The following is a 55,388-nucleotide window of genomic DNA, read 5'->3' as shown; positions in this document are numbered from 1 at the left end:
TGGACGACCCGGACCGGCTGCGCCGGTTCGTGTCCTTCGTCAACGCGCCGGGCGCCCCCGACCCGACCGTGAAGTTCGTACCGGAGCGGGACCAGGTCAAGCCCGACCTGACCGTACTGACCCTGGGAGCGACCCGATGACCGTCGAACTGCGTGTGGACGAGGGCTGGCTGACCGTCTGCGAGCTCTCCGAGCTGATCCCCGGGCGGGGGGTGGCGGTGCTGCTGCCCGACGGCAGCCAGGCCGCGGTCTTCGTGGACCGGGCCGGCCGGCCGTACGCGATCGCCAACCGGGACCCCTTCACCGGCGCGCAGGTGCTCTCGCGCGGGCTGCTGGGGACGGCGGCGGGACGCCCGTTCGTGGCATCGCCGCTGCTCAAGCAGCGTTTCGACCTGGAGTCGGGGTGCTGCCTGGACGACGAGGAGGTGGCGGTCCCCACCTATCCGGTACGGACCGCCGTCACCTCCGGCGTCTCCTGACCCGCGAGGTTCGCGGCGCTCAGCCCTCGATGGCGGCCGGGTCCATCCACACGAACTCCCACACGTGGTGGTCCAGGTCCTCGAAGGCGCGGCCGTACATGAAGCCCAGGTCCATCGCGGGGCGGGGCTCGGTGCCGCCGGCCGCCAGGGCGGCGTCCAGGACCTCGTCGACCTTCGCCCGGGTGTCGGCGCTGAGGGCCACCATCACCTCGGTGGTCCGGGAGGCGTCGGCGACCGGCTTGGTGGCGAACTCCTTGAACTTGGCCTCGGTCAGCAGCATCGCGAAGATCGTGTCGCTGATGACCAGACAGGCGGCCGTCTCGTCGGAGAACTGCGGGTTGAAGGAGTAGCCGAGCTTCTCCCAGAAGGCCTTGGCGGAGTCCAGGTCCTTGACCGGCAGGTTGACGAAGATCATCTGGGGCTGGGACATCTCGGTCTCTCTTCTCTCGGGTGACGTGCTGCGGTGTGCTGTCGAGAGGTAGACCGGGGTCCCCGCCGAAACTCATCGCTCCCCGCGAAGTTTTTCTCAGATCCCTCGAAACCGCAGGTCAGTGCACGGATGCGGAGCGAAGTTCGAGCGCGGCCAGCGGCACGAACCCCGGTCCGCGGCCGGTGAGCGGCGCATCCGCCCCGGCCAGCCGCCGGTACAGGGTCAGCGCGACCCGCTCCCCCTGCGCCTTGGCGCGCTCCGCGAGGGGACCCTCGTACAGCCCGTCGATCGCGGCGCGCCACAGCTGCACCCAGCGCCCGAAATCCTCGGCGGTCAGCTGCCGCGCGGAGTGCAGGGCGCGATGCGGGGCCAGAGCGCTGCCCTTGTAGTCGGCGGTCCGGAACAGCGCGCGCTCCCAGAAATCGGTGATCCGGGGCAGGTGGGCGTCCAGGTCGGTACCGGCGATCTGTGTGAAGAACGGTCCGATCCGGGGGTCGGCGAAGGCAGCCGTATAGAAGCGGCGCAGCAGGACGGCGAGGTCCTCGCGCCCGGTGATGTCGGCCCGCGGACGGGCGGCTGCACGGTGTTCGTTCATCCTTCCACCATTCTCCCGCACTCCGGCCACTCCCCGGGCGGAACGTACCCACACCGGTACCGCCCGCTACCCCGTCGACGCATACGGGTGAGCGGCCGGTACGCCCGACCGGTGACGGTCGGCTACGAGCAGCAGCACGGCCTGCGCGAGGCGGGTCAGCCCTGCGACGGAGACGGACAGGCCGGCGGCAGCAGCCGCAAAATCGCGGACGCCGATGCCGCGGCCGTGGCCATGGCCGTCTGCAAAACGTTCCGGAATGACCGCCTCGGCTCCCTGAAAAACCTCCCGGAGAAGCGAACGGAGCATTGAACCCCGGCCGGTCGCTCGGGCGTAATGAGGAATTGACGTCCAGTCAACTCTGGACTCCTAGGTTCCTCGACGCGTGCGACCCCGCGTGGCCGACCGGCTCCGGGGCCTTCCTCCCACAGGAGTGACCGTGGAACGTCGTACCTTCCTGCGCGGTGCCGTGATCGGCACGTCGGCCGCTGCCTTCGGCGGCACGCTGATGCACGGCGCCGCCTACGCGGCCCCCGCCCAGCCCGGCCCGGGCCCCTACGGGGCGCTCGGCGCGGCCGACGCCAACGGCATCATGCTCCCCGCCGGCTTCACCAGCCGGATCGTCGCCCGGTCCGGGCAGACCGTCAGCGGCACCTCGTACACCTGGCACAACGCCCCCGACGGCGGCGCCTGTTACACCGACGGCACCGGCTGGATCTACGTCTCGAACTCGGAGATCAACCCGGGCGGCGGCGCGAGCGCCGTCAAGTTCAACTCCTCCGGCACCATCACCGGCGCCTACCGCATCCTGAGCAACACCCGCACCAACTGCGCCGGCGGCAAGACCCCGTGGAACACCTGGCTGTCCTGCGAGGAGGTCGACCGCGGCTTCGTGTACGAAACCGACCCCTACGGCGTCAACGCGGCCGTGCAGCGCCCGGCCATGGGCCGCTTCAAGCACGAGGCCGCCGCCGCCGACCCGGTCCGGCGGGTCATCTACCTCACCGAGGACGAGTCCAGCGGCTGCTTCTACCGCTTCATCCCCACCACCTGGGGCAACCTGTCTTCCGGCACCCTCCAGGTCCTCAAGGCGGGCAGCGCCACCTCGGGCTCCTTCACCTGGGCCAACGTCCCGGACCCGGACGGCTCCCCGACCGCCACCCGCAGCCAGGTGTCGGGGTCGAAGAAGTTCAACGGCGGCGAGGGCTGCCACTACGCCAACGACACGGTGTGGTTCACCACCAAGGGCGACAACCGCGTCTGGCAGCTGAACCTGCTCACCAACACCTACGAACTGGCCTACGACGACTCCCTGGTCTCCGGCGGCGGCGCGCCGCTGACCGGCGTCGACAACGTCACCGGCTCCACCTACGGCGACCTGTACATCGCCGAGGACGGCGGCAACATGGAGATCTGCATGATCACCCCGGACGACGTGGTCGCCCCCTTCCTCCGCATCACCGGCCAGTCCTCCTCGGAGATCACCGGCCCGGCCTTCTCCCCGGCCGGCAACCGCCTCTACTTCTCCAGCCAGCGCGGCACCACCGGCAGCTCCTCGTCCGGCATCACCTACGAAGTCACCGGGCCCTTCCGTATCTAAGGGGCTCGGTTCGCCTCCGGGGGCGCTTCTGCCGAGCTCACAGGGTCGTGCGTCCTCGAAAAACGCTCGTTCCTCGCGTTTTCCTCCGGGCGCTCGACCCTGTTCCCTCGGCGCGCCCCCTTCGGCTCACTCACCCGCGCAGGCTGCGAGGACTCGGAACGGGGGTGGCTTCGGGCGGGGCGGAGCCCCGAACGGGGGCATCCGGCGGGGGCTGGGGCAAATCCAGCCCCGCCGGCGTTTGAGGCGCGGGGGTCCGGGGGCAGGCCCCCGGCAACGGCGCCGCATGGCACCACCGGCCGCACCCCGGCGGGGTTCAGCCCCGCCGGGGTGCGGCCGTGTCAGGAGGCGACCGCGCTGCCCTTGAGCAGGGCCGCGCCCAATGGCGTCACCGTGTGCAGCACCGCGTTCCCGCGCCGCAGCGTGGTGACCAGGCCCGCCTCGCGCATCACGCAGGCGTGCTGGCTCGCGGAGGCCAGCGACACCCCGGCCCGCCGGGCCAGTTCACTGGTGGTCGCGCCGTCCCCGATGGCCCGCAGCACCACCGACCGGGTGTGCCCGACCAGCTTCCCCAGGGTGCGTACCCGCCGCTCGTCCGCGACGGCCGGCCTGCCCACCGAGTCCACACCCGCCGGCGCGGACGCCAGATCGGCCGCTGCCGGGTAGACCAGCACCGGCGGTAGCTCCGGGTCGTGCAGGGTGACGGCGGTCCGCCGGCAGAAGAACGACGGCTGGAGCAGCAGCCCGCGCCCCCGCAGCCGTACATCCCGGTCCACCGGGTAGTCGCACTCCAGCACCGGCGCCCGCCACCTCAGCATCGGCGGCAGCGAGGCCAGCAGCTCGTCCGCCCCGCCGTCCAGCAACGCCCGCCCGCGCGCCGCCCGTTCCGCCTCGATCTGGGCCTGGATGTGCGTCCAGTACGGCTCCACGGCCGCCCGGTGGTAGCCCCGCAGCTCGCCCAGCAGCCTGGGCAGCTGGCTGCTGCCGCCGTCGGCGAACTCCCGCAGCCGCGGCGAGATCGGCTGCCCTGCACCGCCGCCACCGCCGACCAGTGTCAGCTCGCGGCGCAGCCGCTCCGCCCGGATACCGCGCAGCGCGTCGAGGCCGACGTCCCATCCGTACTGCCCCTCGACCGGAGTCAGGAAATCCGGGAAATAGCCGCGACTCGGTATGAGCGCACCGAGGAGCCGTGTTTCACTATTCAACCGGCTCCGTGTTTCTGTACGCCATTCACCGAACAACCGGGCATCACGCCGGTCTCTTAAACGGTGAAAACTGAGAATCGTTTCCCACAACGCATCGGGACGCCCTGCCATCCGTACGCGTGCCAGGTCCACTCCAGTGAAATGGATACGCAGCACCGAACCCCCACCTGTGCAACCGCAATCCCCCCGCCCCATGAGTATGCATGCCGTCACACGACGTCACCACGCCCTTTCGGCCACAGTTGAAACCCCTTTCGGCAGGGGCGTGACAACCGAAATCCTGTACTCCGCCGGGCACACTCCGGCGCGACCGAAACGCTCCGCGAAGGCCGTGGGGGGCTTTGCGGGGCCTGGCGGTCGGTCGCACCGGGAAGCGCCGACGTGCCCGGCAGATTGACAGCAGGCGGTGGACGGGTGGGGATCCGTCCGCCGCCTGCTGCATAAATGTTGTTGAACAACAAAAAATGGGTCGCGCCCGCCCCCAGGGGTCAGGGTCCCCAAGGGCGGGCGCCGTCTGGTGGCCGCTGCCGGAGCAGCGGCCGGGCCGCATCAGCGGCTGTCCGAGCCCTTCGACTCGGCGGCGGCACGACCGGCCTCGAGGCGGGCCACCGGGATGCGGAACGGGGAGCAGGAGACGTAGTCCAGGCCCACCTCGTGGAAGAAGTGGACGGACTCCGGGTCGCCGCCGTGCTCGCCGCAGACGCCGAGCTTGAGGTCGGGGCGGGTGGCCCGGCCGGCCTGGACCGCGCTGCGCACCAGGGAGCCGACGCCGTCCTTGTCGATGGTCTCGAACGGGGAGACCCCGAAGATGCCCTTCTCCAGGTACGCGGTGAAGAAGCTGGCCTCGACGTCGTCGCGGGAGAAGCCCCACACCGTCTGGGTCAGGTCGTTGGTGCCGAAGGAGAAGAACTGGGCGGCCTCGGCGATCTGAGCGGCGGTCAGCGCGGCACGCGGCAGCTCGATCATGGTGCCGATGGTCAGCTTGAGGTTGGTGCCGGTGGCGGCCTCCACCTCGGCGATGACCTGGTCGGCCTCCTCGCGGACGATCTCCAGCTCCTGGACGGTGCCGACCAGCGGGATCATGATCTCCGCACGCGGGTCGCCCTTGGCGTTCTTGCGCTCGGCCGCGGCCTCGGCGATCGCCCGGACCTGCATGGCGAACAGGCCGGGGATGACCAGGCCGAGGCGGACGCCGCGCAGACCCAGCATCGGGTTCTGCTCGTGCAGCTTGTGCACGGCCTGGAGCAGGCGCAGGTCGTTCTCGTTGGCGTCCTTGCGGGACTCGGCGAGGGCGACCCGGACCGACAGCTCGGTGATGTCGGGCAGGAACTCGTGCAGCGGCGGGTCGAGCAGGCGGACGGTGACGGGCAGGCCGTCCATCGCCTCGAACAGCTCGATGAAGTCCTTCTTCTGCAGCGGCAGGAGGGCACTGAGTGCCTCCTCGCGCTCGCCGTCGGTGTCCGCGAGGATCAGGCGCTCGACCATCTCGCGGCGCTCACCGAGGAACATGTGCTCGGTGCGGCACAGGCCGATGCCCTGGGCGCCGAAGCGGCGGGCCCGCAGCGCGTCCTCGGCGTTGTCGGCGTTGGCGCGCACCCGGAGCCGGCGGACCCGGTCCGCGTAGGCCATGATCCGGTGCACGGCGGCGACCAGCTCGTCGGCGTCGTCGGCGCCCGCGTGCATCCGGCCCTCGAAGTACTCGACGACCGGGGACGGTACGACGGGTACCTCGCCGAGGTAGACCTTGCCGGTGGAGCCGTCGATGGAGACGACGTCGCCCTCCTCGATCACCGTGCCGTCGGAGGTGGTCATCCGGCGGCGCTTGGTGTCGACGTCGAGCTCCTCGGCGCCGCAGACACAGGTCTTGCCCATGCCGCGGGCGACCACGGCGGCGTGCGAGGTCTTGCCGCCGCGCGAGGTCAGGATGCCCTCGGAGGCAATCATGCCGTCCAGGTCGTCCGGGTTGGTCTCGCGGCGGATCAGGATGACCTTCTCGCCGGACCGGGACCACTTGACGGCCGTGTACGAGTCGAAGACGGCCTTGCCGACGGCCGCGCCCGGGGAGGCGGCGATACCGCGGCCGAGCAGCTGAGTCTTGGCGTCCTCGTCGAAGCGGGGGAACATCAGCTGGGCCAGCTGGGCGCCGGTGACCCGCTGGAGGGCCTCGGCCTCGTCGATCAGGCCCTGGTCGACCAGCTGGGTGGCGATCCGGAAGGCGGCACCGGCGGTGCGCTTGCCGACCCGGGTCTGCAGCATCCACAGCTGGCCGCGCTCGATGGTGAACTCGATGTCGCACAGGTCCTTGTAGTGCGTCTCGAGGGTCTCCATGATCTGCATCAGCTGGTCGTAGGACTTCTTGTCCAGCTGCTCCAGGTCGGCGAGCGGCACGGTGTTGCGGATGCCGGCGACGACGTCCTCGCCCTGCGCGTTCTGCAGGTAGTCGCCGTAGACGCCCTGGTGGCCGCTGGCGGGGTCGCGGGTGAAGGCGACGCCGGTGCCGGAGTCCGGGCCCAGGTTGCCGAAGACCATGGAGCAGATGTTGACGGCGGTGCCCAGGTCGCCGGGGATGCGCTCCTGGCGGCGGTAGAGCTTGGCGCGGTCGGTGTTCCAGGAGTTGAAGACCGCGTAGACGGCGAGGTCGAGCTGCTCGCGGGCGTCCTGCGGGAACTCCCGGCCGGCCTCCTTGGCCACGATCTTCTTGAAGCGCGTGACCAGCTTCTTGAGGTCGGCGGCGTCGAGGTCGGTGTCGACGGTGATCTTCTTGGCGGCCTTGGCCTCTTCGAGGGCCTCCTCGAAGAGCTCGCCCTCGACGCCGAGAACGGTCTTGCCGAACATCTGGATGAGGCGGCGGTAGGAGTCCCAGGCGAAGCGCTCGTTGCCGGCCTGCTTCGCCAGGCCCTTCACGGACGTGTCCGAGAGGCCGATGTTGAGGACCGTGTCCATCATGCCGGGCATCGAGAACTTGGCGCCGGAGCGGACGGAGACCAGCAGCGGGTCGTCGGACTGGCCGAGCTTCTTGCCCATCTTCTGCTCGAGGGCGTCCAGGTGGGCGCTGACCTCGTCGCGCAGCGCGGCCGGGGCCTCGCCGCTCTCCAGGTAGACCTTGCAGGCCTCGGTGGTGATGGTGAAGCCGGGCGGGACGGGGAGACCAAGGTTGGTCATCTCGGCGAGGTTGGCTCCCTTGCCGCCGAGAAGGTCCTTGAGGTCCCGGTTGCCCTCGGTGAAGTCGTAGACGAACTTCTGATCTTTGTTTTCCGACACGGGTCTCGACTCCTCGAGGACTCGGGTGGCTGCCCTGACGGCGAGGAACATACCCAGATCGAAGGCTTCTGGGTACGTCCACTTGGTCGTCATGCGGCCGTAACCACCCATGCGCCAGCAGATCGAAAGTAACTAACGGGTAGCCAAATCCTACGAGGAGCCTTCACATCCCGAAGGGGAAAGTGTCAGCTGAGGCCTGTCCATGCTCGAATGAGCGATCATCGATACATTTGCGTTCAACTCTTGAACGAACAAAGGGTGGCACCCAGTGCCACCCTTTGAAAGTCTTATCCGTGATCTACATGCTCATCTGAGCGCAAGGCCACCCATGCGTGGCGTATCTCACGCCGTCCACGGACCGGATTCTCAGCCGCCGGACGTATCCAGCTCGGCGTCTTCGCTCACACCTGCGCAGTCGTACGGATCCTTCAGCCAGCCGTCCGGCAGGACAACCCGGTTGTTTCCGGACGTCCGGCCGCGCGGGCCGTCGGCTCCGTCCGGCCACGGCTGGTCCAGATCAAGCTCGCTCAGATGAGCATCCAGTTCGGCCAGGGAGGAGGTGACCGCGAGCTTCTTGCGCATCTCCGAACCGACCGAGAAGCCCTTGAGGTACCAGGCCACGTGCTTACGGAAGTCGATCACCCCGCGGGCCTCGTCGCCGATCCACTCCCCCAGCAGCGTCGCGTGCCGCAGCATGACGCCGGCGACCTCGCGCAGCCCCGGCGCCAGGTAGTCCTCCGTACGCCCCTCGAAGGCGGCCACCAGGTCGTTGAACAGCCAGGGCCGGCCCAGGCAGCCGCGTCCGACCACCACGCCGTCGCAGCCGGTCTCCCGGACCATCCGCAGCGCGTCCTCGGCGCACCAGATGTCGCCGTTGCCGAGCACCGGGATCTCCGGGACGTGCTCCTTCAGCCGGGCGATGGCCTCCCAGTCGGCGGTGCCGCCGTAGTGCTGGGCGGTGGTGCGCCCGTGCAGGGCTATGGCGGTGACCCCCTCCTCGACGGCGATCCGGCCGGCGTCCAGGTAGGTCAGGTGGTCGTCGTCGATGCCCTTGCGCATCTTCATGGTGACCGGCAGGTCCCCGGCCCCGCTGACGGCCTCCTTGAGGATGGCGCGCAGCAGGTGCCGCTTGTACGGGAGCGCCGAGCCGCCGCCCTTGCGGGTGACCTTGGGGACCGGGCAGCCGAAGTTCAGGTCGATGTGGTCGGCGAGGTCCTCCTCGACGATCATCCGGACCGCCTTGCCGACGGTGGCCGGGTCCACCCCGTACAGCTGAATCGAGCGGGGCTTTTCCGTCTCGTCGAAGTGGATCAGCTGCATGGTCTTCTCGTTGCGCTCGACCAGCGCACGCGTCGTGATCATCTCGCTCACGAACAGCCCCTTGTTGCCGCTGAACTCGCGGCAGAGGGTGCGGAACGGGGCATTGGTGATGCCGGCCATGGGGGCGAGCACCACCGGCGGCTGCACGGTGTGCGGGCCGATCGCGAGGGCGGGAGGGAGCGTGGTCATCCCCCCATTGTCGCGCATGCCGCAGTGACCGGTTGGCCGTACTGTCGGCGGCATGCACGAGGTGAGTCACCGGCATCGCATGCTCGTCCTGGCGATCTGCTGCATGAGCCTGCTCATCGTCAGCCTGGACAACACCGTCCTGAACGTGGCCCTGCCCGAGATGCGGCGGGAGTTCGACGCCTCCGTGGCGGGCCTGCAGTGGACCATCGACGCCTACACCCTGGGGATGGCCTCGCTGCTGATGCTGGCCGGCTCCACGGCCGACCGGATCGGCCGCCGCAAGGTCTTCCTGGCCGGCCTCGTGACCTTCACGGCGGGCTCGCTGCTCTGCTCGCTGGCCCCCACCCTCGGCTGGCTCATCGCGTTCCGGGTGGTGCAGGCGGTGGGCGCGGCGATGCTCAACCCGGTCGCCATGTCGATCATCACCAACACCTTCACCGAACCGGCGCAGCGGGCCCGGGCGATCGGCATCTGGGGCGCGGTCGCGGGCGTCTCGATGGCCGCGGGCCCGCTGATCGGCGGGCTGCTGGTGGACTCCATCGGCTGGCGGTCCATCTTCTGGGTGAACCTGCCGATCGGCCTGGCCGCCCTGGTGCTGACCGTCCGGTACATCCCCGAGTCGCGGGCGGAGCGACCGCGCCGCCCGGACCCGGTGGGCCAGTTGCTGATCATGGCCATGCTGGGTTCGCTGACGTACGGGATCATCGAGGCGCCGGCGGCCGGCCCGACCTCACCGCTGATCGTCGGGTGCGCCCTGATCTCCCTGGCCTCGCTGGTCGGGCTGCTGGTGTACGAGCCGCGCCGGGAGGATCCGCTGATCGATCTCCGGTTCTTCCGGAGCGCCCCGTTCAGCGGTGCGAACGTGATCGCGATCTGCACCTTCGCGGCGCTGTCCGGGTTCCTCTTCCTGAACACCCTCTACCTGCAGGAGGTCCGCGGTCTGGACGCCCTGCACGCCGGGCTGTACATGGTCCCGCTGGCGGCGCCGACCCTGTTCTTCGCGCCGCTCTCGGGCCGGCTGGTCGCGACCCGGGGGCCGCGGCTGCCGCTGGTGGTGGCCGGGGTGGCGATGGGCGGCAGCGGTCTGATGTTCGCCGTCCTGTCCGCCGAGACGTCCACCCCGCTGCTGCTGACCGGGTACGTGCTGTTCGGGGTGGGTTTCGGCATGGTCAACTCGCCGGTCACCAACACGGCCGTCTCCGGCATGCCGCGCTCCCAGGCCGGGGTGGCGGCGGCGATCGCCTCCACCAGCCGGCAGACCGGCGGCGCGCTGGGCGTTGCGGTGATCGGCGCGGTGCTGGCGGCGGGACTGGCCCGGGGCGGCGACTTCAGCACAGCGGCCGGGCCCGGGTGGTGGATCATCACGGCCTGCGGTGCGGCGGTCCTCGGCCTCGGCCTGCTGACCAGCGGTCGCTGGGCACGGGAGACGGCCGCCCGGACCGCGGCCGAGCTGGAGCCGAAGCCCAGCCCCGAGCCGGCCGCCGGCCTGCGCGAGAGGTGACGGGTGACAGATATTGAAATCTGTCACCCGCCATGTCATTCTCGTTGTATGACCACGAACCACAGCACCCCGCACCGCACCCTCGGCACCGCCGGCCCGGCCGTCTTCCCGCTGGGGCTGGGGTGCATGGGCATGTCCGCGCTGTATGGCGAGGCCGACCGGGCCGAGTCGATCGCGACTCTCCATGCGGCCCTGGACGCCGGGGTCACCCTCCTCGACACCGGCGACTTCTACGGCATGGGACACAACGAACTGCTGATCGGCGAAGCCCTGCGCACCGCCCCCGCCGCGGCCCGCGAGCGGGCCCTCACCAGCGTCAAGTTCGGCGCGCTGCGCACCGTCGAGGGCGGCTTCACCGGATACGACGGCCGGCCCGAGGCCGTGCAGAACTTCCTGGCGTACTCGCTCCAGCGGCTGGGCCGGGACCACATCGACATCTACCGGATCGCCCGGGTCGACCCGGCCGTCCCGATCGAGGAGACGGTCGGCGCGATCGCCGAGGCCGTCCAGGCGGGGCACGTCCGGTACATCGGCCTCTCCGAGGTCGGCGCGGACACCCTCCGCCGGGCCGCGGCCGTCGCGCCCATCGCCGACCTCCAGATCGAGTACTCGCTGATCTCGCGCGGCATCGAGCGGGAGATCCTGCCGGCCGCCCGCGAGCTGGGCATCGGCGTGACGGCGTACGGCGTGCTGTCGCGCGGGCTGATCAGCGGCCACTTCAGCCGCGACCGGCTGCTCTCCCCCGGCGACTTCCGCGGCATGAGCCCGCGGTTCCAGGGCGCCAACCTGCACCACAACCTCGACCTGGTCGAGGCCCTGCGCAAGGTCGCCGAGGGCAAGGGCGTCACGGTCGCGCAGACCGCCATCGCCTGGGTGCTCTCCCGCGGGGAGAACATCGTGCCGCTGATCGGCGCCCGCCGCCGGGACCGGCTGTCCGAGGCCCTGGGGGCCCTTCAGGTCTCGCTGAGCCCGGCCGACCTGGCCGCGATCGAGGAAGCCGTGCCGGCCGGCGCGGCGGCCGGCGAGCGGTACCCGGAGGCCCAGATGGCCCACCTCGACAGCGAGCACTGACCCGGCTGTACGGTCGTGCCCATGCCACCCGCAGCTGCCGAGCCCCTGACCCCCGAGCGCATCCTCGAAGCCACCGAGGAGGTGCTGCGCCGCTACGGCCCGGCCAAGGCCACCGTGGTGGACGTGGCGCGCGCGCTGGGCGTGAGCCACGGCAGCGTGTACCGGCACTTCCCGTCGAAGGCGGCCCTCCGCGAGGCGGTCACCGACCGCTGGCTCGGCCGGACGGTGGGCCGGCTCCAGGAAATCGTCTCCGCCACCGCCGAGCCCGCTCCCGCACGGCTGGAGTCCTGGCTGAAGGCCCTCTTCGAGGCGAAGCGCCACAAGGCGGGGGACGATCCGGAGCTGTTCGCGACGTACACGGTGCTGCTCGCCGAGAACAGCGGGGTGGTGGAGACCCACTTGGCGGAGATGATCGAGCAGCTGGCCCGGATCATCGGCGAGGGCGTCGACTCCGGCACCCTCACCGCCCCCGATGTGCCGGCCGCCGCCCGGGCCGTCTTCGACGCGACCGCCCGCTTCCACGACCCGCAGTACGCGGCGGACTGGCAGTCCCCGTCCATCGCCGCCGAGTTCGAGGCGGTCAGCACCCTGGTGATCCGCGGCCTACGGGCCTGAGCCATGCCACACACAGACCGGTGGCCCGGTGCGCTTGCGCGCACCGGGCCACCGGTTTCGTTCGTGCCAGGTGCGGACTAGCAGCCCAGCAGGCGGCTGCCCAGGTAGGACTGGATCTGGTCCAGGGAGACGCGCTCCTGCTTCATGGTGTCGCGCTCGCGGACGGTCACCGCGTTGTCGTCCAGGGTGTCGAAGTCGACGGTGACGCAGTACGGCGTACCGATCTCGTCCTGGCGGCGGTAGCGGCGGCCGATGGCGCCCGCGTCGTCGAACTCGATGTTCCAGTTCTTCCGCAGGTCCGTGGCGAGACCCTTGGCCTTCGGCGACAGGTCGGCGTTGCGGGACAGCGGCAGGACGGCGACCTTGACCGGGGCCAGGCGCGGGTCGAGGCGCATCACGGTGCGCTTCTCCATGACGCCCTTGGCGTTCGGGGCCTCGTCCTCGATGTACGCGTCGAGCATGAAGGCGAGCATGGCGCGGTTCACACCGGCCGCCGGCTCGATGACGTAGGGGGTCCAGCGCTCGCCGGCCTCCTGGTCGAAGAAGGTGAGGTCGGTGCCGGAGGCCGCGGAGTGGGCCTTGAGGTCGAAGTCGGTGCGGTTGGCAACGCCCTCGAGCTCGGAGAACTCACTGCCGCCGAAGTTGAAGCGGTACTCGATGTCGGCGGTGCGCTTCGAGTAGTGGGACAGCTTCTCCTTCGGGTGGTCGTACCAGCGGATGTTCTCCTCGCGGATGCCGAGGTCGCGGTACCAGTTCCAGCGCTCGTTCATCCAGTACTCGTGCCACTGCTCGTCCTCGCCCGGCTTGACGAAGAACTCCATCTCCATCTGCTCGAACTCGCGGGTCCGGAAGATGAAGTTGCCCGGAGTGATCTCGTTCCGGAAGGACTTGCCCATCTGCGCGATGCCGAACGGCGGCTTCTTGCGGGAAGTCTGCTGCACCTGGGCGAAGTTGGTGAAGATGCCCTGGGCGGTCTCGGGACGCAGGTACGCCTTGGAGCCGGTGTCCTGGGTCGGGCCGAGGTGGGTCTCCAGCATGCCGGAGAACTGCTTGGGCTCGGTGAACTGGCCCTTGTTGCCGCAGTTGGGGCAGTTGATGTCGGCCAGGCCGTTCTCCGGGAGGCGGCCGTGCTTGGCCTCGTACGCCTCTTCCAGGTGGTCGGCGCGGTGGCGCTTGTGGCACGCGGTGCACTCGGTCAGCGGGTCCGAGAAGGTCGCGACGTGGCCGGAGGCAGCCCAGACCTCGGGGGCCAGGATCACGGAGGAGTCGAGGCCGACGACGTCCTCACGCGCGGTGACCATCGCCTTCCACCACTGGCGCTTGATGTTTTCCTTGAGCTCGACACCCAGCGGTCCGTAGTCCCAGGCAGCCCTGGAGCCGCCGTAGATCTCACTGCACGGGTAGACGAAGCCACGGCGCTTGCTGAGGCTGACGATGGTGTCGATCTTGTCGGCGGCCACGGTGCTCTCTTCATTACGAGGACGAACGGCGAAGCCTTTAGATTACCGGCGCCCGCCCCTCCCCTTTCAAATCGGTTCCCCTTCTCCGCCAGCTCCGCGGAGCCCTCACCAGGGTTTTTGACAATCGTTTCCATCTTTGATGAAAATGGATGTCATGAACGTACGACGCCTGATACCCACCGCCGCCCTCGCCGGAGCCGTCGCCCTCGGCGCCACTGCTCTCACCGCCTGCTCCGGAGCCAATGCCGCGGGCGGGGGCAAGGACGGCAGACTCGATGTCATGGCGTCGTTCTACCCGATGCAGTTCCTGGCCGAACAGATCGGCAAGGACCACGTGCAGGTCGACACCCTGACCAAGCCGGGCGTCGAACCGCACGACCTGGAGATCACGCCCAAGCAGACCGGCCGGCTCGGCGAGGCCGACGTGATCCTCTACCTGAAGAACCTCCAGCCCGCCGTCGACAAGGCCGTCGCCCAGTCCGGCGTGAAGAACATCGTCGACGCCGGCACCCTCACCACGCTGGAGGCGCACGGCACCTCCGGCCACGACCACGACCACGGCCACGAAGAGGGCCACGCCGAGGGCGACGGCCACGACCACGGCCACAGCCACGGCGAGGCCGGCGAGGACCCGCACATCTGGCTCGACCCGGCCAAGTACGCCGAGGTCGCCAAGGGCGTCGGAGCGGCCCTGGCAAAGGCCGACCCCGACCACGCCGCCGACTACAAGAAGAACGCCGACGAGCTCGTCGCCAAACTGACCGCGCTCGACACGGAGTTCAAGGACGGCCTGAAGAACACCGCCTCCAAGACCTTCATCACCACCCACTCCGCCTTCGGCTACCTCGCCGAGCGCTACGGCCTGGACCAGGAGGGCATCTCCGGGGTCGACCCCGAGTCCGAGCCCAGCCCGGCCCGCATCAAGGAGCTCCAGGCCGTCGCGAAGAAGGACAATGTCTCCACCGTGTTCTTCGAGACCCTGGCCAGCGACAAGACGGCCAAGACCCTCGCCAAGGACACCGGCCTGAAGACCGATGTCCTCGACCCGCTCGAGGGCATCACCGACAAGTCCCAGGGCGCCGACTACTTCGAGGTCATGCGGTCCAACCTCAAGAACCTCCAGAAAGCACTCGGGAGCAAGTAATGGCAGTAACGGAGGCGCGAGCCATGGAGCCCACGACGGCCGCCGCGGAAGCGGAGCAGCCTGTCATATCCCTGCGCGGGGCCACGGCCTCGCTCGGCTCGCGCCCCGTGCTGCGCGGAGTCGACCTCACCGTCCGGCGCGGCGAGGTCGTCGCCCTGCTCGGCGCCAACGGCTCCGGCAAGTCGACCGCCGTCCGCGCGGTCGTCGGCCAGGTCCCGCTGAGCAGCGGCGGGCTCTCGCTCTTCGGGACGCCGTTCAAGCAGTTCCGCCAGTGGTCGCGCATCGGGTACGTCCCGCAGCGCACCACCGCGGCCAGCGGGGTCCCCGCCACGGTCCGCGAGGTCGTCAGCGCCGGCCGGCTCGCCCGCACCCGCTTCGGCCTGCTGCGCAAGGCCGACCGCGAGGCCGTGGACCGGGCCCTGGCCCTGGTCGGCATGGAGGGGCACGCCTCCGCGTCGGTGAACGCCCTCTCCGGCGGCCAGCACCAGCGGGTCCTGATCGCCCGCGCACTCTCCGTCGAGCCCGAACTGCTGATCATGGACGAGCCGATGGCCGGCGTGGACCTCGCCAACCAGGAGGTCCTGGCCGGCGCCCTGCGCGAGCAGGTCGCCGGCGGGGCCACCGTCCTGCTCGTCCTGCACGAGCTCGGCCCGCTGGAGCCGCTGATCGACCGGGCCGTGGTCCTCCGCGACGGCTGCGTGGTCCACGACGGCCCGCCCCCGGAGGCCGTGGGCCAGCACGCCCTGCCCGGCCACGACCACGTACACCCCCATGCGGCGCACGACGCCGAACCCCTGCGGACGGGACTGCTGAGCTGATGGACTTCCTCGACCCCGCCTTCATGCAGCGGGCGCTGATCGCCGCCGCACTGGTCGGCATCACCGCCCCCGCCATCGGCACGTACCTCGTCCAGCGCCGCCAGGCCGTCATGGGCGACGGCATCGGCCATGTCGCGCTGACCGGCGTGGCCCTCGGCTTCCTGCTCAACACCAGCCCGGTGTGGACGGCCACCCTGGTCGCCGTCATCGGCGCGGTCGGCATGGAAATGATCCGCGCGCGCGGCAAGACCACCGGCGACATCGCTCTCGCGATGCTCTTCTACGGCGGCCTGGCCGGCGGCGTCCTGATCATCAACCTGTCCCCGACCGGCTCCAACGCCAGCCTGAGCAGCTACCTCTTCGGGGCGATCACCGCCGTCTCGGACGAGGACATCACCGCCGTGGTGATCCTCGCCGCCCTTGTCATCGCGGTCACCCTCGGACTGCGCAAGCAGCTGTTCGCCGTCTGCCAGGACGAGGAGTTCGCGCGCGTCACCGGGCTGCCGGTGCGGGCGCTGAACCTGCTGCTCGCCGTCACCGCCGCCGTCACCATCACCGTCGCCATGCGCATCGTGGGCCTGCTGCTGGTCAGCGCCATGATGGTGATCCCGGTCGCGGCGGCCCAGCGGGTCACCCGCGGGTTCACCGCCACCCTGTCGGTGGCCATGGTCATCGGCGTGCTCGTCTCGCTGAGCGGCACCGTCACCACCTACTACCTCGACGCGCCGTCCGGCGCCACGATCGTGCTGCTTGCCATCGCCGTGTTCGCCGTGATGACCGCGGTGTCCGCGCCCCTGGCACGGCGCCGGGCCAACGCGGCCCGCGCAGCGGAGCAGCTCTGCACCCGGGAGGACGTCAAGGTCTAGCCGGGATGCCTCGGGCGCCTGGCACAATGGGGCCCCGAGGCCGATACGAGGAGGAACCGGTGGCGACTGCCCCTGGCGAGACGAATACCGCGCCAGTACGAGGACGGTCCACCCGGCAGCGGGCCGCCGTCGCGGCGGCCCTGGACGAGGTGGACGAGTTCCGCAGCGCCCAGGAGCTGCACGACATGCTCAAGCACCGCGGCGACTCCGTGGGCCTGACCACCGTGTACCGCACCCTCCAGTCCCTCGCCGACGCCGGCGAGGTCGATGTGCTGCGCACCAGCGACGGCGAGGCCGTCTACCGGCGCTGCTCCACCGGCGAGCACCACCACCACCTGGTCTGCCGCAAGTGCGGCAAGGCCGTGGAGGTGGAGGGCCCGGCAGTGGAGAAGTGGGCCGAGTCGATCGCGGCCGAGCACGGCTTTGTGAACGTCGCCCACACGGTGGAAATCTTCGGCACCTGCGCGGACTGCGCCGCAGCCGGCTAGGCAGGCCAGGCCGGCTGGATCCCGGCCCGGGCCTAGATCCGCTTCAGGTTCCGGTCCAGCAGCTCCCGGACCCGGTCCACATCGGCCGGGTCGGCCGCGCCGCGCTTGGGCAGCGCCAGGAAGGTGCGGCCCTTGTTCGCGGTCAGCACGAACAGCCCGGGCGTCTCGTGGTACCACGCCGGGCCGCCGTCGCCCTGCCAGTCGAAGACGGTGCGGTCCGGCCCGCCGCCCGTGATGACGATGCCGGTCTCGCCCAGCACCGTACGGGAGTCCCCGTGGGGCTCCATGTTGGCGAAGCTCTCGCGGGCCATCCGGCCGCGGGCGCGGACGGCGCCCACCACCGAGGCGGTCAGTGCCACCGCGCTGGCACTGCCGGCGATGACCGGATCGAAACCGCGCACCAGCCCATAGACCACCACAACGGTCACGGACATGACGGCCGGCAGCACCATGTTCCGCCGGCCGGGCCAGGTCCCGGAGAACCAGGCCCCCAATGCCGTCCGGTAGTCATCGGCCGTGGGCCGGTACTCGAAAACGATCTCCCCCGTGTTCATGTCACGGGAGGCTACCGCTACCCGGCCGCGCCCGGTCCCTCGACCTGGTTCGGGACGGCTCCGCCGAACCGGCGGTCGCGCTGCGCGTACTCCAGGCAGGCCTGCCAGAGGTTCCGCCGGTCGAAGTCCGGCCACAGCACGTCCTGGAAGACCATCTCCGCGTACGCGCTCTGCCAGAGCAGGTAGTTGGAGGTGCGCTGCTCGCCGCTCGGGCGCAGGAACAGGTCCACGTCCGGCATGTCCGGGTAGTACATGTACTTGGCGACGGTCTTCTCGTTGACCTTCGACGGGTCCAGCCGGCCCGCCGCGACATCGCGGGCGATCGCCTGCGCCGCGTCCGCGATCTCCGCGCGACCGCCGTAGTTCACGCAGAAGTACAAGGTCATCTTGTCGTTCTTGACGGTCTGCTCCTGGGCGATCTGGAGCTCCTGGACGACCGACTTCCACATCTTCGGCATCCGGCCGACCCAGCGGATGCGGATGCCCAGCTCGTCCATCTCGTCGCGGCGGCGCCGGATGACATCGCGGTTGAAGTTCATCAGGAAGCGCACCTCGTCGGGCGAGCGCTTCCAGTTCTCCGTCGAGAAGGCGTACAGCGAGAGGTTCTTGACGCCCATCTCGATGCAGCCCTTGAGCACGTCGAGCACCACGCCCTCGCCGACCTTGTGGCCCTCGGTGCGGGGCAGCCCGCGCTCCTTGGCCCAGCGCCCGTTGCCGTCCATCACGATGGCGACGTGGTTGGGGACCAGCTCACCGGGGATCTTCGGCGGGCGCGCGCCGGACGGGTGCGGCTCGGGAAGCTTGTAGTCGTCGCGGCGGCGTCCCAGGATCCCGCGTCGTGCCATGTGCCCAGCTCCTATTTCTCGACGTATCGCAAGGAGCGTAGCCCGCGCTCCAGATGCCAGTGCAAATAGGCGGAGACCAGTCCGCTCCCCTCCCGCACATGGCGCGCCTCGCACGCATCCGCGTGGGCCCAGTCGCCGGTCAGCAGGGCGCTGAGCAGAGCGATGGCCTCCGACGAGGGTACGACGCTGCCGGCCACCCGGCAGTCGCCGCAGACGACTCCGCCGGCGGCGACCGAGAAGTGCCGGTTGGGGCCGTGGATGCCGCAGCGGGCGCAGTCCTCGAAGGAGGGGGCGTAGCCGTTGACGGCGAGGGAGCGCAGCAGGAAGGCGTCGAGGATGAGGTTCGGTTCGTGTTCGCCGCGCGAGAGCGTGCGCAGGGCGCCGACGAGCAGCAGGTACTGCTGTACGGAGGGCTCGCCCTCGTTCTCGGTGAACCGCTCGGCGGTCTCCAGCATGGCGGTGCCGGCGGTGTAGCGGGCGTAGTCGGTGACGATGCCGTTGCCGTACGGGGCGATGATCTGGGTCTGGGTGCAGAGGGGCAGGCTGCGGCCGATCAGTTCGCTGCCGCGGGCGAAGAACTGCACGTCGGCGTGGGAGAAAGGTTCCAGCCCGGCGCCGAATTTGGACTTCGTACGCCGGACCCCGCGGGCGACGGCCCGCACGCGGCCGTGGCCCCGGGTCAGCAGCGTGATGATGCGGTCCGCCTCGCCCAGCTTCTGGGTGCGCAGCACGATGCCGTCGTCGCGGAACAGACTCATGGCCCCATTGTCGCCCGTACCGGTGACAGCGAAGGCCCCCGACCGGGACGGAGGTCCGGTCGAGGGCCTTCACCCCTTGGGAGGATCAGGAGGCCGGGGCGGCTGATTCGCCCGCTTCGGCGGCGGGCTTGTCCAGCGAGGCGGTGGCCGCGGCCGGGGCTTCGGCGGGCTCGCCGGCCGGGGCCGGGATCGCGAGGGCGGGGCCGTGGGCGTCGTCCTTGGCCAGGCCGTTGAAGACCAGGTTGAGGACGATGGCGGCCGTGGCACCGAGCGTGACACCGCTGTTGAGCAGCGAGGACAGGTCCTGATTCATGTGCTTGGTGAACAGCACCGGCACGGTGGCGGGGAGCAGGGCGAAGGCCAGGGAGACACCCACGACCAGGGCGTTCTTCTCCTCCTTCAGGTCCACCTTGGCGAGGGTCTGGATGCCGGCCAGGGCGACCATGCCGAACATGACGGTCGCGGCGCCGCCGAGGACTCCGTGCGGGACGGCGGCGACGATCGCGGCGGCCTTCGGGAGCAGACCCAGGATGATCATGAACACACCGGCCGCGACGACCACGAACCGGCTCTTGACCTTGGTCATCCGGACCAGGCCGACGTTCTCGGCGAAGGCGACGTACGGGAAGGAGTTGAGGACACCGCCGAGGGCGGTGGCGGCGCCGTCGGCACGCAGGGCGCGGGCCACGGTCTCGCTGTCGACCTCCTTGCCGACGATGTCGCCGACGGCGTAGGTGTCGCCGGTGGTCTCGACCATGGTGATCAGCATGACGATGAGCATCAGGACGATCGGGAACCACTCGAACTTCGGGACGCCGAAGTGGAAGGGGGTGGTGACGCCGATCCAGTCCGACATGCCCACGTCGCCGAACTTGGCGTCCCCGAGCAGGAAGGCGACCGCGGTGCCGCCGACCAGGCCGAGGAGGATGGAGATCGAGGACAGGAACGGCTTGCCGATCTTCATCAGGACGAGGATGAAGAGCATGGTGCCGCCGGCGTAGGCGAAGTGCTTGGGGTCGCCGAAGTCCGGGCTGCCCAGGCCGCCGGCCGCGTCGTTCAGGCCGACCGGCAGCAGCACGATGCCGAGGACGGTGATCACCGTGCCGGTGACCACCGGCGGGAACAGCCGCATGACGGTCCGGAAGGCCTTGGCGGGCAGCCAGGCGAAGGCGAAGGTGGCGATGCCGGCCGTGATGACCGCGCCGTAGATCACCAGCAGGGCGGCGGTGCCGCCGCCGGCCCCGAGTCCGATGGCGATCATCGGGGAGACGGCCGTGAAGGTCACGCCCTGGATCAGCGGCAGGCGCGCGCCGATCCGGCCGATGCCCCAGGCCTGGATGATCGAGGCGATACCGCAGGTGAAGAGATCCGCATTGATCAGGTAGACCAGCTGTTCAGGGCTCAGCTTCAGCGCGTTGCCGACGATGATCGGAACGATCACCGCGCCGGCGTAGAAGGCGAGTACGTGCTGGAAGCCGTACAGCGCGAGCTTGGGGACGGGGAGCACCTCGTCGACCGGGTGCGAGCTCTGCTCTCCGTTGGCGGAAAGCCGGGCGGCGACACGTGCCATCTCTGCCTTGCCCTTCAGTGAGGTAGGTAATCGAGAGGAATCCGGTTATCCCTGGCCAGGGCGCGGATCGCGGTTTCGTGTGACCGGAATTGAACGCCTGTGGGGGGCGCCACAGATATCGTCGACTTCCACAAATTGTTGAGGTGTGGCGTTCTGGGATCTGTCGGTTCCTCCACTGGTGGATGCCGCCGTGAGCGACTATGGGCGCCATCGCCCGACCCGCCGGTTTCAAGCCACACGGCCGCGAAGTGAACACCTCCTGAACTGCGGCGATGCGCCGCACGCAGGTTCGGCTCCGCAAACAGGGTGGGGAGATTCCGGGCATCCGATTGGTGGATCGACCGAGCCGGGAGGGATCTCTTCCGTCGATCCCACGGGCACTTCACGCGGCCTTCACAGGCCCCATGAGGCCGGATCGTTACCTCCCGGGCGTCCGCTCTGTGGGATTTTCACCCCTGGCGGATCGCACGATGGCCATCGCCGCCGTGGCCGCCGCGAGCACCGGCTCCCGGGACCGGCCGGCCCGGCCCAGCATGAACGCGCCCTCCAGCAGGGCGATCACCGAGGTGGCCGTGGCCTGCGCGGCGGGCACCGGGATGCCGGCCCCCGCATAGAAGGCGGCGAGGGCTTCGACCCAGGAGGCGAAGACCTCGGCGGTCGCCCGCCGGAGCCCCTCGTGGGTACTGGCCACCTCCAGCGCGACCGTGGCGATCGGGCACGGGTCCGTGTAGTCCAGCTCGTGCAGGGTCTCGGCGGCTGCCCTGAAGGCCGCACCCGTGGCGAGCGCCGGGTCGGCCTCCGGGTCGGCGAACAGCTCGCCGATCAGCGCCAGATAGGCCGCGCCGGAGGTGCGTACGACCTCCTCGCCGAGCTGCGCCTTGCCGTCCGGGAAGAAGTGGTAGGCCGAGCCGTACGGGGCCTCGGCCGCGGCCACGATCTGCTTCATGCCGGTCGCCGCGTAGCCCTGCCGGCGGAAGAGCTCGGTCGCTGCCGTCAGGATGCGGGCTCTGGTGTCGCTCTTTGTCGTCACGGGGGCTAGCCTCTCACTAGATCGGTCTATCTAGTGAGCGTGGGGGAACGCATGCCGGACATCGAACTGACCGCCGGAACCATCGACTACCTCGACACCGGGCACCCCGCGGGCACGGACACCGGCCCCGGCACCGGCTCGGACACCGGCAAGGGCGCGGTCGTCCTCGTCCCCGGGCTCGGCTTCGACGAATCCGTCTGGGAGGAGGTCACCGAGGACCTGCGTGCCGACTTCCGCGTCCTCGTCCCGGTCCTGCCGCTCGGCAGCCACCGCCGCCCGATGCGCCCGGGAGCCGATCTCTCCGCCACCGGAGTCGCCGCCCTGCTGGCCGAGTTCCTCGAACGGCTGGACCTCCGCGAGGTCACCCTCGTCCAGAACGACGCGGGCACCGCCCAACTGCTCGTCGGGGTCGCCGACGAGCGCATCGGGCGGCTCGTGCTCACCTCCTGCGAGGCCCTCGACAACTACCCGCCGGGCGTCCAGGGCCGCACCCTGCAGACCATGAGCAGGATCCCCGGCGGGATCTTCCTCCTGCTGCAGTCCTTCCGGTTCCGCTTCCTGGCCGGAATGCAGAACTCCCTCGGCGGGATGGCCAAGCGCCCCATTCCACACGAACTGGTCCGCCGCTGGTACCGGCCGCTGCTCACCGACCCGGCCGTCCGCCGCGACTTCTCCGCCTTCCTGAAGTCCACCCGCAAGGAGACCTATCTGGAGGCCGCGGACCGGCTGGCGGAGTTCGACCGGCCCGCGCTGGTCGCCTGGGGCGCCGAGGACCGGATGATGCCACCGGCCACCGGCCGCCGGCTCGCCGAGCTGCTCCCCCTGGGCCGGTACGTGGAGATCCCCGACGCCCGCACGCTGATCCCGCTGGACAACCCCGGGGCCCTGTGTGCCGAGCTCCGCGGCTTCATCGCCACGACCTGAGCCTCGGGCCTGGGGCTCGGCCCGAGGCTCAGGAGGGGGTGCGGCCCGAGGCGAGGAGCCGGGAGACCTCGTCGGAGTCGAGCCGCAGGGCCGCGCCCACGGTGGCCAGGACCTCGCGCTCGGCGGGGGTGTACGGGCCGTCGGCGAGCGCGATCCGGGCGCCCTGGAGCAGGACGGACTCCCGCCCGGGGGCGGCCAGGTGCGGGGCCAGCGGCTCCAGGGCCTCGTGCAGCTCGATGGAGAGCGCGGCACCGCAGCACTCGGGGCCGTCGTACAGCCCGGGCAGCCGGCCGGTGTCCGCGGTCAGCGTCGCGACCAGCACCGCCAGCTGGTCCTCGGAGCAGTCCTGGAAGCCGGCCGACCGCACGACCTCGGCCGCCGCCTCCAGCGCGCTGCGCGAGGAGGCACCGCCGGCCGCGAGGACGGCCAGCGTGACCGTGTGCACGGCGTCGCGCAGCAGCGCCGAGAAGCGGCTGGTGGTGGGGTGGTCCAGGACGTCGGTGGCGAACCGGTCGCGGCAGGCGGCGCACTCGACCACCGGCCCGACCTGGCCGCGCGGCAGCACGGGCACGCCGAGGACGGCGAACCGGCGGCGCCCCGTGCGGCGGCGGTAGTTGCGGTCGCCACCGCAGCCCGGGCAGAAGAACTCCCCGTCGCTCACGGTGTTCCAGGCGGTACGGATGCCCCAGACCTTCAGCTTCCGGCTGGTCCCACCCCGAACTGGCAGCACGTCCCACCTCCGTTACCCGGCGGCAACATCGCCGCGCTGGCGTGATGTTAGCCACATCCATGACCGTGCGTCAGTCGTGTGACAAGACAACATCCCGGAGCCGGCGGAGTTGGCTGATCCGCGCCCCTAGTCTCGGGGCCGTGAAAGACACCTCTTGTCTGGTGACGGGTGCCGCGAGCGGGATCGGCCGCGCCACCGCCCTGCTGCTGGCCCGCGCCGGGGCCCGGGTCACCGCGGCCGATATCCATGCCCCCGGCCTGGCTGCCCTGCGTACGGAACTGGCCGCCGAGGGTCTCGGCGTCGAGGTGGTGGCCGGTGATGTCGCCGATCCGGAGGCCAACCGGGCCATGGTGGCGGCTGCGGTCGCCGCGTACGGACGGCTCGACGTCAGCGTGGCGAACGCCGGAGTGCTCCCTCTTTCGGATGTACGGGAGACCAGCCCTGCCGACTGGGACCGGGTGATGGCGGTGGACGGCCGGGGGATGTTCCTGACCTGCAAGTACTCCATCGAGGCCATGACCGCGCAGCAGCCCTCGGGCGGGGCCCTGGTGTGCGTGTCGTCCATCTCCGGGGTCGCGGGCCAGGCCCGGCAGGCCGCGTACGGGCCGGCCAAGTTCGTGGCCTCGGGGCTGACCAAGCACCTGGCGGTGGAGTGGGCCGCCCACGGCATCCGGGTCAACGCCGTCGCCCCCGGGACGATCCGCACCGAGCGGGTGCGGGCGCTGGCGGACGAGCCCGGCGGGCCCGAGTACCTGGAGGAGATCACCCGCGCGCATCCGATGGGCCGGATCGGCGAGCCGGAGGAGGTGGCCCGGGTGATCGCCTTCCTGGCCTCGGACGCGGCCTCCTTCGTCACCGGGGTGGTCCTGCCGGTGGACGGCGGCTACCTGGCGCAATGACCGGACCCCGCGCCTCCCGAGGGGGGAGACGCGGGGTCCACAGGGCCTGTGCGTACGGTCCGTACGGTCAGCGGCCGGCGCGGTTGACGGCCGAGATGACGGCCTTCAGCGAGGCGCGGGTGGTGTTGGCGTCGATGCCGATGCCCCACAGCACCCGGCCGTCGATCGCGCACTCGATGTACGAGGCGGCCTGCGCGGAGGCGCCCTCGCTCATCGTGTGCTCGGTGTAGTCCAACAGGCGGGCGTCGATGCCGATGCTCGCCAGCGCGTCGAAGAACGCCGAGATCGGGCCGTTGCCGGTACCCGTCAGGACGGTCTCGGCGCCGTCCACAACCGCCTCGACGGTCAGGGTGTCGGTGCCGTCCTTGTCGGTGGCCGTCGAGCCGGAGCGCAGCTGGATGCGGCCCCACGGGTTCTCGGGGTTGGGCAGGTACTCGTCCTGGAAGACGTTCCAGATCGCCTTGGGCGTGACCTCGCCGCCCTCGGCGTCGGTCTTGGCCTGGATGATCCGGGAGAACTCGATCTGCATGCGGCGCGGCAGGTCCAGCTTGTGGTCGTTCTTCAGGACGTACGCGATGCCGCCCTTGCCGGACTGCGAGTTGACCCGGATGACCGCCTCGTAGGAGCGGCCGACGTCCTTGGGGTCGATGGGCAGGTACGGGACCGCCCACTCGATCTCGTCCACGGTCTTGCCGGCGGCAGCCGCGTCGGCCTCCATGGCGTCGAAGCCCTTCTTGATGGCGTCCTGATGGGAGCCGGAGAAGGCGGTGTAGACCAGGTCGCCCGCGTAGGGGTGGCGCGGGTGGACCTCCATCTGGTTGCAGTACTCGCTGGTGCGACGGATCTCGTCGATCTGCGAGAAGTCGATCTGCGGGTCGACGCCCTGGGAGAACAGGTTCATGCCCAGGGTGATCAGGTCGACGTTGCCGGTGCGCTCGCCCTGGCCGAACAGGCAGCCCTCGATACGGTCGGCGCCGGCCATCAGGGCCAGCTCGGCGGCGGCGACGGCGGTGCCGCGGTCGTTGTGCGGGTGCACGGAGATGCAGATGTGCTCGCGGCGGGTCAGGTTGCGGGCCATCCACTCGAAGCGGTCGGCGTGGGTGGACGGCGTGGACCGCTCGACCGTCGCCGGCAGGTTCAGGATGATCTCGCGGCCGGGTCCGGGCTGCCAGACGTCGCAGACGGCCTCGCAGACCTCCAGCGCGAAGTCCAGCTCGGTGTCGGTGAAGATCTCGGGGCTGTACTGGTAGCCGAAGACCGTCTCGTCACCCAGGATCTTCTCGGCGTAGTCCATGACCAGGCGGGTGCCGTCGACGGCGATCTGCTTGATCTGCTCCTTGGAGCCGCGGAAGACCACCCGGCGGAAGGTCGGGGCGGTGGCGTTGTACATGTGGACGGTGGCGCGCTTGGCGCCGACCAGGGACTCCACGGTCCGCTCGATCAGGTCCTCACGGGCCTGGGTCAGCACGGAGATGGTGACATCGTCCGGGATCGCGCCCTCTTCGATGATGGAGCGCACGAACGCGAAGTCGGTCTCGCCGGAGGAGGGGAAACCGACCTCGATCTCCTTGTAGCCCATGCGTACCAGCAGGTCGAACATCTCGCGCTTGCGGGCGGGCGTCATGGGGTCGATCAGCGACTGGTTGCCGTCGCGCAGATCGGTGGAGAGCCAGCGGGGAGCCTTGGTGATGCGGGCGTTCGGCCAGGTCCGGTCCGGGATGTCCACCTGCTCGTACACGCCGTACTTGTGGATCGGCATCCCGGAGGGCTTCTGGGTGTGGGTCGCGCTGGTGATGGGCGTGGGGCGACCGGCAAAGCTGTGCTGGCTCATGACGTAGGGCTCCTCGCGTGTCCGCGTGTAGTTCCGCTGGAACGGCCGACGTCGTAAATCCGCAACACCGAACTCCGCGGGGAGGGGGTCGGCCTACGACTACAGGCCCTCGCCGCGGCAGCTAAGGAGAAGCAGCCCGAAACGCATGATGGGCGGCAGCCTAGCCGAGCCGCGCCGGGGGCGCGTGGCTGTTTCAGTATGCAAGACCACCTAGTCCGTTTTGCCCCAATTGTGAGCTAAACCTCTTTCACTCCCACGAGGTCCGGTCGATCGGTCAATGCGGCGCAGCCCGTTTCAGGCGACCGAATGAATCATGGTCACGGGTAGTGACATCTGCATGACCCACTGCCACATTTCCCGGCATGGATACCAACCGCCACCCCGTCTTCTGCACCATCGTGCCGCCCCACCTCCTCGACCGGATCGCGCTGTCCGAGGACGCCCGCCGGGCCGACATCGCGCAGCGCACCCTCGAGCACGACTCCCTCCAGCGCACCCGGCGCCGGATCACCACCGTCCGCGGGATCGCGCCCGCCCTGGCCGCGCCCGGCGGCGAGCGGCCCGAGCGGACCGTGTACGACGCCGAGCACCGGACCCGGCTGCCCGGCACCAAGGTGCGCGGGGAGGGGTCGGAGCCCGGGCAGGATGCCACCGTCAACCGCGCCTACGCCGGGCTCGGCGCGACCTTCGAGCTGTTCCGGTCGGCCTTCGGGCGGCATTCGATCGACGATGCCGGGCTGCCGCTGGACGCCACCGTGCACTACGGCGTGGAGTACAACAACGCCTTCTGGGACGGCCGTCAGATGGTCTTCGGCGACGGCGACGGGGACCTGTTCCTCGACTTCACCGTGTCCGTCGACATCATCGGCCACGAGCTGGCCCACGGGGTCACCCAGTACACGGCCAACCTGGAGTACTACAAGCAGGCCGGCGCGCTCAACGAGTCGATGTCGGACGTCTTCGGCTCGCTGATCAAGCAGTACACCCTGGACCAGACCGCGGACCAGGCGGACTGGCTGATCGGGGCCGGGCTGCTCGGGCCCGATGTCAGCGGGGTCGCGCTGCGCTCGATGAAGGCGCCCGGCACCGCGTACGACGACGACGAGCTCGGCAAGGACCCGCAGCCGGCCACCATGGACGACTACGTCAACACTTCCCGGGACAACGGCGGCGTGCACATCAACTCCGGCATCCCGAACCACGCCTTCTACCTGCTGGCCACCGATCTGGGCGGCAAGGCCTGGGAGCGGGCGGGGCAGATCTGGTACGACACCCTGACCGGCGGCGAGCTGGGCACCAAGGCGAAGTTCTCGGACTTCGCCCGGCTGTCCGTGGCCGCGGCGTCGGCCCGCTTCGGGGACGGCGGCACCGAGCACCAGGCGGTGCTGAAGGCGTGGTCCCAGGTGGGTGTGCCGGCCGAGTAGAGCAGGTAGACAGATCCCATGCGGATTCACGTGGTGCGTACGGGCGGTTTCGCGGGCATCGAGCGGCAGGCCGAGGTCGATACCTCGGGCCGGCCCGACGCGGAGGTGTGGCAGGCGCTGGCCGAGCGGGCGCTGGCCCCGGACCGTACGGGTGCGCCCGGCGGGCGGGGGGGCGTACCGGACGGCTTCCGTTACGTGATCACGGTGGACGGCCGGACCGTCAGGTGCGCGGATCCGCACCTGACGGACGCCCAGCGGGAGCTGATCAGCAGGGTGCTCAAAGAAGGTGCCTGAGCAGGTCCGCTTTGCTTGGATGTGCCGGTGACGATTCTTGACGATCTTGAGCGCTACTACGACTCCGTCCCCCGGACGGGCGGTGCACGGGCCGAGGAGCTGGGCTCCCTGACCCTGTTCGTCCAGCAGGGCGCGGGCTGGCCGTATTACGCGCGGCCCACGCCCGGGGCCGGCCCGGTGACGGCGGAGGAGGTGCACCGGGTCCGGTTGCGGCAGCGGGAGCTCGGCGTGCCGGAGGCCTTCGAGTGGGTGGCCGAAACCACCCCCTCACTGCGGGCGGCGGCGGAGGCCGCGGGGCTGGCGGTGCACGAGCATCCGCTGATGGCGCTGGCGGCGGACGCCGAGCAGCCGCCCCCGCACCCGGAGGTACGGCTGATGGGCGCCGACGACCCGCTGCTGCGGGCGGCGGTCACGGTTCCGGCGCTGGCCTTCGCCGAGCCCGGTACGGCGCTGGGCGCGGCCGGCCCGGCGGAGCTGACCGCTGCGCTGGCGGATCCGGGTACGGCGGACCGGGCGGCGCACGTGTCGGCGCGGCTCGCCTCCGGTGCGAGCGGGCTGGCGGCGGCGGTCCGGGACGGGGTGGTGCTGGCCTCCGGCATCCACAACCCGCTGGACGGGGTGGCCGAGGTGGTGGGCGTGGGCACGCTGCCGAGGATGCGGCGCCAGGGGCTGGCGCTGGGCGTGACCTCGGCCCTGGTCGCGGACGCGCGGGCGCGGGGCGTAGGGCTGGTGTTCCTGTCGGCGGGCGATGAGGACGTGGCCCGGATCTATGCCAGGGCCGGCTTCCGCCGGGTGGGCACGGCTTTGATCGCCGAGCCCGTGTCGTAGCTGTCGGGTTTGCTGGGTTTGCCGAAACGGCAAGGATGTTTGCCCGGGCGGGGGGAGGGGCGGAGCATCGGCCGGGTACGCAGACCAGCGCAGCCAGCCGGAGGTACTGATGACCGAGCACACGCACCCGCACCCGCACGCCGAGCCCCCCGCCGCCCCCGCCGCCGGGGAGGAGTTCTGGGACGCCCGCTACGGGCAGAGCGACCGGATCTGGAGCGGCCGGCCGAATGCCGTGCTGGTCCGGGAGGCGGAAGGCCTGGCGCCCGGCCGGGCCCTGGACCTCGGCTGCGGGGAGGGCGCCGACGCGGTGTGGCTGGCCCGGCAGGGGTGGCAGGTCACCGGAACCGACATCTCCGGAGTCGCTCTCACCCGGGCCGCCGAGCACGTGGCGGAGGCAGGGGTCGCCGACCGGGTGGACCTCCGGCAGCACGACCTCGGGGTGTCCTTCCCGGACGGGGAGTTCGATCTGGTCTCGGCCTGCTTCCTGCACACCCCCGGGGAGATGCCCCGGGAGCTCATCCTGCGCCGGGCCGCCGCGGCGGTCGCCCCCGGCGGAACCCTGCTGGTGGTCGGGCACGCCGGCCCGCCGTCCTGGGCCCCCGACCTCCACCTGGGCTTCCCCTTCCCCACGCCGGAGGAGGTGCTGGCGCAGCTGGCGCTGCCCGACGGGACGTGGGAGGTGCTGCTCTGCGCGGAGCACGAGCAGCCCATGACCGCACCCGACGGCAGCCCGGGCACCCGCCCCGACAACGCGGTAAAGGTCCGGCGCCTTCCCTGACACCGCGTCCGACCGGTGCGAGGGGCGCGTCGAGAGGGCTAAAAGCCCAGCTTGCGGAGCTGCTTGGGGTCGCGCTGCCAGTCCTTGGCGACCTTCACGTGCAGGTCCAGGAAGACCGGCGTGCCCAGCAGCGCTTCGATGTGCTTGCGCGACTTCATGCCGACCTCCTTCAGGCGTGAGCCCTTGGGGCCGATGATGATGCCCTTCTGGCTCGGCCGCTCGATGTACACGTTCGCGTGGATGTCGAGCAGCGGGCGGTCGGCCGGGCGGTTCTCCCGCGGGATCATCTCCTCGACCACGACGGCGATGGAGTGCGGGAGTTCGTCGCGCACGCCCTCCAGTGCGGCCTCGCGGATCAGTTCCGCGACCATCACCATCTCGGGCTCGTCGGTGAGGTCGCCCTCCGGGTAGAGCGGCGGGCTTTCCGGGAGCAGCGGGGCGATCAGGTCGGCCAGCAGCTGGACCTGGCTGTCGCCGACCGCGGAGACGGGAACGATCTCGGCCCATTCAAAGCCGAGCTCCTCGGCCAGCTGCGAGATGGCGATCAGCTGCTCGGCCAGCGCCTTGGAGTCCACCAGGTCGGTCTTGGTCACGATGGCGATCTTGGGGGTCTTCTTGATCCCCGCGAGTTCCTTGGCGATGAACTTGTCGCCGGGGCCGAGCTTCTGGTCGGCCGGCAGGCAGAAGCCGATCACGTCGACCTCGGCCCAGGTGGTGCGGACCACGTCGTTGAGCCGCTCGCCGAGCAGCGTACGCGGCTTGTGCAGGCCGGGCGTGTCGACCAGGACGAGCTGGGCGTCCGGGCGGTGCACGATGCCGCGGACGGTGTGCCGGGTGGTCTGCGGCCGGTTGGAGGTGATCGCGACCTTCGTGCCCACCAGTGCATTGGTCAGGGTCGACTTGCCCGCGTTCGGGCGGCCGACGAAGCAGGCGAAGCCCGCACGGTGCGGGGCGGTGGGCTCGGGGGAACGATCGCTCATACGGGCCATTCTCCCCGATGCCGCTGCCCACGCCGACCAGACTGCCGCCGCGAGGGCGAGGAGCCCGGCCGAAATGGTGGTCAGCCGGGGGTGGACGGCGTATCCGGCGGTGGCGTGGCCGGCCGTGCCGGGGGCGGTGGCCCGGACCGTCACCTCGGCCCGGTCGAGCGGGGGCGGGCCGGTCCAGCGCTCGGTGAGCCGGACCCGCTGTCCGGGCAGCAGCTCGGCGGGCAGTCCGGTCAGCGGGCGGCGGAGCAGGCTGCGGCCGAGGAGGCCGTCGGCGGCCAGGGTGCCCTGCGGGCGGAGGGTGGTGTTGCCGAGGTTGTGCAGGGTGTACGTGATCTCCGCGCGGGTGGGGGCGGTGCCTGCGGTGCGCACGGCGAGCTCCTCCACGGCCAGGGCCGGGGCGGTGGGCCCGGCGACCCGGAGGTGGACGCGGGCGGCGACGGCCTGGCGGACGCCGATGCCCTGCGGGGTGCTCAGGGTCCGTTCCTCCAGGGCGACGACGGCGCCGGGGTGGTCTCCGGGTTCGGCCTGTTCGGGGACGGTGAGGGTGAACGGCACATCGGTCGCCGACCGGGCGGGGACGGTGACCAGGTCCCGGTCGAGCCGGAGCCAGGCGCCGGTGGCCCGGCGGGGTTCCTCGGGGCCGCGGACGGCGAAGCCGCCGTCGCGGGCGGTGTTGTGGGCGTCGGCGGCGTACAGCCGGAAGGTGCGGGGGGTGTCGGTCCGGTTGGTCAGGGTGACGGTGTCGGTGACGGTACCGCCGGGGGTGGTGGCGAGGTAGAAGTAGGGCCGCTGCCCGAGCCGGGTGGCGGCGGGCAGGACGGCCCACTGGCCGTTGTCGGCCGCGGCTGCGGGGCGGGCGGTGGCGACAACGACGGACAGCAGGACGGCGGTGCCGAACAGCAGCAGGGCGGCGGCCAGGTCCTGTCCGGGCGATCTCCGTGGGTGAGCCCGCGTCGTCTGGTGCCATGGGGTCTCCCCAGGCCCGAAGGGCCTAGGGGACGCATCGCAAGGCGGAGCGTCGCGGCTCGTACTGGACGTACTTGCGCGATGCGACAACGCAGCGAGGCGCCGTGCCAGGCGGCGCGGGCCCGCGGAGATCGCCCGGACAGGGCCTGGCAGCGCGCGGGCCGCCCGGCGCGGGCCCGGGAGGCGGCGGGTGCGGCCGGCCGCCGTCACGACAGGGTGAGGGTGAGCACGGCCGTGTAGGCGCCGGGCGGGGCGTACGGCGGGACCTGGAGGGTGACTCCGGCGTCCACCGTGAAGGTGCCGCCGACCAGTTCGGCGTCCTGGGTGGAGGCCAGTACGGCGCCGTCGGGGCCGACCGTTCCGGGGCTGCCGGGGGCGCAGCTGCTGGGGCTGCCGGGGGCGGTGGCGCAGCGCGGGGTCCAGCTGAGGGCGGCGCCGGGGATGCGGGTGCCGCCGGGCCCGGCAAAGTCGGTGACCTTGCCGACGAGGGACCAGCCGGCGGGGCCGCCGCGGGCGTCCTTGACGGTGACGGTGGCCAGCTGTCCGGCGGCCCCGCCGCCTTCGCCGTACGGGACGGCTCCGAGGGCGGTCTGTTCGGCGGCCTGGGTCATGGAGAGGGTGCCGGGTTCCACGGTGGCGGTCAGCTTCTGGGTGCCGGGCGGTGGCGGGGCGGGTGCGTCGACGGTGTAGGCGGCCGGTCCGGAGCCCTTGGCGGCGGTCCAGGCGGGGCCCTCGTACGCGACGACGGCGGTGGTGGCCCGGTCGGTGACGGGCAGTTCGAGTGTCAGCCGGCCGCTCTCGTCGGCGGTGCCGCGGGCCCGGTCGGCGGTCGGGGCCTGGCCGGCCGCCCGGCCGGTGACGGTGACGGCGGAGCCGGGGGTGAACCCGGCCGCGGTCACCTTCACGGTGGCTCCGGGCTTTCCGTGGGCCGCGCCGAGGGCGACGTACCGGAGGTTGGCGGTGGGCAGCGGGGTGGCGGTGAGGCGTGCGGAGACCGGGGTGGGTCCGGCCGGGGTGCAGGGGGTGTCGAGTGCGGTGGGGTGGCCGGTGTGCAGGGAGTAGCCGCCGGGGGCGAGGGTGATCTCGCCGGGGGCGGTGACCGTGAAGGTGCCGGTCATCAGGTGGGTGCCGAGGGCGGCGCCGGGCGGGACCGGGCCGTTGCCCGGGGCGCCGGTCACGGTGACCTCGCCGGTCTGGGCGCCGGCCAGCCGGACGGTGCCGGTGGGGGTGACGGTGCCGGCGGGGAGTTCGCCGGGGAGCGGGTTCACGGCCGGGGTGCGGAGCACCCGGTAGGTGATGGTGACGGTGTCGCCGACCCGGGGTGCGGGGGTGTCGACGGTGAGTTCGGCGGTGGTGGGGCCGTCGGCCGGGGGCAGTCCGGCTTCCTGCGGGGGTGCGCACTGGGTGGGGAACTCGACCTGGCCCGGTGGAGGTTCCGCGGGTGGGTCGGCGGCGGCGCGGGGGCCCATGGCTCCGCTCGCGGCGGCGAGGGCGGCCATGGTCAGGGCCGCCGTCCAACTCCTTCTGCGCGCCGCTCTGCCCACTGCCCGCCCACCCCCCTGGGTCTGCCGGTCGCCTGTGGGCGCCATTCACGAGCGGGCGGCGGCAGAAGTCAAGGTACGGACCCCGCGCTGACTGATGGCCCATCAGATCATGGCAGGATCCCCGCCATGGCCCCCGCCCGTACCGGCCCTGAAGGTGCGCCGGTACGCGGTCGGGCTGACGCCCAGCGCCGCCTGGAAGTGCTTGCGCAGCGACTGGGCGGTGCCGAAGCCCGTCCGGTCCGCGACCTGGTCCATGGACAGCGCGGTGGTCTCCAGCAGGTGCCGCGCCCGGTTCACCCGCTGCATGACGATCCACTGCCCGGGGCTGATCCCGCACTCCTCGCGGAACCGGCGGGTGAAGGTCCGTACGGACATGGCCTCCTGGCGAGCCATGTCGGCCAGCAACAGCGGCTCGTGCAGCCGGTCCAGCACCCAGGCGCGGGCCGCGGTGGTGCTGGCCAGCTGCGGCTCCGGCACCGGTCGCTCGATGAACTGGCTCTGGCCGCCGTCCCGGTGGGGCGGTACGACGGTCCGCCGGGCCACCTCGTTGGCCACGGCCGCGCCGTGGTCGCGGCGCACGATGTGCAGGCAGAGGTCGATGCCGGCGGCCACTCCGGCGGAGGTCAGCACGTCCCCGTCGTCCGTGTACAGCACGTCGGCGTCGACCCGCACCGCCGGGTAGAGCTTCTGGAAGTGCTCGGCGGAGGCCCAGTGGGTGGTGGCCCGGCGGCCGTCCAGGAATCCGGCGGCGGCCAGCACATAGCCGCCGGTGCAGATGGAGACGAGCCGGGTGCCGGGCCGGATGTGGGTGAGGGCGGCGGCGGTCGGCTCGCCGAGCCGGCCCTCCTCGTAGGCCGGCCCGAGCTCGTACGAGGCGGGGACCACCACCGTGTCGGCGGTGGCCAGCAGCTCCGGGCCGTGTTCCACCTGGACCGAGAAGTCCGCGTCGGTGCGGACCGGGCCGGGGGCCAGCCCGCAGGTGAGGATCTCGTACAGCGGCCGGCCGGCCGCGTCCTTGGCCCGGCCGAAGATCCGGTGCGGAATGCCGAGCTCGAAGGGCAGCAGACCGGCGAGCGCCAGCACGACGACCCGGTGCGGCCGGCTCCCGCCGCGGCGCGGGCCGGCGGGCTCGCCAGGAGTCGTGACCGCATCAACCCCATCAGTCATGGCCGTCATGGCCCGATCATAGCGATCCCTGTCGTTCAGGCCACTGGAGCCGCCGCCGCGCCGGCCCGAAGCTTGCCGGGTGACCCAGACAGCCCCCGCCTCCCCCGCACCCCCTGCTGCCGCCGGCGGCCCGCGCCACCGGCCCGGACGAATCCACCGCGCCTGGTTCGTCGCGGCCGTCGCCTTCGTGACGATCATCGGTGCCGCCGCCTTCGCCTCCCTGCCCGGTCTGCTCATCGAGCCGCTGCACCGGGAGTTCGACTGGTCGCGCGGCACCATCGGCTTCGCCGTCTCGGTCAATCTCGCGCTCTACGGGCTGACCGCTCCCTTCGCCGCGGCGCTCATGGACCGCTTCGGCATCCGCCGGGTGGTCGCCTGCGCGCTGACGGTGATAGCCGCCGGTTCGGCGGCCACGGTCTGGATGACGGAGCCCTGGCAGCTGGTGCTGCTCTGGGGTGTGGTGGTCGGGCTGGGCAGCGGCTCGATGGCGCTCGCCTTCGCGGCCACCGTCACCAACCGCTGGTTCACCGCCCGGCGCGGGCTGGTGACCGGCATCCTGACCGCGGCCGGCGCCTCCGGCCAGCTGATCTTCCTGCCGTTGCTGTCCTGGCTGGTGGAGGAGCGCGGCTGGCGTCCGGCGGCGGTCACGGTCGCCCTCGCCTCGCTGGCCGTGGTGCCCTTCGTGTGGCTGCTGCTGCGGGACCACCCGGCGGACGTGGGCCTCGCCCCGTACGGCGGTACGTATGCCGAGAAGCCCGCACCGGTGCCGGGTGCGGCCCGGCGGGCGGTGGCCGTCCTGCACAAGGCGGCCCAGACCGGCCCCTTCTGGCTGCTCGCCGGCACCTTCGCGATCTGCGGTGCCTCCACCAACGGTTTGGTCCGGACGCACTTCGCGCCGGCCGCCCACGACCACGGCATGCCGCTGACGGCGGCGGCCGGGCTGCTCGCGGTCATCGGGGTCTTCGACGTGCTCGGCACCATCGCCTCGGGCTGGTTCACCGACCGCTTCGAGGCCCGCCGGCTGCTGGCCGTGTACTACGCCCTGCGCGGGGTCTCGCTGCTCTTCCTGCCGATGCTGCTCGCGCCGTCCGTCCACCCGCCGATGGTGTTCTTCATCGTCTTCTACGGCCTGGACTGGGTCGCCACCGTCCCGCCGACGATCGCGCTGTGCCGCGAGATCTACGGCGAGGACAGCGCGATCGTCTTCGGCTGGGTGCTGGCCTCGCACCAGGTGGGCGCGGCGCTGGTGGCCTTCCTGGGCGGCCTGGCCCGGGACGTGTTCGGCACGTACGACCCGGTCTGGTACGCCTCGGGGGCGCTGTGCGCGATGGCGGCACTGATGGCCATGGTCATCCGCCGCCGCCCCGCCGCGGCCATGGCCTAGGAGCCGGCCGGGGTGGTCGACTTCAGGGTGCCGTCCGGGGCGGCCAGCAGGACCGGGGTGTCCGGGCCGCCGAGGTCCCGTACGGCGGCCCGGTCGGCCTCGGCCGGGGCGTCGGCGGCGCTGACCACGGCCGCGGCCTCCAGCGACTGCGCGCCGCTGGCCACGGCCATGGCGACGGCGGTCTGCAGGGCGCTGAGCTTCAGCGAGTCGAGCTCCACGGTGCCGGCGACGTAGGTCCGCCCGGTCTCGTCCCGGACCGCCGCCCCCTCGGGCACGCCGTTGCGGGCCCGGGCGCTGCGCGCCAGCGTGATGATCTTGGTGTCCTCGGGGTCGATCCCGGTGCTGTCGGTCATGGTCGAAAGCATAGGGAGCGCCCGGACGATGCCCTGCAACACCCCGTTCCGCCGCGCGCCTAGGCCGCCTGACCCGTCAGCTTCTTCGCGACCAGGTTGGTGAACGCCTCGAATTCCTTGGCGTCCGGCCGGGCGGCGATGGAGGAGCTCCGGGAGGTGGCGATCAGACCGCCCTGGCGGACGAGCACCACGTTCATGTGCAGCGACGTGTCGGAGTCGAGAGTGGAGGTCACGGAGAAGCCGTAGCTGCCGTCCCCCGCCGAAACGGCCGCGAGCGGTTCGGCACGCGACAGCCACGACGCCTCGGCGCCGCCGTCCGCCTCCGCGCTGACGGAGAACGCGCCGCAGGCGCCCACGGCGCTCTCGACGTCCTTCAGGAACCCGGCTGCGTCTGCCTCGCCGAGTTCGAACACGCTCGTCTTGTAGCTCACCCCAACGGCGTTCGCGAACGAGGCGCCCGCGGCGCCCCCTTCGGCCGGCGCCGGCCGGACCCCTTCCGCCAGGTCCACCAGCAGCTGGCACTCCGGCTTGTCGGCCGGTGAGGATTTGCTCTGTGCCGGTGCCGTGCCCGCGGTCCAGTCCTCGGGCAGATCCGCCTCGATGAGGACGGCCTTCGCCGGCGTCTGCGGCGCCGAGGGGTCGGCGGAGCCGCCGCACGCGGTGAGGAGTATCGACGTCGTCAGGGCGGCGGTCGCCACACGGGCGGTACGGACGTACACGGGCACTCCGGGGATGTCGCGTTGTGTGCGGGGCCGCGACAGCTTAAGGGCGCCTCCGCGGAGGCGTTTGACCGGCCCCGCCGGGCGCCCTCCCGGGCGCCCTACGGCCGGTCGAGCCGCAGCCGCTCCGCCCGTGGCAGGCCCGCGACCACCAGGTCGTAGCTGTCCTCGATCAGCTCCCGGACCATCCGCGCCGGCAGTCCGCCCACCGTCACGGTGTTCCAGTGCCGCTTGTTGAGGTGGTAGCCCGGCACGATCGCCTCGTGCTCGGCCCGGAGCCGGACCGAAAGTTCCGGGTCGCACTTCACACTGACCTTCAGCGGCTCCGCGTCCAGCGCGGACAGCGCGAACATCTTGCCGAGCACTTTGAAGACCGAGGTCTCGGCGTTGAACGGGAACTCCTCCACCGCCGCGTTGAATCCGAGGCAGAAGGCCCGCAGCTCCGCCGGGGTCATCCGGCGGTCTCCTCGTCGTCGGCAGTCTTCGGCATCGGCTCCACCAGCACCGTGACGATCTTGTTCCGGCGGCCCGCGGGGGATTCCGCGGTCAGGCGCAGCGAGCGCCCGTCCGGCAGCTCCACCAGCGCCGAAGCGCCCGCGATCGGCACGCGGCCGAGCGCCTTGGCCAGCAGGCCGCCGACCGTCTCCACGTCCTCGTCGTCGAAGGAGTCCAGGCCGAACAGCTCGCCGAGGTCGGTGATGTCCAGCCGGGCCGTGACCCGGTAGCGGTCCTCGCCCAGCTCCTCGACCGGCGCGATCTCCCGGTCGTACTCGTCGGTGATCTCACCGACGATCTCCTCCAGGATGTCCTCGATGGTCACGATTCCGGCGGTGCCGCCGTACTCGTCGATGACCACCGCGACGTGGTTGCGGACCTGCTGCATCTCCCGCAGCAGATCACCGGCGTTCTTCGTGTCGGGCACGAACACCGCCGGCCGTATCGCCGTGGAGACCAGGTCGGACTCGGCGTCCCGGCTGATGTGGGTCTTGCGGACCAGGTCCTTCAGGTAGACCACCCCGACGATGTCGTCCTCGTTCTCGCCGGTCACCGGGATCCGCGAGAAGCCCGAGCGCAGCGCCAGTGTGGTGGCCTGACGGATCGTCTTGTACCGCTCGATGCAGACCAGGTCGGTGCGCGGCACCATCACCTCGCGCACCAGGGTGTCGCCGAGCTCGAAGACCTGGTGCACCATCCGGCGCTCCTCGTCCTCGATCAGCGACTCCTTCTCCGCCAGGTCCACCATCGCGCGCAGCTCGGCCTCGGAGGCGAAGGGGCCCTTGCGGAAGCCCTTGCCCGGGGTGAGCGCGTTGCCGATGAGGATCAGCAGCTGCGGGATGGGGCCCATGATCCGGGCCAGCGGTACGAGGACGTACGCGGCGGCCGTCGCGGTGTTCAGCGGGTGCTGGCGGCCGATCGTACGGGGCGAGACCCCGACGGCGACGAAGGAGACCAGCACCATCACGGCGATGGCCGTGAACAGCGCGGTCCAGTTCTCGCCGAAGTGGTCCAGGCAGACGTAGGTGACCAGCACGCCCGCGGCCATCTCGCAGGTGACCCGGACCAGCAGGGCCACGTTCAGGTACCGGGTGGGGTCGGCGGCGACCTGGGCCAGCTTGGCGCTGCCGCGCCGGCCCTCCCGTACGGCCTGTTCGGCGCGGAAGCCGGAGATCCGGGCGATGCCCGCCTCGGCGCAGGCGGCCAGCCAGGCCACCATGACCAGCAGGACCGCCCCGGTGATCAGCTGGGCGGCGGTCACGAGACGGTGGGCGCGGGCGACGGGCCGGTCAGGCCGCGCTCGGCCCGCCAGCCGTCCACGATGGCCGCCTGCAGACCGAACATCTCGGCCTTCTCGTCGGGCTCCTCGTGGTCGTAGCCGAGCAGGTGCAGCACACCGTGGACGGTCAGGAGCTGGAGCTCCTCGTCCATGGTGTGCTGCGTCGGGGCTTCCTCACCCTGCCGCTTGGCCACTTCGGGGCAGAGCACGATGTCGCCGAGGAGCCCCTGCGGGGGCTCCTCGTCGTCCTTGGCCGGCGGACGGAGCTCGTCCATCGGGAAGGACATGACGTCGGTCGGTCCGGGCAGGTCCATCCACTGGATGTGGAGCGCCTCCATGGCGTCCTCGTCGATCACGATGACGGAGAGCTCGGAGAGCGGGTGGATCCGCATCCGGGTGAGCGCGTAGCGGGCGATGTCGAGGATCGCCTGCTCGTCGACCTCGGTTCCGGATTCGTTGTTGACGTCGATCGACATGCGCTTGTTGTTCTACTTCCCGTTTCGGCTGTCGTACTGCTCGTACGCGTCGACGATACGGCCGACGAGCTTGTGCCGGACGACATCCTGGGAGGTGAGCCGGGAGAAGTGCACGTCCGGGACCCCTTCGAGGATGTCCTGCACCTGCTTCAGACCCGACTTGGTGCCGCCGGGGAGGTCGATCTGGGTCACGTCACCGGTGATGACGATCTTCGAATCGAAGCCGAGGCGGGTCAGGAACATCTTCATCTGCTCGGGGTTCGTGTTCTGCGCCTCGTCGAGGATGATGAACGCGTCGTTGAGCGTGCGTCCCCGCATGTAGGCGAGCGGGGCGACCTCGATGGTGCCGGCCGCCATCAGGCGCGGGATCGAATCCGGGTCGAGCATGTCGTGCAGCGCGTCGTACAGCGGGCGCAGGTACGGGTCGATCTTCTCGTAGAGCGTGCCGGGCAGGAAGCCGAGCCGCTCGCCCGCCTCGACGGCGGGCCGGGTCAGGATGATCCGGGTGACCTGCTTGGACTGCAGGGCCTGGACCGCCTTGGCCATGGCGAGGTAGGTCTTTCCGGTACCGGCGGGGCCGATGCCGAAGACGATCGTGTGCTTGTCGATCGCGTCGACGTAGCGCTTCTGGTTGAGGGTCTTGGGGCGGATGGTACGGCCGCGGTTGGAGAGGATGTTCTGGGTGAGCACCTCGGCCGGGGTCTCCTCCGGACCGTTTCCGTTCTCGCTCGCCTGGAGCATGGCGATCGATCGTTCCACTGCGTCCTCCGTCATCGGCTGCCCGGTGCGGAGCACCAGCATCATCTCGTCGAACAAGCGCTGGATCAGAGCGACTTCCCGAGCATCGCCGACCGCGCTGACCTGGTTGCCCCGGACGTGGATGTCGGCCTCCGGGAAGGAGCGCTCTATCACGCGCAACAGAGCGTCTCCGGAGCCGAGCACCGTCACCATCGGGTGCTTGGCGGGAACGGTGAAATTGGCTCGTGCCTGCCCTGGCAGGAGCGGCTGGGCTGTGGGTGTCTGAGTCATGGGCCGGCTCTGTGGCCTGCACATACCTCCCGCTGCGGGGTCGCACCGATCGACGACCTCTGGAATACCAAGCGTACGACGCCACGGGAGGTTGCCCGAGAGGTTTTCCGGCCCGCGGACAGGGGCCGGGTACGGGGGGCCGGGGCGGCGGCCCTCAGGCGGAGTGCCGGAAGCCGATCGTCGGGACCGCACGGCGGCGGGCCGCGGCGGACGGGGCCGCCGGGCTGCCGTGCTGCGGGCCGAGCAGGCCCTCCAGGAACGCGAAGCGGGCCGGGCGCTCGCCCTGGGAGTGCCACCAGTGGGCGACCTCCTCCCAGCCCGGCGCGGAGAGGGAGCCGCCGAACTCCTGCACCGACAGCGCGGCCGTCAGCCCCGCGAAGGCCAGCCGGTCGGCCAGCGGCCAGCCCGCCAGGGTGCCGGTGACGAAGCCCGCCACATAGACGTCGCCGGCGCCCGTCGGGTCGAGCGCGTCCACCGCGATGCCCGGCACCTCCGCGGTCTCCCCGGTCCGGCCGTCCACCGCGTACGAGCCCTCGGCACCCAGCGTCACCACCGCGACCGGCACCCGGTCCGCCAGCGCCCGGGCCGCCGCCCGCGGGCACTCGGTGCGGGTGTACCGCATCGCCTCCCCCGCGTTCGGCAGGAACGCCTCGCAGTGCTCCAGGTCGGCGAGGGCAGCCAGGTCCCAGCAGCCGCTCTCGTCCCAGCCGACGTCGGCGAACACCCGGGCCCCGGAGCGGGCCGCCTCGGCGACCCACGGCTCCCGGCGCCCCGGGGTCAGCGAGGCCACGGCCGCCCGGGCCGGCGGCAGGCCGTCCGGGACGGAGCCCGGGACGGGGCCACCCGGGCGGGCCGGGGGCGGGGCCTCGTGGCCGTGCGAGACCATCGTCCGCTCCCCCTCGTACGCCATGGAGACGGTGACCGGGCTGTGCCAGCCGGCGACGGTCCGCGACAGCGACAGGTCGATGCCCTCGCCCTGCTCCAGGGCGTCCCAGCAGTACTCGCCGTAGTGATCGTCACCGAAGGCGGCGGCCAGGGAGGTGCGCAGGCCCAGGCGGGCCAGCGCGGTCGCCATGTTCGCGACCCCGCCGGGGCTGGATCCCATGCCCCGCGCCCAGGACTCCGTACCGCGCACCGGGGCCGAGTCGAGGCCGGTGAAGATGATGTCGAGGAAGACCGTGCCGGTCAGGAAGACGTCACAGGACGGATCCTGCGGTGTGCGCAGCGCGCCCAGCGGATCCAGCCCGGCGGTGCGCGCAGTCGGGTGGGATCCGCTTCTGCTGTTCCGACCGGTCATGGTGTGCTCCCCCTTCGGGTGGAAGGCCGCCGACCCCGTCCGCCCGACGGCGGCGGCACACCACACAGTGTGTCCCACACCACCCCGAAGCCGCCCTCACCACATACCCGGCGGGTCCCCTCGCGCCCCCGCCCTTCCGTATGATCATCCGCCGATGACAAGGGTGGGGGCGGAGATCAACAGAACCGTAAGACGACACAGGACCATGGCCGGGCTGGCCGCGCTGACCGCGTGGGCGGCGCTGACCGGGTGCGGGCCCGAGAGGACGGACTCCTCCGGAGCGGCGGAGCCCTCGGCGACAGCGTCCGGAGTGGCAGCGAGCGGAGCGAGCACGCCGACGGCGGCCCCCAGCCCCAAGAGGAGGCTTCCCGCGGCCTCCACCCCTGAGGAGTGGCAGACCCTGCCGATGCTGCCGGACCCGGCGACGCTGCCGGGCTGGGAGCACGCGGGGCCGGCGTCCGCGTCGAGCCCGGAGGGCGAGCGGTCCATGGTGTTCGAGTCTCTGTGCGAGGAGGGGGAGGAGTGGTGTGCGGACGCGCGGACCACGGGCCTGGACCACTACGGGAAGGCCGATGCGATGTGCGCCTTCTTTGTCATCACGTACCGGGACGAGAAGTCCGCCGCGGCCGCGTACGACGGTGCCTGGCAACGGCAGAACCTCGCTGGGCTGGCCGACCGCACGCCGGTCCGGCTCGGCAACACCGGAGGCCGCCAGGATGCGGAGCGGGGCACCCAGAAGCCCAAGGGGCAGCGAGTGTCCGTCCAGATCCAGATCGGCCGGGCGCTGCTCCAGATCAACTTGGAGACGCTCCCGGACGCGACGCCGCTGAGCGACGGGGAGGTCGCCGAGCTGGCGGCCCGGTTTGCCGAACGGGCCCGCAAGGCCCAGGGCCTTCGCTGAGTCAGCCCCGCTTCGGGAGCGGGACGCGCAGCAGGTCCGCCGCGATCGTCAGGTCGCCCTCGAAGCCTGCCCGGCGGGCCTGGCGTTCGAATTCGTCCGGGTCCGTGTACCGCTGCGAGAAGTGGGTCAGGACCAGGTGCCGGACGCCGGCGTCGCGGGCGGCCCGGGCTGCCTGGCCCGCCGTCAGGTGGCCGTGCTCCACGGCCAGGTGCTCGTCCTCGTCGAGGAAGGTGGACTCGATCACCAGCATGTCGCAGCCCTCGGCGAGCGCGGTGACCCCCTCGCACATCCGGGTGTCCATCACAAAGCCGAAGCTCTGGCCGGGCCGGTGTTCGCTGACCTGGTCGAGGGTGACCCCGCCGAGTGCGCCCTCACGCTGGATCCGGCCCACGTCCGGGCCCTTGATGCCGTACCGGGCGAGCAGTTCGGGCAGTATCCGCCGGCCGTCGGGCTCGGTGAGCCGGTAGCCGAAGGACTCCACCGGGTGCGAGAGCCGGCGGGCCTGCAGGGAGTACGAGGGGCCGGCCGCCAGCACCCCGTCCGCGGCCACCGGTTCCTGGTCCAGGACGACGGTCTCCCGGTACGCGGTGGCGTACCGGAGCCGGTCGAAGAACTCCTGCCCGGAGGCCGGGTAGTGCGCGGTGACCGGGTGCGGGACCCGGTCGAGGTTGATCCGCTGGATCACCCCGGCGAGGCCGAGGCTGTGGTCCCCGTGGAAGTGAGTGATGCAGATCCGGTTGATGTCGTGCGCGGCCACCCCGGCCCGGAGCATCTGCCGCTGGGTGCCCTCGCCCGGGTCGAAGAGGATGCCCTCGCCGTCCCAGCGCAGCAGGTAGCCGTTGTGGTTGCGGTGCCGGGTGGGGACCTGGCTGGCGGTGCCGAGGACCACAAACTCGCGTGCGGACATGATGGTTACCCGTGGTTGTCCGCGGTTATCCGGGGGGCCACTCGAGGCCGCGCCCGCCGAGGACATGGGCGTGGGCGTGCCACACGGTCTGGCCGGCGCCGGCCCCGGTGTTGAAGACGATCCGGTAGCCGTGGCCGTCGATCTTCTCCTCGGCCGCCACCTCACCAGCCTCGCGCAGTACGTCCACCAGGGCCTGCGGGTCGGCCGCGGCGAGCGCGGCGGCGTCCGGGTAGTGCACCTTGGGGATCACCAGCACGTGGGTGGGTGCCTGCGGGTTGATGTCGCGGAACGCGACCGTGGTGTCCGTCTCGCGCACGATCGTCGCCGGGATGTCCCCCGTGACGATCTTGCAGAACAGGCAGTCCGCCTGCGGTTCCCCGGCCATGGCCGTCGCCTCCCGTGATGGTGATCGCTGAGCCTCGCCCCGCATCGTATCCGGCGCCGCCGCGACCGGCCGCCCGGTTCAGGACCAGCGGCCGGTACGGGCGAGCAGCACCGCCACCGCCGCCGTGCCGGCCGTGGAGGTGCGCAGTACCGAGCGGCCCAGCCGGTACGGGTGGGCGCCGGCCGCCGCGAAGACGGCCAGCTCCTCCGGGGAGACCCCGCCTTCGGGGCCGACCACGACCACGACCGAGCCGGTGGCGGGGAGTTCGGCGGTGGCCAGGGCCTGGGAGGGGGTGTTCCGGTCCTCGTGCAGGACCATCGCCAGGTCGGCCGTCGCCAGCAGCTGGGCGACCTGCTTGGTGGACAGGGCCTCCGCGACCTCCGGGAACCGGACCCGGCGGGACTGCTTGCCGGACTCCCGGGCCGTGGACCGCCACTTGGCCAGGGATTTGGCGCCCCGGTCGCCGCGCCATTGGGTGATGCAGCGGGCGGCCTGCCAGGGCACGATGGCGTCCACGCCGGTCTCGGTCATGGTCTCGACGGCCAGCTCGCCGCGGTCGCCCTTGGGCAGGGCCTGGACCACGGTGATCCGGACCGCCGGCTCCGGCTCCTCCTCGACGGTGTGCAGGTCCGTGACCACCAGCCGGTCCTTGCCCTCGGCGGCCAGGACCACGCCCTCCGTCCAGTGACCGCGACCGTCGGTGAGGACCACGTCCTCGCCGGGGTTGAGCCGCTTCACGGAGACGGCGTGCCGGCCCTCGGGGCCGTCCAGGACGAACTGCGGCCCCGCGGGGACTTTTTCGACCACGAACACCGGGGCCGTCATGATGCACTCCTGTTGTCGATCTCTTGCGTGTCCAACGTGCCCTGCGTGCCCTGCGTGTCCTGCGTGTTCCGAGCGCCCAATGCGCTCTGTGCCTCGGCCAGTTCGGCCGCCAGCACCTCCACCAGAGAGCCGGCGGGCAGCGACCGCGCCAGCCGGTGGCCCTGGCCGGCCCACAGGGCCATGCCCTGCGGGTCTCCGGCCGCGGCGGCGGCCTTGCGCAGCCCGGAGGTCAGGTGGTGGACCTGGGGGTAGGCGGCCGGCGCGTACGGGCCGTGCTCCCGCATGAAGCGGTTGACCAGGCCCCGGGCCGGGCGGCCGGAGAAGGCCCGGGTGAGTTCCGTACGGACGAACAAGGGGTCGGTCAGCGCCTTCTTGTGCAGCGCGTGCGCCCCGGACTCGGGGCAGGCCAGGAAGGCCGTGCCCAGCTGGGCCGCCTCCGCGCCGGCCGCGAGCACCCCGGCGATCTGCGAGCCGCGCATCAGCCCGCCCGCCGCGACGATGGGGAGCGCCACGGCCTCCCGTACCTGTCCGACCAGCGACAGCAGGCCCACGCCGGTGAAGTCGGCCTGCGGGTCGTCGCGGTGGGTGCCCTGGTGGCCGCCGGCCTCGATCCCCTGGACGCAGAGGATGTCGGCGCCGGCCGCCTGGGCGGCCCGGGCCTCCTCGACGGAGGTGACGGTGACCACGGTGCGGGTGCCGGCCGTGCGGAGGCGGGCGAGGGCCTCGGGCGAGGGGCAGCCGAAGGTGAAGGAGACGACCGGGACCGGGTCCTCGGTGAGAATGGCCAGTTTTGCGTCATAACCGTCGTCGCACGTGCCAACGATGTCATCGTCCGCGAGGGAGACCTCGTACCAGCTGGCCTCGCCCGCGAGCTGGCCCCGGTAGGCCTCGACGGCGGCCGGATCCACCTGGGCGGTCTGCGGCATGAAGAGGTTGACGCCGAACGGCCGCCGGGTGAGGCCGCGCAGCAGTTTGATCTCCTGGTACATGCCGTCGGCGGTCTTGTAGCCGCCGGCCAGGAAGCCGAGTCCGCCCGCCGCGGAGACGGCTGCGGCGAGCGGGGGACAGGACCCTCCGCCCGCCATGGGAGCCTGCACGATCGGGTAGGGGCAGAGACCGTTCAGCGCGGAGGACATGAGCTGCATCGTGCCATGTCCCCCGCACCAGACCGAATCACACAATTCGCCTGGCATAGTCCGGTTGCGTAACCGGCCAGCCAGGGCGTGGGCGGCGCGCGTCAGCGGCCGTTGAACGCGTCCTTCAGGCGGCTGAACAGCCCCTGCTGACCCGGCGCGAACTGGCCCATCGGCCGCTCCTCGCCGCGCAGCTTCGCCAGCTGGCGCAGCAGGTCCTCCTGCTGGGCGTCCAGCTTGCCGGGGGTGGTGACCTCGACGTGGACGATCAGGTCGCCGCGCCCGCCGCCGCGCAGGTGGGTGACACCGCGCCCGTGCAGCGGGATCGACTGGCCGGACCCGGTACCGGGCCGGATGTCGATCTCCTCCATGCCGTCCAGCGTCTCCAGCGGGCACTTGGTGCCCAGCGCCGCCGCCGTCATCGGAATGGTCACCGTGCAGTGCAGGTCGTCCCCGCGCCGCTGGAAGACCGGGTGCGCCAGTTCGTGGATCTCCACGTACAGGTCGCCGGCGGGGCCGCCGCCGGGGCCGACCTCACCCTCGCCCGACAGCTGGATCCGGGTGCCGTTCTCCACACCGGCCGGGATCTTGACCGTCAGGTTGCGGCGGGAGCGGACCCGGCCGTCGCCCGCGCACTCGGGGCACGGGGTCGGGACCACGGTGCCGAAGCCCTGGCACTGCGGGCACGGGCGCGAGGTCATGACCTGGCCCAGGAAGGACCGGGTGACCTGGGAGACCTCACCACGGCCGCGGCACATGTCACAGGTCTGCGCCGAGGTGCCGGGGGCGGCGCCCTCGCCGGAGCAGGTGACGCACACGATGGCCGTGTCGACCTGGATGTCCTTGGTCGTCCCGAAGGCGGCCTCGTCCAGCTCCAGGTCCAGGCGGATCATCGCGTCCTGGCCGCGCCGGGTGCGCGAGCGCGGGCCGCGCTGGGACGCGGTACCGAAGAACGCGTCCATGATGTCCGAGAAGTTGCCGAAGCCACCGGCCCCGAAACCGCCCGCGCCGCCGCCGCCCGAGGAGGACAGCGGGTCGCCGCCGAGGTCGTAGACCTGCTTCTTCTGCGGGTCCGACAGCACCTCGTACGCCGCGTTGATCTCCTTGAAACGCTCCTGCGTCTTGGGATCGGGGTTGACGTCCGGGTGCAGCTCGCGTGCGAGCCGCCGGAAGGCCTTCTTGATCTCGTCCGCCGATGCGTCGCGGCGCACGCCGAGAACGGCGTAGTAGTCCGTGGCCACTTACGACTCCGCCAGGATCTGTCCGACGTAACGTGCCACTGCGCGTACCGCTCCCATCGTTCCGGGGTAGTCCATGCGGGTCGGTCCGACCACGCCGAGTTTGGCGACTGCTTCGCCGCCCGAACCGTAGCCGACCGAGACGACCGACGTGGAGTTGAGTCCTTCGTAGGCGTTCTCGTGACCGATGCGTACGGTCATCCCCGACTCGTTGGCCTCGCCCAGGAGCTTGAGGAGTACGACCTGTTCCTCAAGGGCTTCCAGCACCGGCCGGATGGTCAGGGGAAAGTCATGTCCGAAGCGGGTGAGATTGGCGGTGCCGCCGATCATCAGCCGCTCCTCGGTCTCCTCGACCAGGGTTTCGAGGAGGGTGGCGAGGACGGTGGAGACCGTCGCCCGGTCCTCCGCCTCGAAGGATTCCGGCAGGTCCTGCACCAGCTGCGGCACGTCCGCGAAGCGGCGGCCGACGACCATGCCGTTGAGCCGGGCGCGCAGATCGGTGAGGGAGGTCTCGCCGAAGGGCGCGGGGCAGTCGACGAGGCGCTGCTCGACCCGGCCGGTGTCGGTGATCAGTACGAGCATCAGCCGGGCGGGCGCGAGCGAGAGCAGCTCGACGTGGCGGACCGTGGAGCGGGTCAGCGAGGGGTACTGGACCACCGCGACCTGCCGGGTCAGCTGGGCGAGCAGCCGCACCGTCCGGCCGACCACGTCGTCGAGGTCGACCGCACCGTCGAGGAAGTTCTGGATGGCCCGCCGCTCGGGGGTCGACAGCGGCTTGACTCCGGCCAGCTTGTCGACGAAGAGGCGGTAGCCCTTGTCGGTGGGGATCCGGCCGGCGCTGGTGTGGGGCTGCGCGATGTAGCCCTCCTCCTCCAGCACCGCCATGTCGTTGCGCACGGTGGCGGGCGAGACGCCGAGGGCGTGCCGTTCGGTGAGCGCCTTGGAGCCGACCGGCTCCTCCGTCCCGACGTAGTCCTGGACGATGGCGCGCAGCACTTCGAGCCTGCGTTCACTGAGCATCGCGCGCCACCTCCAACGGTGAGTCCGGTCTGGCTGTCCTTGATTTGCAGTCGATGGGCACTCGATTGGCACTCGCAGGGCCTGAGTGCCAGAGATCCCCCGGTCAGTGTACGGCTGGCAGGTACACCGGAGGCAAGGGAGCCCGTCACGGTAGCGTCGCGTCATGGACGTGCAATGGGAAGAGGCGGGCTGGGAACGGCTGACCGGGCGGGCCGGCCGGAAGCGGCTCCCGGGGTGGGACTGCACGGTGGGACTGGTGGTCGGAGCCGATGCGGTGCTGCTGATCGACCCCGGATCCAGCATCCGGGAGGGGGCCGGGCTGCGCGCCGAGGCGGAGCGGCTGACCGGCCGCCGGGTGACCCATATCGCATTCACACACGGACATTTCGACCATGTGATGGGGGCGGCGGCCTTCGCGGGCGCCGAGGTCTTCGGGGCGGTCGGCCTGGACACCCTGCTCGGCACGGCGGCGGGGCGGGAGGAGCTGCGCACGGACGCGGTCCGGCACGGCCTGGCGGAGGCGGACGCCGCCGAATCGGCGGACCTGCTGCGGCTGCCCCGCCACCTGGTGTCCGGCGAGTGGACGCTGGAGCTGGGCGGGGTGCAGGTGCTGCTGGCGAACGTGGGGCCCGGCCACACCCGGCACGACCTGGCGCTGTTCGTACCGGGCGGCGACCGGGAGGTGGTCTTCTGCGGGGACCTGGTCGAGGAGTCCGGGGAACCCTCGGCGGGACCGGACGCGGTCCCCGCGCAGTGGCCGGCTGCGCTGGACCGGCTGCTGGCGCTGGGTGGCGAGGATGCCTTTTACGTGCCCGGGCACGGGGCGGTGGTCGATGCCGCCTTCGTGCGTGCGCAACGCGCCACACTGGCCGCCCGTTTCGGCGTGTCGCCTTGATCGGCCGCCCGCTGCCCCTACCCTCGGCCGGATGCGTGAGTACTCCCCCGACCTGACCCCCGCGTGGAAGCGCCCCAAGCCGGTGCCGGAGGTGGCCGCCGAGCCCGATCTGGTGGTCGAGGTCGCGGGTACGGAGTTCTGCGGCGCGGTGGTGGCCTGCGAGGCGGGCACGGTCACCCTGGAGGACCGCTTCGGCAAGCGGCGCGTCTTCCCGCTGGAACCGCGCGGCTTCCTGCTGGAGGGCGCGGTGGTCACCCTGGTCCGCCCGTCCCGAGCCGCCCCGTCGGCACCGCGCCGTACCGCCTCCGGTTCGCTGGCCGTGCCCGGGGCCCGGGCCCGGGTGGCGCGGGCGGGCCGCATCTACGTGGAGGGCCGCCACGACGCGGAACTGGTGGAGCGGGTGTGGGGTGACGACCTGCGGATCGAGGGCGTGGTCGTCGAGTACCTGTCGGGTGTGGACGACCTCCCGGCGATCGTGGCGGAATTCGCCCCGGCGGCGGACGCGAGGCTGGGCGTCCTGGTGGACCACCTGGTCCCGGGGTCGAAGGAGTCCCGCCTGGCGGCCTCGGTGACAGGGCCGGACGTCCTGGTGGTGGGCCACCCGTACGTCGACGTCTGGCAGGCGGTGAAGCCGTCCGCCCTGGGGATCGAGGCGTGGCCGGTGGTCCCGCGGGGCCAGGACTGGAAGACGGGCATCTGCCGGGCGCTGGGCTGGCCGGAGAACACGGGCGCGGCCTGGCAGCACATCCTGTCCCGGGTCCGCTCCTACCAGGACCTGGAGCCGGCTCTGCTGGGCCGGGTGGAGGAACTGATCGACTTCGTTACGGCCCCGGCCGTCGGCTGACCGGCGGCCCGGATCCGCGTGGGTTCACTCCGGTGAGTGATCAGTTGAGTGATCAGTCCACGAGGTCGCGCACGACCGCGTCGGCCAGCAGGCGTCCGCGCAGCGTCAGCACGGCCCGGCCGGCCTCGTACGGGCCCGGCTCCAGCAGGCCGTCGGTCAGGGCGCGGCGGGAGGCTGCGAGGCCGGTGGGGGCCAGCAGGGTCAGGGGGACGCCGTCCGCCAGGCGGAGCTCCAGCAGGATCCGTTCGACCCGGCGGTCCTCCTCGGACAGCAGCTCGCGGCCGGCGCCCGGGGAGCGGCCCTCGGCGAGGGCCGCGGCGTACGCGCCGGGATGCTTGACGTTCCACCAGCGCACCCCGCCGACGTGGCTGTGCGCTCCGGGTCCGGCGCCCCACCAGTCCGCGCCGCGCCAGTACAGCTCGTTGTGCAGGCAGCGGCCGGCTTCCGTGGTGGCCCAGTTCGACACCTCGTACCAGTCGTAGCCCGCCTCCCGCATCGCCGCGTCGGCGATCAGGTAGCGGTCCGCGTGCACGTCGTCGTCGGTCATCGGGACCTCGCCCCGGCGGATCCGGCGGGCCAGCTGCGTGCCCTCCTCGACGATCAGGGCGTATGCGCTGATGTGGTCGGGCCCGGCGCCGATCGCCGCGGACAGCGAGGCCCGCCAGTCCTCGTCGGACTCGCCGGGCGTGCCGTAGATCAGGTCCAGGTTGACGTGCTCGAACCCGGCGGCCCGCGCTTCGGCCACGCACGCCTCGGGCCGGCCGGGGGTGTGGGTGCGGTCCAGGATCTTCAGGACGTGCTGCTTGGCGCTCTGCATGCCGAAGGAGATCCGGTTGAAGCCGCCGGCCCGCAGCTCCGCCAGGTACGCGGGGGTGACCGATTCCGGATTGGCCTCGGTGGTCACCTCGGCGTCGGCCGCCAGGCCGAACTCCTCGCGGATCGCCCCGAGCATCCGGACCAGGTCCCCGGCGGCCAGCAGGGTGGGCGTGCCGCCGCCGACGAAGACGGTCCGCACCTCCCGCGGGTCGTCGCCGAGCACCTTGCGGGCGAGGCGGACCTCGTCGATCAGGGTGTCGGCGTAGTTGTCCCGGGAGGCCAGCACCCCGCCCGTGCCGCGCAGCTCGGTGGCGGTGTAGGTGTTGAAGTCGCAGTACCCGCAGCGCGTGGCGCAGTACGGGACGTGCAGGTAGAACCCGAGCGGCCGGGCCGCCGCGCCCTGAAGGGCATGCGACGGCAGCGACCCGTCCTCGGGCATGGGCTCACCATCGGGCAGTGCGGAAGGCATGAGCCCATTGTCCCGCACCGCCCGGGTGTCCTCGGCCGGGCTGCCGGTCAGGCCTCCCGGGAGCCCTCGTACATCTCCTCGATGAGGTGCTTGAACTCACGCTCGACGACCGGGCGCTTCAGCTTGAGGCTGGGGGTGAGGTCGCCGTGCTCGACGTCCAGGTCGCGCGGCAGCAGGCGGAACTTCTTGATCGTCTGCCAGCGCTGCAGGCCCTCGTTGAGGGTCTGGACGTACGTCTCGATCAGCCGGTTGGTCTCGGGGGCGGCGACGACCTCGGCGTAGGACTTGCCCTCCAGGCCGTTCTCGGCGGCCCAGCCGAGGATGGCGGGGCCGTCCAGGGCGATCAGGGCGCTGCAGAAGTTCCGGTCGGCGCCGTGGACCACGATGTTGGAGACGTACGGGCAGATCGCCTTGAACCCGCCCTCGACCTCGGCCGGGGCGACGTACTTGCCGCCCGAGGTCTTGATCAGGTCCTTCTTGCGGTCGGTGATGCGGAGGTAGCCGTCGGCCGAGAGCTCGCCGATGTCCCCGGTGTGCAGCCAGCCGTCGGATTCGAGGACCTCGGCGGTCTTCTCCGGGAGGCCGTGGTAGCCCTCCATGATGCCGGGGCCGCGGAGCAGGATCTCGCCGTCGTCGGCGATGCGGACCTCGGTGCCGGGGAGCGGCTTGCCGACGGTGCCGGTGCGGTAGGCCTCGCCGGGGTTGACGAAGGAGGCGGCGCTGGACTCGGTGAGGCCGTAGCCCTCGAGGATGTGGATGCCGGCGCCGGCGAAGAAGTAGCCGATCTCGGGGGCCAGGCCGGCCGAGCCGGAGACGGCGGCGCGGAGGTTGCCGCCGAAGGCCTCGCGGAGCTTGGAGTAGACGAGCGCGTCGGCGATCTTGTGCTTGGTGGAGAGCGCGAGGGGGGCGCCCGCCTTGCCGGTGCGGCGGAAGTTGTCCTGGCTGACCTTGGCGTACTCGCGGGCCACCCCGGCCGCCCACTGGAAGATCTTGTACTTGGCGCCGCCGGCCGCCCTGGCCTTGGCCACGACCCCGTTGTAGACCTTCTCGAAGATCCGCGGGACCGCCGCCATGTAGGTGGGCTGGACCACCGGCAGGTTCTCGATGATCTTGTCGATGCGGCCGTCGACGGCGGTGACGTGGCCGACCTCGATCTGGCCGGAGGTCAGCACCTTGCCGAAGACGTGGGCCAGCGGCAGCCACAGGTACTGGACGTCGTCCGCGCCGATCATGCCCGTGGCCACGGTGGCCTTGGCCATGTACGACCAGTTGTCGTGCGGCAGCCGGACGCCCTTGGGGCGGCCGGTGGTGCCGGAGGTGTAGATGAGGGTGGCGAGCTGGTCGGCGGTGATGGCCGAGATCCGCTCCTTGACCGCCGCGGGCTGCTTGGCGAGGTACTCCTTGCCGCGCGCCTCCAGGTCGGCGAGGGAGAGCACCCAGCCCTCCGGGTCGCCCTCGGCCGGAACCGCGTCGGCGGTCTCGACGACCACCACGTGGGCGAGCTCGGGCAGGCCGGCGCGGTGCTCGCGGGCCTTGGCGAGCTGGGCGGCGTCCTCGGCGATCAGCACCCGGCTGGCCGAGTCGGCGAGGATGTAGGAGGACTCCTCGGCGTTGGTGCTGGGGTAGATCGTGGTGGTCGCGGCACCGGCGCACATCACGCCGAGGTCGGCGAGGATCCACTCCACCCGGGTGCTGGAGGCGAGGGCGACCCGCTCCTCCGGGCGTACGCCGAGATCGATCAGGCCGGCGGCGATGGCGAACACCCGCTCCGCGGCCTGCCCCCAGCTGAGCGATTTCCAGTCGTCGGGGCCCTGGCCGGCAGCGGCGGGGACCGGGTACCGGTAGGCCTCGGCGTCCGGGGTAGCGGCGACACGCTCAAGGAAGAGGGCCGCCACGGTGGGCGGGCGGTTCTCGATCATCGTCTGTGTGTCGCTCACGACATCCTCCGGACCAGGCGGCAGGGCTTGTGTAACTGGCGAGTAACCATCGAGCAGATCTCAAGATAGGGGCCCTCCGCCCGGCACGTAAGGGCTCGCGAGCTGCCGATTCATAACGAAACAAGCCCCGGCGCCGAAGCACGGGGGCTTGTTCCGCATGTCGTGCGGCGACGAGGGCTACTTCTTCTTGGCAGCCGACTCGTCGCTGGACAGCACCGCGATGAAGGCCTCCTGGGGGACCTCCACGGAGCCGACCATCTTCATCCGCTTCTTGCCTTCCTTCTGCTTCTCCAGCAGCTTCCGCTTACGGGAGATGTCACCGCCGTAGCACTTGGCGAGGACGTCCTTGCGGATGGCTCGAATGGTCTCCCGGGCGATCACCCGGGAGCCGATGGCGGCCTGGATGGGCACCTCGAAGGCCTGCCGCGGGATGAGCTCGCGCAGCTTGGCGACCAGGCGGACGCCGTAGGCGTAGGCCGCGTCCTTGTGCGTGATGGCGGAGAAGGCGTCGACCTTGTCGCCGTGCAGCAGGATGTCGACCTTGACAAGGGAGCTGCTCTGCTCGCCGGTGGGCTCGTAGTCGAGGGAGGCGTAGCCGCGGGTCTTGGACTTCAGCTGGTCGAAGAAGTCGAAGACGATCTCGGCGAGCGGGAGGGTGTAGCGGATCTCCACCCGGTCCTCGGACAGGTAGTCCATGCCGAGCAGGGTGCCGCGGCGGGTCTGGCAGAGCTCCATGATCGAGCCGATGAACTCGGTGGGCGCGAGGATGGTGGCGCGGACCACCGGCTCGTACACGTCCGAGATCTTGCCCTCGGGGAACTCGCTCGGGTTGGTGACGGTGATCTCCTTGCCGTCCTCCATGACGACCCGGTAGACCACGTTCGGCGCGGTGGCGATCAGGTCCAGGCCGAACTCGCGCTCCAGCCGCTCGCGGATCACGTCGAGGTGGAGCAGGCCGAGGAAGCCGACGCGGAAGCCGAAGCCGAGGGCGGCGGAGGTCTCCGGCTCGTAGACCAGGGCGGCGTCGTTGAGCTGGAGCTTGTCCAGGGCCTCGCGCAGGTCCGGGTAGTCCGAGCCGTCCAGCGGGTACAGGCCCGAGAAGACCATCGGCTTCGGGTCCTTGTAGCCGCCGAGGGCCTCGGTGGCGCCGCTGTGCAGGCTGGTGATCGTGTCACCGACCTTGGACTGGCGGACGTCCTTCACGCCGGTGATGAGGTAGCCCACCTCGCCGACGCCCAGGCCGTCGGCCGGGGTCATCTCCGGGGAGGAGACGCCGATCTCCAGTAGCTCGTGGGACGCGCCGGTGGACATCATCCGGATCCGCTCGCGCTTGTTGAGCTGGCCGTCGACCACTCGTACGTAGGTCACGACGCCGCGGTACGAGTCGTAGACCGAGTCGAAGATCATCGCGCGGGCGGGGGCGTCCTTGACGCCGACCGGGGCCGGGACGGTGGCGACGACCTTGTCGAGCAGGGTGTCCACGCCGAGACCGGTCTTGGCGGAGACCCGCAGCACGTCCTCGGGCTGGCAGCCGACCAGGTTCGCGAGCTCCTCGGCGAACTTCTCCGGCTGGGCGGCCGGCAGGTCGATCTTGTTCAGCACGGGGACGATCGCGAGGTCGTTCTCCATCGCCAGGTACAGGTTGGCGAGGGTCTGGGCCTCGATGCCCTGGGCGGCGTCCACCAGGAGGATGGTGCCCTCGCAGGCCGCGAGGGACCGGGAGACCTCGTAGGTGAAGTCGACGTGACCGGGCGTGTCGATCATGTTCAGGATGTGGGTCTTGCCCTGGTCCTCGCCCGTGGTGGGCGCCCAGGGCAGACGGACGGCCTGCGACTTGATGGTGATGCCGCGCTCACGCTCGATATCCATGCGGTCGAGGTACTGGGCACGCATCTGCCGCTGGTCGACGACGCCGGTGAGCTGGAGCATCCGGTCGGCGAGGGTCGACTTGCCGTGGTCGATGTGCGCGATGATGCAGAAATTGCGGATCAGCGCCGGGTCGGTACGGCTCGGCTCGGGCACGTGGGTCGGGGTCGCGGGCACGCAGTGTCCTGATTCTCGGGTCGCAGTCGGAACGTTACGCAGGCCCCCATCGTCCCATGACCGGGCGAGTGTGCTCGGTTTGGGCCGCCCAAAGGGCTCCTGGTAGCCTGGGCAGCTGTGTCTCGTATGCCCTCTCAGCTGTCGGGACACAATCCGAAGATCAACCTCTGAACCTGAAAAGGCTCTTTCGTGGCGAACATCAAGTCCCAGATCAAGCGGAACAAGACGAACGAGAAGGCGCGCCTGCGCAACAAGGCCGTCAAGTCCTCGCTCAAGACCGCGATCCGCAAGGCCCGCGAGGCCGTGGCCGCGGGTGACGTCGAGAAGGCCACCGTGGCTTCTCGCGCCGCCGCGCGTGCGCTCGACAAGGCTGTCTCGAAGGGTGTCATCCACAAGAACGCCGCCGCCAACAAGAAGTCGGCGCTGGCCTCCAAGGTTGCCACCCTCCAGGGCTGAGCTCTCGATGTGAATCGCCGGTAGGGATCCAGCGGGCCCTCTCATCCGCTCCTGACCGGCACCACGCGCCGCACGCGGCCTGCGTTCGCCACGCGGGTGCGGCGCACCGGATGTAAGCGAAGGCCCCGTCCGCCACCCTTCCCCAGGGTGCCGGCCGGGGCCTTCGTCATGCCGGGGCGACGAGGCGGCGGACCGGGACGAGCACCCGTAGCGCGCCGCACGGCCACTCCGCTGAACAGAGGGGCCGGGCGCTTCCGTCTCACGGCCGCTGGGCGCGCACAGCGTCCGTGTAGAGCTCGCGGGTCAGGTCCTCCTCGCCGA

General features: G+C 71.3%; 56 protein-coding genes (2 of these 56 cut by a window edge). 22 read left to right on the top strand and 34 right to left on the bottom strand.

What is annotated here, in order from left to right; all coding sequences use genetic code 11:
- Both nirB and nirD read left to right on the top strand, forming a co-directional pair.
- A protein-coding gene (gene nirB, locus ABT123_RS10840; RefSeq protein WP_351311932.1) for a nitrite reductase large subunit NirB crosses the window boundary here: on the top strand, positions 1 to 140 show its 3' portion. 2,380 nt of this gene lie to the left of the window's left edge; the window shows 140 of its 2,520 coding nt (coding positions 2,381–2,520); its start codon lies off the left edge, out of view; it ends in the stop codon at positions 138 to 140.
- Positions 137 to 478, top strand: coding sequence for a nitrite reductase small subunit NirD (gene nirD, locus ABT123_RS10835; RefSeq protein ID WP_351311930.1), 342 nt, complete (start codon positions 137 to 139; stop codon positions 476 to 478). The genes nirB and nirD overlap by 4 nt, the downstream gene beginning before the upstream one ends.
- Before the next feature lie 19 nt (positions 479 to 497).
- Here nirD and ABT123_RS10830 read toward each other — a convergent pair whose 3' ends face one another.
- Both ABT123_RS10830 and ABT123_RS10825 read right to left on the bottom strand, forming a co-directional pair.
- Positions 498 to 908, bottom strand: a complete 411-nt coding sequence (locus tag ABT123_RS10830) for a VOC family protein (RefSeq protein ID WP_351311928.1) — start codon at positions 906 to 908, stop codon at positions 498 to 500.
- Between the two features lie 118 nt (positions 909 to 1,026).
- Positions 1,027 to 1,503, bottom strand: a complete 477-nt coding sequence (locus ABT123_RS10825; RefSeq protein WP_351311926.1) for a group III truncated hemoglobin — start codon at positions 1,501 to 1,503, stop codon at positions 1,027 to 1,029.
- Between the two features lie 111 nt (positions 1,504 to 1,614).
- Between ABT123_RS10825 and ABT123_RS10820 the strand changes: the two genes are divergently transcribed.
- The gene (locus ABT123_RS10820; protein WP_351311924.1) at positions 1,615 to 1,812 is read left to right on the top strand and encodes a hypothetical protein; all 198 of its coding nucleotides are present in this window, start codon (positions 1,615 to 1,617) and stop codon (positions 1,810 to 1,812) included.
- Between the two features lie 127 nt (positions 1,813 to 1,939).
- Entirely contained in the window at positions 1,940 to 3,100 is a 1,161-nt protein-coding gene (locus tag ABT123_RS10815; protein WP_351311923.1) for an alkaline phosphatase PhoX, read from the top strand.
- Positions 3,101 to 3,438: 338 nt separating this feature from the next.
- Here the strand turns inward: ABT123_RS10815 and ABT123_RS10810 are convergent, their stop codons facing one another.
- From ABT123_RS10810 to dusB, 3 genes are all read right to left on the bottom strand, one after another.
- A complete protein-coding gene (locus ABT123_RS10810; protein WP_351311921.1) occupies positions 3,439 to 4,458 on the bottom strand; it encodes an ArsR/SmtB family transcription factor in 1,020 nt (339 codons plus the stop codon).
- A gap of 393 nt (positions 4,459 to 4,851) precedes the next feature.
- Positions 4,852 to 7,563, bottom strand: a complete 2,712-nt coding sequence (gene ppdK / locus ABT123_RS10805) for a pyruvate, phosphate dikinase (RefSeq protein ID WP_351311919.1) — start codon at positions 7,561 to 7,563, stop codon at positions 4,852 to 4,854.
- A gap of 366 nt (positions 7,564 to 7,929) precedes the next feature.
- Positions 7,930 to 9,090, bottom strand: a complete 1,161-nt coding sequence (gene dusB / locus ABT123_RS10800) for a tRNA dihydrouridine synthase DusB (RefSeq protein WP_351311917.1) — start codon at positions 9,088 to 9,090, stop codon at positions 7,930 to 7,932.
- A 34-nt stretch (positions 9,091 to 9,124) separates the two neighbouring features.
- Here dusB and ABT123_RS10795 point away from each other — a divergent pair, with 34 nt between their 5' ends.
- From ABT123_RS10795 to ABT123_RS10785, 3 genes are read left to right on the top strand one after another with little or no spacing between them, the layout of a single operon-like run.
- Entirely contained in the window at positions 9,125 to 10,573 is a 1,449-nt protein-coding gene (locus ABT123_RS10795) for an MFS transporter (RefSeq protein WP_351311916.1), read from the top strand.
- 48 nt (positions 10,574 to 10,621) lie between these two features.
- On the top strand, positions 10,622 to 11,644 hold the full coding sequence (locus ABT123_RS10790) for an aldo/keto reductase (protein WP_351311914.1): 1,023 nt from the start codon (positions 10,622 to 10,624) through the stop codon (positions 11,642 to 11,644).
- A gap of 21 nt (positions 11,645 to 11,665) precedes the next feature.
- Positions 11,666 to 12,259 (top strand): TetR/AcrR family transcriptional regulator, encoded by a 594-nt coding sequence (locus tag ABT123_RS10785; protein WP_351311912.1) that lies wholly within the window; start codon positions 11,666 to 11,668, stop codon positions 12,257 to 12,259.
- A 77-nt stretch (positions 12,260 to 12,336) separates the two neighbouring features.
- On the opposite strand, the gene ABT123_RS10780 is transcribed toward ABT123_RS10785, so the two are convergent.
- Complete coding sequence (locus tag ABT123_RS10780) at positions 12,337 to 13,719, bottom strand: glycine--tRNA ligase (RefSeq protein WP_351311910.1); 1,383 nt, start codon at positions 13,717 to 13,719, stop codon at positions 12,337 to 12,339.
- A gap of 154 nt (positions 13,720 to 13,873) precedes the next feature.
- Between ABT123_RS10780 and ABT123_RS10775 the strand changes: the two genes are divergently transcribed.
- The 4 genes from ABT123_RS10775 to ABT123_RS10760 are packed head-to-tail and all read left to right on the top strand — an operon-like array spanning position 13,874 to position 17,035.
- Positions 13,874 to 14,863 (top strand): metal ABC transporter substrate-binding protein, encoded by a 990-nt coding sequence (locus ABT123_RS10775; RefSeq protein ID WP_351311908.1) that lies wholly within the window; start codon positions 13,874 to 13,876, stop codon positions 14,861 to 14,863.
- A 23-nt stretch (positions 14,864 to 14,886) separates the two neighbouring features.
- On the top strand, positions 14,887 to 15,681 hold the full coding sequence (locus ABT123_RS10770; protein ID WP_351311906.1) for a metal ABC transporter ATP-binding protein: 795 nt from the start codon (positions 14,887 to 14,889) through the stop codon (positions 15,679 to 15,681).
- Entirely contained in the window at positions 15,681 to 16,547 is an 867-nt protein-coding gene (locus ABT123_RS10765; RefSeq protein WP_351311904.1) for a metal ABC transporter permease, read from the top strand. Before ABT123_RS10770 ends, ABT123_RS10765 begins: the two co-directional genes overlap by 1 nt.
- Before the next feature lie 59 nt (positions 16,548 to 16,606).
- Entirely contained in the window at positions 16,607 to 17,035 is a 429-nt protein-coding gene (locus ABT123_RS10760; protein ID WP_351311902.1) for a Fur family transcriptional regulator, read from the top strand.
- 32 nt (positions 17,036 to 17,067) lie between these two features.
- Here the strand turns inward: ABT123_RS10760 and ABT123_RS10755 are convergent, their stop codons facing one another.
- From ABT123_RS10755 to ABT123_RS10735, 5 genes are all read right to left on the bottom strand, one after another.
- Positions 17,068 to 17,589, bottom strand: a complete 522-nt coding sequence (locus ABT123_RS10755) for a hypothetical protein (protein ID WP_351311900.1) — start codon at positions 17,587 to 17,589, stop codon at positions 17,068 to 17,070.
- Between the two features lie 17 nt (positions 17,590 to 17,606).
- Complete coding sequence (locus ABT123_RS10750) at positions 17,607 to 18,434, bottom strand: isoprenyl transferase (protein ID WP_351311898.1); 828 nt, start codon at positions 18,432 to 18,434, stop codon at positions 17,607 to 17,609.
- Between the two features lie 11 nt (positions 18,435 to 18,445).
- Positions 18,446 to 19,192 carry a DNA repair protein RecO gene (gene recO / locus ABT123_RS10745; protein ID WP_351311896.1) on the bottom strand — a complete coding sequence of 249 codons (747 nt, stop codon included), beginning with the start codon at positions 19,190 to 19,192 and terminating at the stop codon, positions 18,446 to 18,448.
- Positions 19,193 to 19,277: 85 nt separating this feature from the next.
- Entirely contained in the window at positions 19,278 to 20,762 is a 1,485-nt protein-coding gene (locus ABT123_RS10740) for a nucleobase:cation symporter-2 family protein (RefSeq protein ID WP_351311895.1), read from the bottom strand.
- 418 nt (positions 20,763 to 21,180) lie between these two features.
- Positions 21,181 to 21,792, bottom strand: coding sequence for a TetR/AcrR family transcriptional regulator (locus ABT123_RS10735; RefSeq protein WP_351311893.1), 612 nt, complete (start codon positions 21,790 to 21,792; stop codon positions 21,181 to 21,183).
- A gap of 51 nt (positions 21,793 to 21,843) precedes the next feature.
- Between ABT123_RS10735 and ABT123_RS10730 the strand changes: the two genes are divergently transcribed.
- Positions 21,844 to 22,716 carry an alpha/beta fold hydrolase gene (locus ABT123_RS10730; protein WP_351311891.1) on the top strand — a complete coding sequence of 291 codons (873 nt, stop codon included), beginning with the start codon at positions 21,844 to 21,846 and terminating at the stop codon, positions 22,714 to 22,716.
- A 28-nt stretch (positions 22,717 to 22,744) separates the two neighbouring features.
- Here the strand turns inward: ABT123_RS10730 and ABT123_RS10725 are convergent, their stop codons facing one another.
- Positions 22,745 to 23,446: a TerB family tellurite resistance protein gene (locus ABT123_RS10725; RefSeq protein WP_351311889.1), complete on the bottom strand. Its 702-nt coding sequence runs from the start codon at positions 23,444 to 23,446 to the stop codon at positions 22,745 to 22,747.
- Between the two features lie 140 nt (positions 23,447 to 23,586).
- Between ABT123_RS10725 and ABT123_RS10720 the strand changes: the two genes are divergently transcribed.
- Positions 23,587 to 24,345, top strand: coding sequence for an SDR family NAD(P)-dependent oxidoreductase (locus ABT123_RS10720; protein WP_351311887.1), 759 nt, complete (start codon positions 23,587 to 23,589; stop codon positions 24,343 to 24,345).
- 67 nt (positions 24,346 to 24,412) lie between these two features.
- On the opposite strand, the gene leuA is transcribed toward ABT123_RS10720, so the two are convergent.
- Entirely contained in the window at positions 24,413 to 26,176 is a 1,764-nt protein-coding gene (leuA, locus tag ABT123_RS10715) for a 2-isopropylmalate synthase (RefSeq protein WP_351311885.1), read from the bottom strand.
- A 362-nt stretch (positions 26,177 to 26,538) separates the two neighbouring features.
- Here leuA and ABT123_RS10710 point away from each other — a divergent pair, with 362 nt between their 5' ends.
- The 4 genes from ABT123_RS10710 to ABT123_RS10695 all read left to right on the top strand — a co-directional run bounded on the left by ABT123_RS10710 (position 26,539) and on the right by ABT123_RS10695 (position 29,500).
- Complete coding sequence (locus ABT123_RS10710; protein WP_351311884.1) at positions 26,539 to 27,600, top strand: M4 family metallopeptidase; 1,062 nt, start codon at positions 26,539 to 26,541, stop codon at positions 27,598 to 27,600.
- 18 nt (positions 27,601 to 27,618) lie between these two features.
- Positions 27,619 to 27,894 carry a protealysin inhibitor emfourin gene (locus ABT123_RS10705; RefSeq protein WP_351311882.1) on the top strand — a complete coding sequence of 92 codons (276 nt, stop codon included), beginning with the start codon at positions 27,619 to 27,621 and terminating at the stop codon, positions 27,892 to 27,894.
- Between the two features lie 27 nt (positions 27,895 to 27,921).
- A complete protein-coding gene (locus ABT123_RS10700) occupies positions 27,922 to 28,722 on the top strand; it encodes a GNAT family N-acetyltransferase (RefSeq protein WP_351311880.1) in 801 nt (266 codons plus the stop codon).
- Between the two features lie 109 nt (positions 28,723 to 28,831).
- Positions 28,832 to 29,500, top strand: coding sequence for an SAM-dependent methyltransferase (locus ABT123_RS10695; protein WP_351311878.1), 669 nt, complete (start codon positions 28,832 to 28,834; stop codon positions 29,498 to 29,500).
- A 38-nt stretch (positions 29,501 to 29,538) separates the two neighbouring features.
- Here the strand turns inward: ABT123_RS10695 and era are convergent, their stop codons facing one another.
- From era to ABT123_RS10680, 3 genes are all read right to left on the bottom strand, one after another.
- Positions 29,539 to 30,489 (bottom strand): GTPase Era, encoded by a 951-nt coding sequence (gene era / locus ABT123_RS10690; RefSeq protein WP_150212296.1) that lies wholly within the window; start codon positions 30,487 to 30,489, stop codon positions 29,539 to 29,541.
- A 1,172-nt stretch (positions 30,490 to 31,661) separates the two neighbouring features.
- Positions 31,662 to 32,954: a beta-xylosidase gene (locus tag ABT123_RS10685; RefSeq protein WP_502970933.1), complete on the bottom strand. Its 1,293-nt coding sequence runs from the start codon at positions 32,952 to 32,954 to the stop codon at positions 31,662 to 31,664.
- 147 nt (positions 32,955 to 33,101) lie between these two features.
- Positions 33,102 to 34,175 (bottom strand): GlxA family transcriptional regulator, encoded by a 1,074-nt coding sequence (locus tag ABT123_RS10680; protein WP_502970927.1) that lies wholly within the window; start codon positions 34,173 to 34,175, stop codon positions 33,102 to 33,104.
- A 70-nt stretch (positions 34,176 to 34,245) separates the two neighbouring features.
- On the opposite strand from ABT123_RS10680, the gene ABT123_RS10675 reads away from it, so the two are divergent.
- Complete coding sequence (locus ABT123_RS10675; RefSeq protein WP_502970926.1) at positions 34,246 to 35,550, top strand: MFS transporter; 1,305 nt, start codon at positions 34,246 to 34,248, stop codon at positions 35,548 to 35,550.
- On the opposite strand, the gene ABT123_RS10670 is transcribed toward ABT123_RS10675, so the two are convergent.
- The 8 genes from ABT123_RS10670 to ABT123_RS10635 form a co-directional block, all read right to left on the bottom strand.
- Positions 35,547 to 35,903, bottom strand: a complete 357-nt coding sequence (locus ABT123_RS10670) for a cytidine deaminase-like protein (protein ID WP_351311874.1) — start codon at positions 35,901 to 35,903, stop codon at positions 35,547 to 35,549. The genes ABT123_RS10675 and ABT123_RS10670 overlap by 4 nt on opposite strands.
- A 59-nt stretch (positions 35,904 to 35,962) precedes the next feature.
- Complete coding sequence (locus ABT123_RS10665; RefSeq protein WP_351311872.1) at positions 35,963 to 36,622, bottom strand: hypothetical protein; 660 nt, start codon at positions 36,620 to 36,622, stop codon at positions 35,963 to 35,965.
- 101 nt (positions 36,623 to 36,723) lie between these two features.
- Positions 36,724 to 37,077, bottom strand: a complete 354-nt coding sequence (locus ABT123_RS10660; RefSeq protein WP_351311870.1) for an MmcQ/YjbR family DNA-binding protein — start codon at positions 37,075 to 37,077, stop codon at positions 36,724 to 36,726.
- Complete coding sequence (locus ABT123_RS10655) at positions 37,074 to 38,378, bottom strand: hemolysin family protein (RefSeq protein WP_351311868.1); 1,305 nt, start codon at positions 38,376 to 38,378, stop codon at positions 37,074 to 37,076. The genes ABT123_RS10660 and ABT123_RS10655 overlap by 4 nt, the downstream gene beginning before the upstream one ends.
- The gene (gene ybeY, locus ABT123_RS10650; RefSeq protein ID WP_351311866.1) at positions 38,375 to 38,872 is read right to left on the bottom strand and encodes an rRNA maturation RNase YbeY; all 498 of its coding nucleotides are present in this window, start codon (positions 38,870 to 38,872) and stop codon (positions 38,375 to 38,377) included. The genes ABT123_RS10655 and ybeY overlap by 4 nt, the downstream gene beginning before the upstream one ends.
- Before the next feature lie 12 nt (positions 38,873 to 38,884).
- Positions 38,885 to 39,901: a PhoH family protein gene (locus ABT123_RS10645; RefSeq protein WP_351311864.1), complete on the bottom strand. Its 1,017-nt coding sequence runs from the start codon at positions 39,899 to 39,901 to the stop codon at positions 38,885 to 38,887.
- A 154-nt stretch (positions 39,902 to 40,055) separates the two neighbouring features.
- A complete protein-coding gene (locus ABT123_RS10640) occupies positions 40,056 to 41,198 on the bottom strand; it encodes a PfkB family carbohydrate kinase (RefSeq protein ID WP_351311862.1) in 1,143 nt (380 codons plus the stop codon).
- Positions 41,199 to 41,342: 144 nt separating this feature from the next.
- Positions 41,343 to 41,687 carry a hypothetical protein gene (locus ABT123_RS10635; protein WP_351311860.1) on the bottom strand — a complete coding sequence of 115 codons (345 nt, stop codon included), beginning with the start codon at positions 41,685 to 41,687 and terminating at the stop codon, positions 41,343 to 41,345.
- On the opposite strand from ABT123_RS10635, the gene ABT123_RS10630 reads away from it, so the two are divergent.
- The gene (locus tag ABT123_RS10630) at positions 41,686 to 42,099 is read left to right on the top strand and encodes a hypothetical protein (RefSeq protein ID WP_351311858.1); all 414 of its coding nucleotides are present in this window, start codon (positions 41,686 to 41,688) and stop codon (positions 42,097 to 42,099) included. The two genes, ABT123_RS10635 and ABT123_RS10630, sit on opposite strands and share 2 nt — an antisense overlap.
- A 1-nt stretch (position 42,100) precedes the next feature.
- On the opposite strand, the gene ABT123_RS10625 is transcribed toward ABT123_RS10630, so the two are convergent.
- The 6 genes from ABT123_RS10625 to hrcA all read right to left on the bottom strand — a co-directional run bounded on the left by ABT123_RS10625 (position 42,101) and on the right by hrcA (position 47,607).
- Positions 42,101 to 43,006, bottom strand: coding sequence for a ribonuclease Z (locus ABT123_RS10625; RefSeq protein WP_351311857.1), 906 nt, complete (start codon positions 43,004 to 43,006; stop codon positions 42,101 to 42,103).
- A 25-nt stretch (positions 43,007 to 43,031) separates the two neighbouring features.
- Positions 43,032 to 43,391, bottom strand: a complete 360-nt coding sequence (locus ABT123_RS10620; protein WP_351311855.1) for a histidine triad nucleotide-binding protein — start codon at positions 43,389 to 43,391, stop codon at positions 43,032 to 43,034.
- A gap of 78 nt (positions 43,392 to 43,469) precedes the next feature.
- On the bottom strand, positions 43,470 to 44,216 hold the full coding sequence (locus ABT123_RS10615; protein WP_351311853.1) for a 16S rRNA (uracil(1498)-N(3))-methyltransferase: 747 nt from the start codon (positions 44,214 to 44,216) through the stop codon (positions 43,470 to 43,472).
- The gene (locus tag ABT123_RS10610; protein ID WP_351311852.1) at positions 44,213 to 45,352 is read right to left on the bottom strand and encodes a nitronate monooxygenase; all 1,140 of its coding nucleotides are present in this window, start codon (positions 45,350 to 45,352) and stop codon (positions 44,213 to 44,215) included. The genes ABT123_RS10615 and ABT123_RS10610 overlap by 4 nt, the downstream gene beginning before the upstream one ends.
- 101 nt (positions 45,353 to 45,453) lie before the next feature.
- Entirely contained in the window at positions 45,454 to 46,590 is a 1,137-nt protein-coding gene (gene dnaJ / locus ABT123_RS10605; protein ID WP_351311850.1) for a molecular chaperone DnaJ, read from the bottom strand.
- Complete coding sequence (gene hrcA, locus ABT123_RS10600) at positions 46,591 to 47,607, bottom strand: heat-inducible transcriptional repressor HrcA (protein ID WP_351311848.1); 1,017 nt, start codon at positions 47,605 to 47,607, stop codon at positions 46,591 to 46,593. It lies immediately after the preceding gene.
- Positions 47,608 to 47,770: 163 nt separating this feature from the next.
- On the opposite strand from hrcA, the gene ABT123_RS10595 reads away from it, so the two are divergent.
- A complete protein-coding gene (locus ABT123_RS10595; RefSeq protein ID WP_351311847.1) occupies positions 47,771 to 48,502 on the top strand; it encodes an MBL fold metallo-hydrolase in 732 nt (243 codons plus the stop codon).
- 31 nt (positions 48,503 to 48,533) lie between these two features.
- Positions 48,534 to 49,346 (top strand): DUF3097 domain-containing protein, encoded by an 813-nt coding sequence (locus ABT123_RS10590; protein WP_351311845.1) that lies wholly within the window; start codon positions 48,534 to 48,536, stop codon positions 49,344 to 49,346.
- A 52-nt stretch (positions 49,347 to 49,398) separates the two neighbouring features.
- Here the strand turns inward: ABT123_RS10590 and hemW are convergent, their stop codons facing one another.
- The 3 genes from hemW to lepA all read right to left on the bottom strand — a co-directional run bounded on the left by hemW (position 49,399) and on the right by lepA (position 54,611).
- Positions 49,399 to 50,631, bottom strand: coding sequence for a radical SAM family heme chaperone HemW (hemW, locus tag ABT123_RS10585; RefSeq protein ID WP_351311843.1), 1,233 nt, complete (start codon positions 50,629 to 50,631; stop codon positions 49,399 to 49,401).
- A 47-nt stretch (positions 50,632 to 50,678) separates the two neighbouring features.
- On the bottom strand, positions 50,679 to 52,568 hold the full coding sequence (locus ABT123_RS10580) for an AMP-dependent synthetase/ligase (RefSeq protein WP_351311841.1): 1,890 nt from the start codon (positions 52,566 to 52,568) through the stop codon (positions 50,679 to 50,681).
- A 177-nt stretch (positions 52,569 to 52,745) separates the two neighbouring features.
- Complete coding sequence (gene lepA, locus ABT123_RS10575) at positions 52,746 to 54,611, bottom strand: translation elongation factor 4 (RefSeq protein ID WP_351311839.1); 1,866 nt, start codon at positions 54,609 to 54,611, stop codon at positions 52,746 to 52,748.
- 189 nt (positions 54,612 to 54,800) lie between these two features.
- On the opposite strand from lepA, the gene rpsT reads away from it, so the two are divergent.
- The gene (gene rpsT / locus ABT123_RS10570) at positions 54,801 to 55,067 is read left to right on the top strand and encodes a 30S ribosomal protein S20 (RefSeq protein ID WP_150209833.1); all 267 of its coding nucleotides are present in this window, start codon (positions 54,801 to 54,803) and stop codon (positions 55,065 to 55,067) included.
- Between the two features lie 259 nt (positions 55,068 to 55,326).
- Here the strand turns inward: rpsT and cyaB are convergent, their stop codons facing one another.
- Positions 55,327 to 55,388: the final stretch of a class IV adenylate cyclase gene (gene cyaB, locus ABT123_RS10565; RefSeq protein WP_351311837.1), read on the bottom strand. Its footprint extends 493 nt past the window's final position; 62 of the gene's 555 nt are visible here — the last part of the coding sequence; its start codon lies off the right edge, out of view; its stop codon occupies positions 55,327 to 55,329.

The sequence above is a fragment of the Streptomyces sp. NPDC002054 genome (assembly GCF_040296685.1).
Taxonomy (GTDB): Bacteria; Actinomycetota; Actinomycetes; order Streptomycetales; family Streptomycetaceae; genus Streptomyces.
The sequence above is the reverse complement of the archived record's forward strand: the minus strand, read 5'-3'. Positions and strand labels throughout refer to the sequence as shown.

Bases quoted from the DNA above. Each gene is read 5' to 3' on its own strand.
- recO (WP_351311896.1), bottom strand. From the start codon at position 19,192: ATGAGTCTGTTCCGCGACGACGGCATCGTGCTGCGCACCCAGAAGCTG.
- ABT123_RS10770 (WP_351311906.1), top strand. From the start codon at position 14,887: ATGGAGCCCACGACGGCCGCCGCGGAAGCGGAGCAGCCTGTCATATCC.
- ABT123_RS10635 (WP_351311860.1), bottom strand. From the start codon at position 41,687: ATGGACCGCTCGCCCTCCGGGCTCGACGCGGACGCCGGCCCCGCGTGC.
- ABT123_RS10685 (WP_502970933.1), bottom strand. From the start codon at position 32,954: ATGGCCGCCCTCGCCGCCGCGAGCGGAGCCATGGGCCCCCGCGCCGCC.
- ABT123_RS10595 (WP_351311847.1), top strand. From the start codon at position 47,771: ATGGACGTGCAATGGGAAGAGGCGGGCTGGGAACGGCTGACCGGGCGG.
- ABT123_RS10830 (WP_351311928.1), bottom strand. From the start codon at position 908: ATGTCCCAGCCCCAGATGATCTTCGTCAACCTGCCGGTCAAGGACCTG.
- ABT123_RS10790 (WP_351311914.1), top strand. From the start codon at position 10,622: ATGACCACGAACCACAGCACCCCGCACCGCACCCTCGGCACCGCCGGC.
- ABT123_RS10740 (WP_351311895.1), bottom strand. From the start codon at position 20,762: ATGGCACGTGTCGCCGCCCGGCTTTCCGCCAACGGAGAGCAGAGCTCG.
- ABT123_RS10785 (WP_351311912.1), top strand. From the start codon at position 11,666: ATGCCACCCGCAGCTGCCGAGCCCCTGACCCCCGAGCGCATCCTCGAA.
- ABT123_RS10680 (WP_502970927.1), bottom strand. From the start codon at position 34,175: ATGACGGCCATGACTGATGGGGTTGATGCGGTCACGACTCCTGGCGAG.
- ABT123_RS10625 (WP_351311857.1), bottom strand. From the start codon at position 43,006: ATGTCCGCACGCGAGTTTGTGGTCCTCGGCACCGCCAGCCAGGTCCCC.
- ABT123_RS10630 (WP_351311858.1), top strand. From the start codon at position 41,686: ATGGTGTTCGAGTCTCTGTGCGAGGAGGGGGAGGAGTGGTGTGCGGAC.
- ABT123_RS10755 (WP_351311900.1), bottom strand. From the start codon at position 17,589: ATGAACACGGGGGAGATCGTTTTCGAGTACCGGCCCACGGCCGATGAC.
- ABT123_RS10765 (WP_351311904.1), top strand. From the start codon at position 15,681: ATGGACTTCCTCGACCCCGCCTTCATGCAGCGGGCGCTGATCGCCGCC.
- ABT123_RS10710 (WP_351311884.1), top strand. From the start codon at position 26,539: ATGGATACCAACCGCCACCCCGTCTTCTGCACCATCGTGCCGCCCCAC.
- ABT123_RS10750 (WP_351311898.1), bottom strand. From the start codon at position 18,434: ATGGCACGACGCGGGATCCTGGGACGCCGCCGCGACGACTACAAGCTT.
- ABT123_RS10730 (WP_351311891.1), top strand. From the start codon at position 21,844: ATGCCGGACATCGAACTGACCGCCGGAACCATCGACTACCTCGACACC.
- ABT123_RS10620 (WP_351311855.1), bottom strand. From the start codon at position 43,391: ATGGCCGGGGAACCGCAGGCGGACTGCCTGTTCTGCAAGATCGTCACG.
- ABT123_RS10705 (WP_351311882.1), top strand. From the start codon at position 27,619: ATGCGGATTCACGTGGTGCGTACGGGCGGTTTCGCGGGCATCGAGCGG.
- ABT123_RS10695 (WP_351311878.1), top strand. From the start codon at position 28,832: ATGACCGAGCACACGCACCCGCACCCGCACGCCGAGCCCCCCGCCGCC.
- ybeY (WP_351311866.1), bottom strand. From the start codon at position 38,872: ATGTCGATCGACGTCAACAACGAATCCGGAACCGAGGTCGACGAGCAG.
- leuA (WP_351311885.1), bottom strand. From the start codon at position 26,176: ATGAGCCAGCACAGCTTTGCCGGTCGCCCCACGCCCATCACCAGCGCG.
- ABT123_RS10645 (WP_351311864.1), bottom strand. From the start codon at position 39,901: ATGACTCAGACACCCACAGCCCAGCCGCTCCTGCCAGGGCAGGCACGA.
- era (WP_150212296.1), bottom strand. From the start codon at position 30,489: ATGGCCCGTATGAGCGATCGTTCCCCCGAGCCCACCGCCCCGCACCGT.
- ABT123_RS10640 (WP_351311862.1), bottom strand. From the start codon at position 41,198: ATGACCGGTCGGAACAGCAGAAGCGGATCCCACCCGACTGCGCGCACC.
- ABT123_RS10795 (WP_351311916.1), top strand. From the start codon at position 9,125: ATGCACGAGGTGAGTCACCGGCATCGCATGCTCGTCCTGGCGATCTGC.
- nirD (WP_351311930.1), top strand. From the start codon at position 137: ATGACCGTCGAACTGCGTGTGGACGAGGGCTGGCTGACCGTCTGCGAG.
- ABT123_RS10670 (WP_351311874.1), bottom strand. From the start codon at position 35,903: ATGACCGACAGCACCGGGATCGACCCCGAGGACACCAAGATCATCACG.
- ABT123_RS10590 (WP_351311845.1), top strand. From the start codon at position 48,534: ATGCGTGAGTACTCCCCCGACCTGACCCCCGCGTGGAAGCGCCCCAAG.
- dusB (WP_351311917.1), bottom strand. From the start codon at position 9,090: ATGCGCGACAATGGGGGGATGACCACGCTCCCTCCCGCCCTCGCGATC.
- ABT123_RS10615 (WP_351311853.1), bottom strand. From the start codon at position 44,216: ATGACGGCCCCGGTGTTCGTGGTCGAAAAAGTCCCCGCGGGGCCGCAG.
- ABT123_RS10610 (WP_351311852.1), bottom strand. From the start codon at position 45,352: ATGTCCTCCGCGCTGAACGGTCTCTGCCCCTACCCGATCGTGCAGGCT.
- ABT123_RS10775 (WP_351311908.1), top strand. From the start codon at position 13,874: ATGAACGTACGACGCCTGATACCCACCGCCGCCCTCGCCGGAGCCGTC.
- hrcA (WP_351311848.1), bottom strand. From the start codon at position 47,607: ATGCTCAGTGAACGCAGGCTCGAAGTGCTGCGCGCCATCGTCCAGGAC.
- ABT123_RS10660 (WP_351311870.1), bottom strand. From the start codon at position 37,077: ATGACCCCGGCGGAGCTGCGGGCCTTCTGCCTCGGATTCAACGCGGCG.
- hemW (WP_351311843.1), bottom strand. From the start codon at position 50,631: ATGCCTTCCGCACTGCCCGATGGTGAGCCCATGCCCGAGGACGGGTCG.
- ABT123_RS10825 (WP_351311926.1), bottom strand. From the start codon at position 1,503: ATGAACGAACACCGTGCAGCCGCCCGTCCGCGGGCCGACATCACCGGG.